This is a genomic window from Pseudomonas sp. B21-010 (genome assembly GCF_024749325.1).
GTDB classification, from domain to species: domain Bacteria; phylum Pseudomonadota; class Gammaproteobacteria; order Pseudomonadales; family Pseudomonadaceae; genus Aquipseudomonas; species Aquipseudomonas kilonensis.
Map to the genome: position 1 here is coordinate 6,312,414 of NZ_CP087198.1, position 57,671 is coordinate 6,370,084.

A 57,671-nucleotide genomic window follows, 5' to 3' on the forward strand; every position below is an offset into this window, starting at 1 on the left:
GGCCGCCTCGGCGAGGGCGCTCATGCGCCGCTGCGGGTCGGTGGCATCGAAGCGATGCAGGCTGGCAAAGCGGCTGCTCGGCGTGCGCGGCAGGTACATCGGGCTGCCCAGGGTCTCCAGCTGTTCGTTGAACGCCTCGAAACTGGCCTCCACACTCAGTGTGCTCAGCAACAGGTTCTCGACTCGCTCAAACCACTCGTCCGCACCGCCCACCACCGACGCCGGGTCCGCGTCGGGCTCCAGCAACATCGCGACAGTCAGCGGGAAATAACGGCCGACCCGATCAATGCTCGGCATCACCACCCCGACCGCGGCGTCCGGGCCACAAACGCCCGGCGCGACCATGAAGCGCCATAGCGGGCTGACCAGATAGGCATCCAGCCAGCGCTCGCCGAGGCTGGTCTGGCTGGCGAGCAAACCCGCCGCCAACCACGAATCCCACGGGCCGATAAAACTCTGGGGCAAGCCACGGCTGACGAAATCGCCGCGGCTGGCCAACTTTCCATAGAAGCCCGGTGTACTCATAGCCGCTCCGGCAGGCTGAAGCCGCTGAGCACCCGGCTCTTGAATGGGTTGAAGGCGCTGTTGGCCCGCAGCTCATAAGAGGCGCTGGCGCCATCGACCCGCAGCCGCAGGTTGAAGCGATCCGGCGAGTTGCCGGCGGTCAGGTCCGATTGTTCCAGCAGCCGGAACCAGGCCCACGGCCCGTCCAGGGTGATGCCGGAGCGACCGCTGGACGACGGCGGCATGATCGAGATCCGCACCACGCCGATGCTGCCCGGGTTCGGCCACTGCATGGCGGTCGGGCGGCTTGGGCCGTGGTCGTAGCTCAACTGTTGGCCGTCGAGGTCGAGCAGGAACTGGGTGATGGTCGAGTCCATCGCCACCGGTTTGAGCTCGAAACGCACCATCGGCTGCGTGCCACCGGAACGGAAGAACGCATCGCGGATGGTCGCCGCGCGCTGGAAGGTCTGCAGCACGCCAGGGGCGATGCCGAGCTTCTGCGCCGCGCCCGGCTGCCAGCGCCAGGTCGGGGTCGAGGTGTCGACGTAGGGTTGCAGGTACTTGCGGAAGTAGTTGTCCATCACTCCGCCGACGCCGAAGAACTGGCCGAAGTCATCCAGGGTCGCGTCCCGCGCACTGCCTGGCGACATCGGATAGCGTCCGGCCAGGGACTGGCGATAGATGTTCACCACTTCGCTGGTCCAGGCGGCGTTCAGTTGGTTGCGCACCCCGCCCATCATGCTGTTGGTGGTGGAGTTGACCACCGACTTGACCAGGCCCTGCACCAGCGGCGGCTGGCGTTCGGCGTTGAGGCTGACGCGCGTAGCGGCGGCCGTGGCCTGGTTCTTGGCTTCGCCGAGCAAGGCGTCGCCGCTGGCACCGACCATGGCGCTGACCTGCACGTACAAAGCGTTCATGTCCGCCAGCAAGCCATCGATGGCCGCCGGCTCGCCTTCGCTTTTGCTGACGATGCTGTTGAGCTCGGCGAAGTGCGCGGTGATCGGGTCATCGCTTTGCGCCGGTGCGTTTTGCGTCGCCTGCTCCTGGCCGAGCAAGCTGCCCAGGCGTTCCTTGAGCTTGTCCACACCGCCTTCTACCGGCGCACCTTGGGCGGCCAGCAGGCGTTCATCCTGTTGCAGGTCGGTTTCCTTCGCCACCGCCACCAGCAGTTTTTTCAACGGCGAGGTCGGCCCGGAAATCACCCGCAGTACATCGGCGGCCTGGGCCACGCTGGTGATCGGCACAAAGTCGATGTCGGCCAGCAAGGCGTCCCATTGGCGCAGGTAGTCCTGGAAGTACAGGCGACGCACATCGGCGGCCAGGCTGGCGACGTTCTGCTGATCGGCCTGCTCAGAGCCCAGCACCCATTGCTCTTCGGCCAGGGTGCCGGTCTGGCTCAGGCTGGTGAGCAGGAAGCCCTGGCGATAGCCCTTGACGGTGAAGAACCCGCTCAGCGGCTCGCCCAATGGCTTGCCGCTCTTGCGGCTGAACACCAGCGCCGCGTCACGCCCGGCGGCTTCGTTGATACGGAAGTCCGGGATGCCTTCGGGCAGCTTCTGGCGCTTGATCCGGTCATAGACCCGCTGGGCCACCGGCAATTGCTGCAACTGGCGGCGCAGGTCTTCGACCAGGCGTGGGTCGAGGCGCGCGAGGGGCGGACGCCGTTCGAACAGCGCCTGCAAATGCGCGGTCAGGGCCTGGCGCTGCTCGGCCGGCAAATCCCGCGGCAAGCTGCGGTCCCAATCCAGGGCGATCCAGGCCTTGATGAAGTCGGCATCGTAATGCTCGGTGTCGGCGAGCATCAGGTAGGCCTTCAGGCCTTCGTAGAGGAAATCCGAATTGCCGCCGCTGTGCAGTTGCTCTTCGATGCGCGTCAGCAAGCGTGGCGCGAACACCGCGATCAGCAGCTTGCGATAGACGCTGCCAGACTCGGCTTCGAGCATGTCGCCCTGGTACAGGCCCAGGCCTTCGGCCCAGCTCGGTGCGTCACCAGCCAGGTGTTTCACGGCGTTGAGCAACGGCAACACGGCGAGGACGTCGCGTTGCGCCGGGCTGAGGTTCTGCACGGTTTGCCCCAACGGCGCGACCTTCTGGTCGACCTGGGCGATGTAGGCCTGGTTGGCGCGGTAGCTGACCCACCACAATGTGCTGACCACCAACACCAGCACCACGGTGGAGGCCAATACGCCGCGGGCGATCCACTTGCGCCGCCGCTCGACTTTCGGATCGACGCCCACCAGCCCGCGCTCGGCGAAGGCCACGGCGGTGAAGAGTTTTTCGATGAAGTAGCTGCGCCCGGTGCCGGTCTGGCGCGCCAGGTGCTGACGGTCCAGGTTCATGCTCTGGGCCATGGAGCCGATCAGGCGATCGATCGGGCTGCCTTCCTGGGTGCCGCTGGTGAAATACACGCCGCGCAGCAACACGCGCTCTTCGAAGGCGTTGGGTTTGAACACGCCTTCGAGGAAGCTTTGCAGGCAATCTTTCAAGGCGCCGAACTGCTGCGGAAAGCCGTAGATCAGATCGCGCCGCGCCGGGTCGCGCTCTTGTTGCAGGCGTTCCACCAAGCGGTCGTTGAGGCGCTGCTCAAGGCCGGTGAATTCGCTTTGCAGGTGCGCCAGCGGGCTGTCGCTGCTCTTGCCATCGTCCAGGGCAAAGGTCATGCCCCAGACCTGGGCGCGTTCTTCCTTGCTCAGGGTATCGAAATACTCCATGAACCCCGGCACGAGGTCGAGCTTGGTCAGCATCAGGTAGATCGGGAAGCGCACACCCAGTTGGGTGTAGAGCTCCTGGATCCGCAACCGGATGGCGGCGGCGTGGGCGGCGCGCTCGGCGTCGCTGCCCAGCAGCAGGTCGGACAAGCTGATGGCGATGAACGCCCCGTCAATCGGGCGCCGGGCCCGTTGTTTTTTCAACAGGCCCAGGAAGCCCAGCCAGGCGGCCTTGTCGATGGTCGCGTCGCTGTCCTGGGTGGTGTAGCGGCCGGCGGTGTCGAGCAGGACAGCCTGGTCGGTGAACCACCAATCGCAATTGCGTGTACCGCCGACACCGCGTACCGCACCGGCGCCCAGTTGCGCGGCCAGCGGGAAATGCAGCCCGGAGTTGACCAGCGCGGTGGTCTTGCCCGAACCCGGTGGGCCGATGATCACGTACCACGGCAGCTCGTAGAGGTTGCGGCGCTCGTCACCGCCCAGCTTGGCTTTCTTGAGCAGGGCCAAGGCTTCGTCCATGCGCTGGCGCAAGGTTTCGAGCTCTTCGGCGGTGGCGATGCTGGTCGGGTCCGGTGGGGTTTGCGCGGCCAGGCTGCGCATCACTTCGGCGGCCTGACGGCGCGCCTGGATGATGCGGAACACCCGGTAGGCGATCCATACCGCGAACACCAGGATGATCAAGGCCCAGCGGCGGCCTTCGGGCACCAGCCAATCGAGCAGCGGGCCAACGAACCAGATGATCAGACTCAGGGCGATCAGCCCCAGCAATGGAATGACCCAGCGGGTCATGAAACTGAAAAACGCCTTCACTCGACCCCCTCCGCCAATACTGTGATTTCAACCCGACGATTGCGCGCACGCCCCTCTGTGGTGGCGTTGGATGCCAACGGCTCGGTATCGCTGCGGCCTTCGGCGCTGAAGCGCTCGGGCTGGCCAGTCTTGGCCGAGAGAATTTGCAGCACCGATTGCGCCCGCGCTTCAGACAACGCCCAGTTGGACGGGAACCGGAGGGTAGCGATCGGGCGATTGTCGCTGTGCCCGGTGACCAGGACCTGTCCCTTGACCTTGCGCACCGCCTCGGCGATGCGCAGCATCAGCGGCTGGAAATCGTCCTTGATGCTGGCGCTGCCCGAGGCGAACAGTTCGTCGCCACGGATGGTCACCACCGAACGGTCGACGGCGTCTTCCACAGCAATCCGGTTGGCACGGATTTCATCGGCGAGGAAGCCGGCCAGGCGTGGGCGCTCGATCACTTTCGGCTGCACCACAGGGCGGTCGATGGTTTGCACCGGGATTTCACCGAGGAAATGAATGTTCTTGAACACCGGCTCGGCATCGGACGCCAGTTTCATGCGCAGGCCGAACAGCAGCGCCAGCAACAGGGCTGCACCGATGGCCACGGCGATCCATGGCGGCATGAATTGCGCCAGCCGATCACGGGCCACAGTGACACCACGCCAGTGCGGCGACAGCTCGCGCTCGTAGTCGCCACGGGCGCTGCGGATGACGGCGGCGGTGCGCTCACGCAACGCTTCCAGCTGGCTGCGACCGTCGTTCATCACCCGGTAGCGCCCTTCGAAACCCAGGCACATGCACAGGTACAAAAGCTCCAGCAGGTACAGGCGCTCGCGCGGGCTTTGCAGGCAATGCTCCAGCAACTGGAACACCTTCTCGCCGCCCCAGGCTTCGTTATGCACGGTGATCAACAGGCTTTGCTTGCCCCAATCGCTGGTACCGCCCCACGGTGTGCTCAACACCGCTTCGTCCAGCGCGGTGCACAAGGCGTAGCGGGCCAGCAACACATCGTTGCGCACCACGCCGGCGGCCTCGGCACGCTCTTCGAACTGGCGCAGATAGGCCAGCAGTTGTGCGCGCAGACTGGCCGGCGCCGGATGGGCAATGGTGTTGCGCAGGCGCGTCAGCAGCGCCAGCAGCGGGCCGGCGGCGCTTTCCAGCGGGTTGAGGCCCTCGGCCTTGCCGGTCAGCACCGGCGCGGCCGGCATCGCCAACGGTGCAGGCGCAGGCGTCGGCTGTGGCCGACCAGCGTCCGGGCGGAAGGGATCTCCACCACGGCCACCGGGCGTCGGCATGAACTGGGTACGATCGTCGTTACTCATCGCGGTTTATCCTCGGATCGCCCAGAAGGCCAGGTTCAGCCCTGGGAACTGGCCGGCGATGTGGAACGCAAAGCCGCCGGAGTTGCTCAACTGCTGCCAGTGATCGCTGCCCCGGTCGAGCTCGTAGTAAGTGGAGCCGGCGTGGTACGGCAGCTGCCGTGGCGCCACCGGCAACGGCAGCAGGCCGATGCCCGGCAGTTGCAGGTTGACCAGGTCGCGGATGTGCTCCACCGAACCGACCTTGCTCTGCTGGCCGAAGCGGCCGCGCAGGGTCTCGGCCGGCACGTCGGCGCGCACCACCAGGATGAAGCTGGCGCTGTCGAGCAGGGTCTTGTCGGCCAGCATCGCCACGTGGATGCCGTAGGCTTTCTCGACAATCGGAATCGGTGTCGCCTTGCTGTCGATCAGCATCGACAGGGCTTCGCGCAGGGCCTGCATCACGGGCGCGTAGCTGAGCGCCAGGTCATCGTGCTGGTAAGGCGGGTATTGCTGCGGTCGTCGCCCGGACGCGGTGAACGTGGAGAACTCCCCGGCCAGGCTCACCAGCTCGCTGTAGAGACGCTCGGGATGCAGCGGGCTCAACTGGCTCAGGTGCTGGATCAGCGGCTGGGCGCGGTTGACCAGTTGCAACAGCATGAAATCGGCAATTTCCGAGGCGCCACCGGCGCCGGACGCCACCACCCGCCCGGCCAGGGCTTCGCCGCGTTGATGCAGCAGGCCCAGCAGTTCACTGCGGAACGCCGCCAGCGGCTTGGAGGCGATCACATCCAGCAGCGGCGGGATGTAGGCATCGTCGAGCACCAACGCACGGTCGGCGCGTTTTTCTTTGATGCGCACCACGCCGATGGCGGCGTAGTCGCCGATGCCATCCTGTTCGGTCAACAACCGCAGCGCCCGCGAGCCGAGGGCCACCGGTGCGCGGTTTTCGAACGGTGCGTTGTCGTCGCGCACTTCGCACACCTGGCTCACATAACGCGCAGCGCCGAGGTCTTCACCTTCGTCCACGGTGTCCCGGGCGCCGGCGCGCTTGAGCGGCAGGGCCAGGTACACCAGGCCATCGCGCAGGTTGTCGTCGACGTTCAATGGGATCGGCGCCAGGTCGTCCTGGGGAATGTTGAAGGGCGTACCGTCTGGCAACAGGCCGCGCGCCGAGATGATCGCCAGCTTGCCCTGGGCCAGCAGGCCCTGGTCGATCAGCAATTCGGAAAAACCCCAGGCGCCGGCCGACAACGGGCGGCTGCGTGCGTCGATGAGGTTTTCCAGGTAACGGTCATGCTGTTGGAAGTGCTGCGTTCCAATGAACATGCCTTCCGACCAGACCACGCGATTGTTCCAGGACATGGGGGCTCCGATTGCTTATTGGGCAGGGCTGGATGGGGGGACGACGACGGCGCTGCGCACGGCGCGCACATCGAGGCTGATCTGGTATTCGGTGTATTCGCGCGCCGGGACATTCATCACCGTGCGCCACAGCGACTGGTCCAGCTCGCGATAGCCCACCAGTATTCCGATGTGCCGCGTGGCCGGGTCGAGGTCGCGTTGCAGGCTCAGTTGCTGGCCGGGCTGGACCAGCACCTCGTCCTGGTCGATGAGGTCGGCGCCCAGCGTGGCCTGGGCCCGTTCGGCCAGGGCGAAATAATCGGCACGACCGAAGGTCGCGGCATTTTTCAGTTCGAAAATGCGCACCCGGACCGGGGCCGGCTGGCCGGTGGCGCCGGGGTTGAGGCCGGCAATGGCGTGAAAGTGCAGCTCGATGGCGGCGGTGTCGGCCTCAGCTTCTTCGGGCTGGGGGTTGGCCGCATCCTTGGCGCACGCCGTCAGCAGAAGCACGGTGGCGACTGCGAGTAAAAACCTGGGAATCATCCTGCGTCCTCAATGACGTTTGAGCTATCCGTTGTGTGCCGATCAATCTTGTTATGGGACGGCGCCGCTTAGCGGCGTCGCTGTCGCGTACTGTGTTCTTCGTAGGCGCGGCTGAACTCGCGACCGAACAGGTCCTGGAAATCTTCCTGGGCCTCCCGGGAAATGTTGCCGTAGAGCTCGGTGAACTGCTGCCAGTACTGGGCCTGTCGCGAGCCGCTGAAAATACCCGAGAGCCCACCGGGCTTGGCCATGCGCTCTTCCAGTTGCGCCGGCTCGAAGCGCGTCAGCAAATGCTTGATGGCCGCTTCCACACCGGCCATCACCGCCAGTTGGTGGGCCCGCAAGTCATCGAAACTGTCACGCACCGCCGCGTCCGGGGCCATGAACGCCTGATTGCCGTGGCGCAACAGCAACAGCAAGGCTTCATCCACGTTGGGGGCGAATTTCAGCGGGTTGTTTTCCACCGGCTGGATCATCGTCTGCTGGATACGGAACTCACCCTTGAGGCTGCTGCGGGCGCGCAAGACATCGATCAGGCCTTCGACCATCAACCGGTAACTGCGCCCGATGCTTTCCATCTGTGCTTCGGCGTTGGCCTTGTCCAGGCGCAACTGGTCCAGCCCGGCACCGCGCAGGAACGCTTGCAGCAAGTCGGGTTGGTTGGCCTCGACCGGGGCGACTGGAACAACCGGGGCAACCGGAGCAACTGGAGCAACTGGAGCAACTGGAGCTGCGACCGGGGGCTCGACGCGGGTGACCGACGCTTCAGGCACGGGCGCCGGCGGCGGTGCACTGATCTCAGCAAAGATGTCGACGAGCGGAGCCTGCGGGGCTGGCGTCGCGACCGGCTCAACCACCGGCGGTAGCGGCACAGGCGGCGGGGTCACGGGCAGCGGGGCCACCGCCACTGGCGCGGGCTTGTCGCTGAACGGGTCCCAGTCATCCGGAATCACCGAGGCAGACGGCGGTATTACGGGTTCGGCCACGGGCGGCGGGCTCGGCCGGGGAATCGGTGTCGGCGGGCGGAAATCGTGTTGCTCGGCGGGCACATGGTCGGGTTGGGTGGCCGGCGGGACACTGCTCGGGCTCAAGAAATCGAACAGGTCCGGCAGGGTGTCCATGGCCGACCCGCCCTGGAAATGCGCAGGCGCAGACACTTGAATCGGCGATGGCGTATGAAGCGGCGACGGTGTATGCGCCGCGGTGCCCTGGCGCCCCATCAAGGCCTCGAAACTGCTGGGCGATTCGGCGAACGGGTTGCTGTCGGTGACTGGCAGGCTGAAATCGACGCGCGCCTGGATCTCATAATCACCGATGCGGATCACTTCGCCGTCTTGCAGGGGTTCGCTGTTGCCCTTGCGCAGGCGAACACCGGCCTTGACCAATTCCACACCATTAGTACTGTTATCAGTTAAATAATAACGCCCGTCTTTGTATTGGATGACGCAATGTTTGCCGGAAACCAGGCGCTCAGGGTCCGGCAATACCCAGTCATTATCGGAATTACGGCCAATTGCCATCACTCCCTGATCCATGGACTTTTCAGAACACTGACCTGGGGTGATCTTGTGATAACTAGTGATAGTCAAACACAGCGGCATCTTGCCTCCTTGCTGAATATTTCGCGCGCGGGCGGAAGTGAGGAATCAAGCCCTGACTACCCGCCGGCAACCTTTGCCAACTACCGTGAAACGGCTTTTTGCCAGCATGATTGCTGATCATAACCGGCTTGCGTGACAAAAACCCCACGTCAGTTGCCGCTTCGACCGATGGGTCGGGCAGGCTGTTAAGCCCATCACAACTGTTACAGAGGGGATACATTGGTGAAATAGCTTACCTTGACAAGCGATAAGTACTACACCAAAAATGCACAACTTCTTGAATATACATGATGGCACTTTAAGATCAGTGCAAGTCTAAAGGGCCATTACCGTCAAGGAACATGTGAGATTCATCCGAAACTTGCGTGTGAACTGCCCGACTTTCTTCAGCGGGTGATAGGGAGATCGATCCAAGTGGATGTGCCTTTGTTGCTCGCCGCCGTTTCCGCGACTTCGCCGTGCGGTGAAGATCTGGAATATGACGCGGATTTCTTGCGCCTGGAACGCGACTCCCGGGGTCAGCCCGAACGCAGCATGGGCGATTCGATCCTGCCTGCCGAACCTCCTGAGTGGCGCAGCATCCAGCAGCAGAGCCTGGACTTGCTGCAACGCAGCAAAGACCTGCGCATCACTCATTTCCTGTTGCAAAGCTCCCTGGCCCTCGAAGGCCTGCCGGGCATGGCCCGTGTGCTGACGCTGATCAGCGAACTGCTCAAGCAATACTGGGCCGAGTTGCATCCGCGCCTGGACGCCGATGACGACAACGATCCCACTGTGCGCATCAATGCCCTCGCCGGCCTGACGTCCGACATCACCATTCGCTTGCTGCGCGAGAGCATCCTGGCCCGTTCGCGGACCTTCGGTGCCGTCAGCCTGCGCGCCGCCGCCAACGCCAGCGGCCTGCAAAGTTTCCCGGATGAAAACCTCGGCGCCGAACAGCTCGCCGGGGCCCTGCTCGACAGCGACCCCGAGCAGTTGGAAATCACCCGTGCCGCCCTGCTGGAAGCCCGCAGCGCCGCCGAAGCCATCGAACAACAGGTCAGTGACCAGGTCGGTTCCGCCCAAGGCGTGGACCTTGGCCCGCTGAAGCAACCGCTGAAGATGGCCCTGCAGATTCTCGGCCAGTTCGCCCCGCAGAGCGGCGACAGCGCCCTGTCCGATCCGGTCAGCGACGACAGCGCCGCGCCAACTGAATATGCCAGCGCGCCAAGCACACCGCGCAACACCAGCACGAGCACCGTCAGCGGCGAAATCAACAACCGCGACGACGTGCTGCGCAGCCTGGACCGGATTCTCGCTTACTACACCCGTCATGAGCCCTCCAGCCCGCTGCCGGTGCTGTTGAACCGGGCCAAGAATCTGGTGCACGCCGACTTCGCGGCCATCGTGCGCAACCTGATTCCCGACGGCATGAGTCAATTTGAAAACCTGCGCGGCCCAGACAGCGAATAAAAGCGAACGGATCACGCAGTCACGTCACCGGTACCCCCGATGACGCCAACACCGTCGCTCAAGCGACCAGGAGCAGCAACGTGGCGAAGCAAAGTTCTCAGAAATTCATCGCGCGCAACCGCGCGCCTCGAGTGCAGATCGAGTACGACGTCGAGCTCTACGGCGCCGAGAAAAAGGTCCAGTTGCCCTTCGTCATGGGCGTGATGGCCGACCTCGCCGGCAAGCCCGCCGAGCCTCTGGCAGCGGTGGCTGATCGCAAGTTCCTCGAGATCGACGTCGACAACTTCGACTCGCGCCTCAAGGCCATGCAGCCGCGCGTGGCGTTCCATGTGCCTAACGAACTGACCGGCGAAGGCAACCTGAGCCTGGACCTGACGTTCGAAAGCATGGACGACTTCAGCCCGGCGGCCGTGGCCCGCAAGGTCGACTCGCTGAACAAACTGCTCGAAGCGCGCACCCAATTGGCCAACCTGCTGACCTACATGGACGGCAAGACCGGCGCCGAAGAAATCATCATGAAGGCGATCAAGGACCCAGCGCTGTTGCAGGCCCTGGCGAGCGCGCCGAAGCCAGCACAGGACCAATGATCATGACTGACAATACAGCTCGCGAAGGCGTGCAAAACCTGGGCGCAACCGAAGAAACCAGCGAGTTCGCGTCCCTGCTGCTGCAAGAATTCAAACCCAAGACCGAGCGCGCCCGCGAAGCCGTCGAAACGGCCGTACGCACCCTGGCCGAACAGGCCCTGGCGCAGACCGACCTGGTGTCCAACGACGCCATCAAGTCGATCGAATCGATCATCGCCGCCATCGACGCCAAGCTCACCGCCCAGGTCAACCAGGTCATCCACCACCCCGACTTCCAGCAACTGGAAAGCGCCTGGCGTGGCCTGCACTACCTGGTCAACAACACCGAGTCCGATGAGCAGCTCAAGATCCGTGTGCTCAACATCTCCAAGACCGACCTGCACAAGACCCTGAAGAAATTCAAGGGCACCGCGTGGGACCAGAGCCCGATCTTCAAGAAGATGTACGAAGAAGAATACGGCCAGTTCGGCGGCGAGCCTTACGGCTGCCTGGTAGGCGACTACTACTTCGACCAGTCGCCACCGGATGTCGAGCTGCTGGGCGAACTGTCGAAAGTCTGCGCGGCCATGCACTCCCCGTTCATCGCTGCGGCATCGCCGACCGTGATGGGCATGGGCTCGTGGCAGGAACTGTCGAACCCGCGCGACCTGACCAAGATCTTCACCACCCCGGAATACGCCGGCTGGCGTTCGCTGCGTGAGTCGGAAGACTCGCGCTACATCGGCCTGACCATGCCACGCTTCCTGGCGCGCCTGCCGTACGGCGCCAAGACCGACCCGGTGGAAGCCTTCGCCTTCGAAGAAAACACCGACGGTGCCGACAGCTCCAAGTACACCTGGGCCAACGCCGCTTACGCGATGGCGGTGAACATCAACCGTTCGTTCAAACACTTCGGCTGGTGCTCGCGCATCCGTGGCGTGGAGTCCGGCGGTGAAGTGGAAAACCTGCCAGCCCACACGTTCCCGACCGACGACGGTGGCGTGGACATGAAGTGCCCAACCGAAATCGCCATCTCGGACCGCCGTGAAGCGGAGCTGGCGAAGAACGGTTTCATGCCGCTGCTGCACAAGAAAAACACCGACTTCGCCGCGTTCATCGGCGCCCAGTCGTTGCAGAAACCGGCCGAATACGACGACCCGGACGCCACCGCCAACGCCAACCTGGCCGCGCGCCTGCCGTACCTGTTCGCCACTTGCCGTTTCGCCCATTACCTCAAGTGCATCGTGCGCGACAAGATCGGTTCCTTCAAAGAGAAGGACGAGATGCAGCGCTGGTTGCAGGACTGGATCCTCAACTACGTCGACGGTGACCCGGCGCACTCCACCGAGACCACCAAGGCCCAGCACCCGTTGGCTGCAGCCGAAGTGATCGTCGAAGAAGTCGAAGGCAACCCGGGGTACTACAACTCCAAGTTCTACCTGCGCCCGCACTATCAGCTCGAAGGGCTGACCGTGTCGCTGCGCCTGGTATCGAAACTGCCTTCGGCCAAGGGCGCGTAAAAAGATTTACTGAACGGTGCAAGGCCAATGTGGGAGCGAGCTCGCTCGCGATGGCGGTGGATCAGTTGTCATGCGTATGTCTGACACTCCGCTATCGCGAGCAAGCTCGCTCCCACAGGCGATCTCCGGTGGGTTGGAGATCATCGGATCCGTTCGGCACACGCAATTTCGCAAGGTCAGCGTCAACCAAACAACGTGGTAGAGACCACACAGGGAGAAAACATGGCTGTTGATATTTTCATCAAGATTGGCGACATCAAGGGCGAGTCCATGGACAAGGCCCACAAGGACGAGATCGATGTCCTGAACTGGAGCTGGGGCATGTCCCAGTCCGGCAACATGCACGTGGGCAGCGGCGGTGGTGCGGGCAAGGTCAACGTCCAGGACCTGTCCCTGACCAAGTACGTCGACAAGGCATCGCCGAACCTGATGATGCACTGCGCCAGCGGCAAGCACATCGACAAGGTCAAGCTGACCGTGCGCAAGGCCGGCGGTGAAAGCCAGGTCGAGTACATGATCATCAACCTGGAAGAAGTGCTGGTTACGTCCCTGAGCACCGGCGGCTCGGGCGGCGATGATCGCCTGACCGAAAACGTCACCCTGAACTTCGCCAAGGTGCTGGTGGACTACCAACCACAGAAAGCCGACGGCACCAAGGAAGGCGGTCCGGTCAAGTTCGGCTGGAACATTCGTCAGAACGTCAAGGTGTAATCGAACACGCCCCCGGTGCCACGCGCCGGGGGTGTTTGGTGCTTGCTCGCAACCAATCCTTTCCCTTCCGGTGTCTGAGCCATGGCCAAGCCTTCGTTTATCAATTTGTGGAAAGCCTATTCCGATTTGCTGGTGACCTATCCCGACGCGAAACCTTGCGACGGTCCTTGGGCAAACCAATGCGCGATTCGCATGAGCATCACGCTCAATACCGAGCTGACCGTCAAAGTCAACAAGTCCACCTACACCGAACCCAAGTGCGCCCATGGGCATGCACGAGGGGCCGAGTCATTGGCAAATTGGCTGTGGAAACATCATCTGGGTCGCCCGTTGATCCTCGGTGGAACTGCCGCGGACCGACGCAAGCTGCAAGACAAGACCGGCCTGATTTTCTTCAAGGATTGTTTCCAGCAAGTGGGAGAGGCCTCGGAAGGTCGCACCGGCGATCATATCGACCTCTGGAACCGTGGCCTAACCCTCGGGTATGACGATCCGGGCTATCGATCCCGAGCGATCTGGTTCTGGGAACTCGTATGATCAAGACTCACTGCGCGATATGGGTAGGCTGCCTGTTGACCAGCCTGACCGCCTGTGCCCAACAGCAATCCCCGTCGACAACGGCCTCCGTAGCGGTAGAGCAGGTCGTCTCGATGGGCGGGCAAACGTTGAGGCTGGAAAACGACCAGGCGCGCTGCGTGTTGCGCAAGCCCGACCAGACCCTGATGCCACTCGACTTGGCTTGGCCCTGCCAGTTCACGGTCGATCGACAAGGCAAACCCCACGTCGAGACCTTCGGTAGGGTGCCTATTGTCATCGTTGTCCACGTATCTGCTGGCCCCCATAACAATCAGGAATGTCGCTCCGAGTACCGCGCCGTGCGCCAGATCAATGGGCAGCTCGAACCCTCGGTTATCGCGCGCAACGCCAGTTGCATGCGCGGCACAGGTGACCAGAAGAATTACACAGGCCTTTTCACTTGGTAACCGAAATCGCCACCCGTGATCGCCTCCAACCCTCCCTATTGGACCGGTTGACCGACGACGATCCGACCAACCCGAAGGAAAGCGCCGATAAGCGCGTGCTCTCCTTGACCCAATTAAAAGCCTCGGTGCTGCGTGACCTGGCGTGGCTGCTCAACACCACGTCATTGCTCAGCGCCGATGCCACGCTGCATACCCCGGCGGGCACCTCGGTGGTGAATTTCGGCCTGCCGGCACTGGCCGGCAACAGCGCGTCGAACGTCGATGTCTCGGCCCTGGAAACCTTGATCCACCAGGCCATTGCCACCTTCGAACCGCGCATCCTGCGGCACAGCTTGCGAGTGCGGGCCCGGGCGACGGCCGAGATGAACCACAACGCGTTGAGTTTCGAGATCGAAGGCGATCTCTGGGCCCAGCCGGTGCCGCTGCGCCTGATGCTGCAAACCGACCTGGACCTGGAAACCGGCCATGTGCGCGTGGTCAACGCCGACCAGCGGAGACGCCCATGAACCCACGCCTGCTGGAGCTGTACAACCAGGAACTGCACCACGTGCGCGAAAGCGCGGCGGAGTTCGCCAAGGAATACCCGAAGATCGCCAGTCGGCTGACGTTGTCCGGCATGGACTGCGCCGACCCGTATGTCGAGCGCCTGCTGGAGGGCTTCGCCTACCTGACGGCGCGGGTGCAGCTCAAGCTCGACGCCGAGTACCCGACCTTCACCCACAACCTGCTGGAAATCGCCTACCCGCATTACCTGGCGCCAACGCCGTCGATGACCGTGGTGCAATTGCAGGCCGACCCGGACGAAGGCTCGCTGAGCAGTGGTTTCCCGCTGCCGCGCGATACCGTCCTGCGTGCCGCCCTGGGGCGTGAAACCCAGACCTGCTGCGAGTACCGCACCGCCCACGCGGTGACGTTGTGGCCGTTGCAGGTCAGCCAGGCCGAATACTTCGGCAACCCGTCCGCCGTGCTCGGACGCCTGGCCGCCAGCGAGCCGAAAGCCAAGGCCGGCCTGCGCCTGACCCTGCGCACCGGTGCCGAACTGCCGTTCAACAGCCTGGCCCTGGACAACCTGCCGCTGTACTTGAGCGGTGCCGACGAACAGCCTTTCCGCCTCTACGAACAATTGCTGGGCAACGCCTGCGCAGTGTTCGCCCGCAAGCCCGGCGGCAACTGGGTGGAGCGGCTGCCGCAGGATGCGTTGCGCTCGCGCGGCTTCGACGATGCCGACGCCGCGCTGCCGGTGGTGCCGCGTGCCTTCCAGGGCTATCGCCTGTTGCAGGAATACTTCGCCCTGCCCCACCGCTTCCTGTTCGTCGACTTCACCCAGCTGAGCCGCGCGGTCAAGCGTTGCGACGGCCAGGAACTGGAGCTGATCGTGCTGTTCGACCGTCACGATCCGAGCCTGGAAGGCAGCGTCGGCGCTTCGCAGTTCCTGCCGTTCTGCACCCCGGCCATCAACCTGTTCCCCAAGCGCCTGGATCGCATTCACTTATCGGATCGGGTCAACGAACACCACGTGATCGCCGACCGTACCCGGCCGATGGATTTCGAAGTGCATTCGCTGAACGGCCTCACCGGCCACGGCACCGGGCCGGAGCAGCCGTTCCTGCCGTTCTACGCCGTGCGCGATCCGTCTCGTTATGGCCGCGACCAGGCCTATTACACGGTGCGGCGCGAACCGCGCGTGTTGTCCAGCGACCAGCGGCGCAACGGCCCGCGCTCGACCTACATCGGCAGCGAAACCTTCGTCAGCCTGGTGGACAGCCAGCAAGCGCCCTATCGCCACGACCTGCGCCAACTGGGCGTGACCGCGCTGTGCACCAACCGCGACCTGCCGCTGTTCATGGGCGTGGGCAATGGCAAGACCGACTTCACCCTCGCCGACAGTGCGCCGGTTGGCTCGGTGCGCTGCGTGGCAGGTCCGAGTCGCCCACGGGCCAGCCATGCCCACGACGCCAAGGCCTGGCGGCTGATCAGCCAGTTGTCGCTGAACTACTTGTCGTTGAGCGAACAAGGCCAAGGCGCGGCCGCCCTGCGCGAACTGCTGCGCCTGTACGGCGATAGCAATGATGCGGCGCTGCAATTGCAGATCGAAGGCCTGCGCGAAGTCAGCAGCAAAGCCTGCACCCGGCGCTTGCCGATGCCCGGCCCGATCGTGTTTGGTCGCGGCCTGGAAATCACCCTGGAATTCGATGAAAACGCGTTTCGCGGCACCGGGGTGTTCCTGCTCGGCGCGGTGTTCGAGCGCTTCCTGGCACGCTACGTGTCGATCAACAGTTTTACCGAGACGGTGATCCGTACCACCGAACGCGGCGAGATCATGCGATGGAAAGCCAAGCCCGGACGTCGTCCGACCCTGTGAGTACCCTGGAGGCGATGCACCAGGAACCCTGGGAATACGATTTCTTCCAGGCGTTGCGGCGTATCGAATGCGAATCCCCCGAGCTGCCGCGCCTGGGCCATTCCCTGCGCCTGGCCGATGACCCGCTGCGCCTCGGGCAACGGGCCGAATGCACCTTCGCTCCGGCCACCCTTGCCTCGGTGCAACCGGGCAGCGACGGTGCGCCGGCACGCCTGGAGCAATTTTTCTTCGGCCTCGGCGGCCCCAACGGCCCGATGCCGCTGCACATCACCGAATACGTGCGCGAACGCCAGCGCAACAACGCCGACAGCACCAGCAAGCGCTTCCTCGATGTGTTTCACCATCGCCTGCTCAGCCTGTTTTATCGGGCCTGGGCCGAAGCGCGGCCGACGGTCAGCCACGACCGCCCGGACGATGACTATTGGTCGGCGCGCCTGGCCGCCCTCAGCGGCCGGGGCATGCCGAGCCTGCTCAACCAGGGGTTGATCCCCGACACGGCGAAGCTGCACTACAGCGGCCACCTGGCGGCGCAAACCCGCTACCCGGATGGTTTGAAGGCAATTCTCGGCGAGTACTTCGGCCTGCCGGTGGAGATCGAAGAATACGTCGGCCAATGGCTGGAACTGCCTGAACGCAGCCGAATCGGTGTCAACGCCCAACTGGGCGTGGACTTCTGCCTGGGCCGCTTCGTGTGGGATCGCCAGCACAAATTCCGCATTCGCCTGGGGCCACTCAAGCTCGTTGACTACATGGGCATGCTGCCTGGCAGCCAACCGTTCAACGAGCTGGTGGCCTGGGTCGCCGAATACCTGGGCCATGAATTGGACTGGGACCTGAACCTGGTCCTGGAACAGCCCGAAGTCCCGGCACTGCAACTCAATGGGCGTTTCCGCCTGGGTTTCAACACCTGGCTGGGCCGCCCCGAAACAGATGCCAACGATTTAATACTGGCCCGGCATTACGCCGAACAGGCCAACACCTCACAGACCTCAAGGAGCCATGAGCATGGGTGAAATCAGTCGCGCCGCGTTGTTCGGCAAACTCAACAGCGTGGCCTACAAAGCCATCGAAGCCGCCACCGTGTTCTGCAAGTTGCGCGGTAACCCTTATGTGGAGCTGGCCCACTGGTTTCACCAGTTGCTGCAACTGCAGGATTCGGACCTGCACCGCATCATCCGCCAGTTCAACATCGAGCCAGCGCGCCTGGCCCGTGACCTCACCGAGGCATTGGACCGCCTGCCACGGGGTTCGACGTCGATCACCGACCTGTCGTCCCACGTGGAAGAAGCCGTGGAACGCGGCTGGGTCTACGGCAGCCTGATGTTCGGCGAAAGCCAGGTGCGCACCGGTTACCTGGTGCTGGGCATTCTCAAGACCCCGAGCCTGCGCCACGCGCTGCTGGGCCTGTCGTCGGAGTTCGACAAGGTCAAGGTCGAAGCCCTGAGCGAACGGTTTGACGAATACGTCGGCGACTCGCCGGAAAACGCCCTGACCGCCAGCGACGGCTTCAATGCCGGCGCCGTGCCGGGCGAAGCCAGCGGCGCCATGGCCCCAGCCGCCATGGGCAAGCAGGAAGCCCTCAAGCGCTTTACCGTCGACCTCACCGAGCAGGCCCGCAGCGGCAAGCTCGACCCGATCGTCGGCCGTGACGAAGAGATCCGCCAACTGGTGGACATCCTCATGCGCCGCCGGCAGAACAACCCAATCCTTACCGGTGAAGCCGGCGTGGGCAAGACCGCCGTGGTCGAAGGCTTCGCCCTGCGCATCGTCGCCGGCGACGTACCGCCGGCCCTCAAGGACGTGGAACTGCGCAGCCTCGACGTAGGCCTGTTGCAGGCCGGCGCGAGCATGAAAGGCGAGTTCGAACAGCGCCTGCGCCAGGTCATCGAAGACGTCCAGGCCTCGCCCAAGCCGATCATCCTGTTCATCGATGAAGCCCACACCCTGGTGGGTGCCGGTGGCGCCGCCGGCACGGGCGACGCGGCCAACCTGCTCAAGCCGGCGCTGGCCCGCGGCACCTTGCGCACCGTGGCCGCCACGACCTGGGCCGAGTACAAGAAGCACATCGAAAAAGACCCGGCCCTGACCCGCCGTTTCCAAGTGGTGCAAGTGGCCGAGCCGTCGGAAGACAAGGCCCTGCTGATGATGCGCGGCGTGGCCTCGACCATGGAAAAGCACCACCAGGTGCAGATCCTCGACGAAGCCCTGGAAGCCTCGGTCAAGCTGTCCCACCGCTACATTCCCGCACGCCAGCTGCCGGACAAATCCGTGAGTCTGCTGGACACCGCTTGCGCCCGCGTCGCCATCAGCCTGCACGCCGTACCGGCCGAAGTGGACGACAGCCGTCGGCGCATCGAAGCGCTGGAAACCGAGCTGCAAATCATCGCCCGTGAACACGCGATTGGCGTGGTCATCGGCACTCGCCAGACCCACAGCGAAAGCCTGCTGAGCGCCGAGCGTGAACGCCTGGCCGAACTGGAAGGCCGCTGGGCCGAAGAGAAAACCCTGGTGGACGAACTGCTCGCCACCCGCGCCACCCTGCGCGAACGCGTTGGCGTGGTGGACAGCGAAGACAACAGCGAAGCTTCTGACAACGAAAGCCACCAACTGCGCGAAAAACTGGTGGACCTGCAACAGCGCCTGACCGCCCTGCAAGGCGAAACCCCGCTGATCCTGCCGACCGTGGATTACCAGGCCGTGGCCTCGGTGGTCGCCGACTGGACCGGTATCCCGGTGGGCCGCATGGCCCGCAACGAACTGGAAACCGTGCTCAACCTCGACCAGCACCTGAAGAAACGCATCATCGGCCAGGACCATGCCCTGCAGATGATCGCCAAGCGCATCCAGACCTCCCGCGCCGGCCTCGACAACCCGAGCAAGCCGATTGGTGTGTTCATGCTTGCCGGCACCTCCGGCGTGGGCAAGACCGAAACCGCCCTGGCCCTGGCCGAAGCCATGTACGGCGGCGAGCAGAACGTCATCACCATCAACATGAGCGAGTTCCAGGAAGCCCACACCGTGTCGACCCTCAAGGGCGCGCCACCGGGCTACATCGGTTATGGCGAAGGCGGCGTGCTGACCGAAGCCGTGCGGCGCAAACCGTACAGCGTGGTGTTGCTGGACGAGGTGGAAAAAGCCCACCCGGACGTGCATGAGATCTTCTTCCAGGTGTTCGACAAAGGCGTGATGGAGGACGGCGAAGGCCGGGTGATCGACTTCAAGAACACCTTGATCCTGCTGACCACCAACGCCGGCACCGAGTTGATTGCCCAGGTCTGCAAAGACCCGCAGAACGTGCCCGAGCCGGAAGAAATCGCCAAGGCCCTGCGCCAACCGCTGCTGGAGATTTTCCCGCCGGCCTTGCTGGGTCGCCTGGTGACGATCCCGTACTACCCGCTCAGTGACGAGATGCTCAAGGCCATCACCCGCCTGCAACTCAACCGCATCAAGAAGCGCGTGGAGAGCACCCACAAGGTCGCCTTCGACTACGACGACGCGGTGATCGATTTGATCGTTTCGCGTTGCACCGAAACCGAAAGCGGCGGGCGCATGATCGACACCATCCTGACCAACAGCCTGCTGCCGGACATGAGCCGCGAGTTCCTGACCCGCATGCTCGAAGGCAAGGCTTTGGCCGGAGTGCGAATCAGCGCCGTGGACAACGAATTGCAGTACGATTTCAGCGACGCGGCCTGACCTGAAGGAACACCGCACAACCCTGTGGGAGCGAGCTTGCTCGCGAATGCAATCTGTCAGTGCCATTGATGTTGCCTGACACACCGCCTTCGCGAGCAAGCTCGCTCCCACAGTGGTATTCGGTTCCGCCAGTTACTACAACCTGCACGAGACCCTCGATGTTATTCAACCAAGCCACCCGCCTGGCCAAGATCACCAGCCCCCTGGGACCTGAGGTGCTGTTGCTCAAGGACATGGGCGGCGGTGAAGAATTGGGGCGGCTGTTCAACTACGAGTTGCAGTTGCACTCGCTGGACAACGCCATCGACCTCAACAAGCTGCTCGGCAAGCCCATGTGCGTGAGCCTGCAGCTCGATGGCGGGGGCGAGCGCTATTTCCATGGCATCGTCGCCCGTTGCAGCCAGAACGTCGACCAGGGCCAATTCGCCAGCTACCAGGCCACGCTTCGGCCGTGGTTGTGGCTGCTGACCCGCACCTCCGATTGCCGAATTTTCCAGAACCTGACCATTCCGCAGATCATCAAGCAGGTGTTCCGCGACCTGGGCTTTTCCGATTTCGAAGACGCCCTGAGCCGGCCTTATCGCGAGTGGGAATACTGCGTGCAGTATCGCGAGACCAGCTTCGATTTCGTCAGCCGCTTGATGGAACAGGAAGGGATCTACTACTTCTTCCGCCATGAGCAGGGCCGGCATGTGCTGGTGCTGGCCGATGCCTACGGCGCCCACACCCAAGCGCCCGGCTACGGCTCGGTGCCGTACTACCCCAAAAATGAGCAGCAGCGCGAGCGCGATCATATTCATGATTGGCACTTGGCCCAGGAAGTCCAGCCCGGCTCCCTGGAACTCAACGACTACGATTTCCAGCGCCCGAGTGCGCACATTGATGTGCGTGCGGCCATGCCGCGTCCGCATACCGCTGGCGACTATCCGCTGTACGACTACCCCGGCACTTATGTGCAAAGCGCCGACGGCGAACACTACGCCCGCACCCGCATCGAAGCCTTGCAGACCCTGCATGAACAGGTCGAGCTGGCGGGCAACGCCCGGGGCCTGGGGTCGGGGCATCTGTTCAGCCTCACCGGCTTCAGCCGCCAGGACCAGAACCGCGAATACCTGATCGTCGGCGCCCGCTACTACATTTCCCAGGAAAGCGGCGAAACCGGCGGCGGCGCGCCGACCGCGCAGTTCGAAAGCAGCCTCACCTGCCTTGACGCCCAGCAGAGTTATCGTCCGCTGGCGACTACCCACCGCCCCATCGTCAAGGGCCCGCAAACCGCGTTGGTGGTCGGCCCCAAAGGTGAGGAAATCTGGACCGATCAATTCGGCCGGGTGAAGGTGCATTTCTACTGGGACCGTCACGACCAATCCAACGAAAACAGCTCGTGCTGGATTCGTGTGTCGCAGGCTTGGGCCGGCAAGAACTGGGGCTCGGTGCAGATCCCGCGCATCGGCCAGGAAGTCATCGTCAGCTTCCTTGAAGGCGACCCGGACCGGCCAATCGTCACCGGTCGCGTGTACAACGCCGAACAGACCGTGCCCTATGCGTTGCCCGCCAATGCCACTCAGAGTGGCACCAAAAGCCGTTCGAGCAAGGGCGGCACGCCAGCGAATTTCAACGAAATCCGCATGGAAGACAAAAAAGGCGCCGAACAGCTGTACATCCACGCCGAGCGCAACCAGGACATCGTGGTTGAAGTGGACGAGAGCCATTCGGTGGGCCACGACCGCAACAAAAGCATCGGCCACAACGAAACCGCACGAATTGGCCAAGACCGACTGCGGGCGGTGCAGCGCAACGATGCCCTGGTCGTCGGCGGAACCAAGAGCGACAGCGTCGCGACCCAGTACCTCATGGAGGCGGGTTCGCAGATTCGACTGGTGTGCGGCAAAAGCGTGCTGGAGTTCAATGCCAGTGGCGAGATCAATATCTCGGGCACCGCGTTCAATATCTACGCCAGTGGCAATGGCAACATCGACACCGGCGGCCGTCTGGACCTCAACTCCGGCGGCGCCAGCGAAGTGGATGCCAAAGGCAAGGGCATCAAGGGTGTGATTGATGCGGCGGTAAAAGCGTTGTTCCCGACAAGGGGCAAACACTGAGGTTCACGGCAGGGCCATTGTAGGAGCTGCCGAAGGCTGCGATCTTTTGATCTTTCCCTTGAGACTCAAATATCTGGGGAAAGATCGCAGCCTCGTTGTACTCGACAGCTCCTACAACGCAGCCCGGCGGAAGCAATATCACGCGTTCGTAAGCATGTATTGGCCAGGCTGCGTCCACGCGACTCGCAAGTACTTGCCGCTCAGCAGTTGCTCGTCGCGAAGATATTCGAACACTTCGCAGGGACACCATTCCTTGCCCGCCGAAAAGGCCACGCCCAATGAACGCAGTTCATCGAATACCTTAGCCTTCTGCTTGTTATCCGCGACCTGCAAAACGTAGACATCTTTCTCTGCCGCATTCGAAAACCCGATAGCGCGCAGGGAAGAATCCAGCGCGTTATCCATGATTCGAACACCAATCGAGTCACCGTCGGCTCTTTCCACGTAGGCCTTCAACACACCATCAATCACTCAGAGATTGGCCGGCACGAAGTCAGGGCCGCCCAGCTTATCCCGGACGGTCAGGGCGGTGCGCATCAGCGGCCCCCACAGACCGTTCTGGCTGTTCCAGGTACCGCCCGCCCACCGCGTGTCCTGAACGAGCTCAGCCTTGTTGAGCTCAAGCTGGCGCTGGAGGGCCAGCGCCACAGCCCCCATATCAACCTCGAACAGGTCGGCATAAAGCCCCTCGGGTTGTGCCTGCTTTTTGCTCAGGCAAAACCGGTAGTACCAGACCCACACCGCGGCGACATAAATCGCCCGATTACGATCAGGGTAGGTCGCGAGAATCTTGAGCAAAGCCGCCACGAAGCGCCCAGGAAACTGAGGGTCGCGGGTCTGTTGCCAGTAACGCAGCACCAGTAAATCGAAAGCCGCGACAATGTTCTGCGGTTCTTCATTGTCATTCTTGGCTTCTTGAAAGTAGAACGGCTCGCCCACGAGGAATTTATCCAGCTCGTCATTGGCCAGGGCCAGCAGCAATACGTTATCCAGGTTGGCACTCATTGAATTCTCACTACATCCGGGTTCGCGAGCAGGAAATTGATGTCGTTATTGTGTGGGATGGCCACCTTATCCAATACCGCTTCACGCATACCGCCGGGATGGGTCAGGCCGCCAGGGCGCCATAACGGGTTCGCTCCGCGCTCGTTACCGGAGGGCATGACAACCTTGGGATTGTCCAGGTTCATCATGTAAATCTCCTTGCCGGTGAAGCTGCCCGGCTCATAACCCAAAGCGGTCTCCAGAATGGAAAGATCACCGGTTTTCTTAAACTCGGCGACCACACCGTGCAGGTCTGACTTGGCCATGACGTACTTAGTGTCGCTAAAGGTTCCATACATGGGGTTGGCAATGTCATCGGGGGTAAACAGAAATGCACCTCCTTCATCCTGAAAGACTTTGAGGTGCTTGTCGATATAGGAGGCCTCAAGGTAATCGGCAGGATTGGGCCGGCTTAACTTGGGTATCGCAGCGATATCCTCTGACGTGTAGCCCGGTTTGAAGCTCACCGAGCGCGGCTTGGGCGCCGTACCGATTTTTGCCATTTTCGGGCCCAAGCCCAAAAGCGCCATTCCCGCAACGCCCTGCAGCAGGTCCCGGTAACCCGGCCCCAAGCGATCCCCCAAGTCCCCCAGCAGCGCCATGCCAGCCATCATCGTGCCGCCGATCACCACAAAACCAACTAGAGCGGCAACGCCAGCCATGGCCGCGAGAATCGCCGCGCCCCCCATGGCCAGTAATCCCAATGCTTCCAACCCGGTGTGCATCCAGCCTTCGATGTCCAGGACAAACGCCACCGACACCGTCGGCCCACCGATGAACGTATTCGGGCTGCCGCTCTTGATGTGGGCACCGCAAACCATTTTGCTGTGCAAGCGCGCCGCCGGTTTGCCGTTGATGAAGACCGTGGCGCTGCCTTCGGCGATCAGCACCGGGAAAGGCCAGATCGGATGGTTCATCGGCAGCCCGGTGCAGGAAGATGACGTGTCTTCGCCCGCCCGCATGGCATTGCGGTCGTTGATGTAGACGTTGAAGCTGCCCATTATCAACGCCCCCGTGGTGGGCTCGGGCAAGTTGAAGATGGTGGAGAGGCCCTTGACGATCTGGAACATCGACAAGCCGCCGGCCGCAATCGAGCCGGCCATGATCGCCAGGGCCACGCCGCCCGTGGCGACAGTCGCGGCAACGACCGCGGCGCCGATCAAGGCACCGGCCACGGCTCCGGCGACCATCGCGGCAAACCCGAAGCCATGGGCTATTTCATCCCCCAGACGTGCTGCTGCCTGTGCATCCATTGCGAAAATCCAACTTACTGGTGGTGTGACTGCACAGGGGAGTTATCGATGACCAGAGATCGCGGGGTACGGCCAGAGCGAACGCAGCGCCGGTCTTGCCGCGTTGTCCTTCAACGAACAGACGGCGGCGACATGATTCATTGCTCTTGCAGGTAACGCAATGCCCGATGATATTTCGCGGCGCGTTCCAGGTCCTTGTCTCGCACGACGGGCAGCCGGGTGAGATCAAGATTGTCGTGGATGTCCGCTATTTTCACTTTGGTCGCCAGTGGATTGGGACGAATCCGGGCGATGAATTGCTCATAGGACTCGCCCTGGCGCTTGGTCAGGCAGTCGATCGCCGTCACCGCAACCTCGGGAATGCCAAGCCCACGCAGCTCATCCAGCGTGACATCGCCGTCTTCGACCACATCATGCAACAGGCTGACCAGTTGCTCTTCAAGCCCGTCGAACTTCATCATCAGGCGCAACGGGTGGAGGATGTAGGGCTTGCCGGCCTTATCCACCTGGCCCGCGTGGACCCTTGAAGCCAGGGCGATTGCAGCGTCCAGAATGCTCATTGGCGATCAGATGGCCGTGCCGCGGTTCGTTCCCGGCTGGACAATCAATAGCTCGTCCAGTTCACGCTTCCTGCAACGCGCCACAAACGGCAGCGCCGCATCCGGGTCACGCTTGAACAGCTCGAAGGTCGCCTGATTGATTTCATAATATTCCTCGTAGTCGGCCATGCCGTTGCTGACCGGTATGGAGACATAGAATCGACCCGAATCCTGTTCGATACCCACGGAGAACATGTGTTCGCGACTGACCAGAACATCTTGAAATTTCATGACTTGCCTACCTCTACCGTCATAATGGCGTCCAACTGAAGTCTTTGGGCAAAATGCCCCCGGCATCGATAACCGCCTCGCTGGCACCGGTCGGCAGCTTGCCGCCAGGAATCCAGAATTCGTTCGCGCCGGCCTCGTTACCTGAAGGAATCCGCAGGTTCATGTCTTTCGGCGCGGGGATATCGACCCGCACCAGGGTACTACTTTCCAGAGTATTTTCTGGCAGCCCCAGCGCCTTCTCCAACGCCCGCTTGTCACCCTTGGCACTGGCGAGCAATTGATCGGCTTCCTGCTTGGGCATAAGGAACGTCGTGCCATCGGTCTGCGCGATGCCGTACTTACCCAGCTTCTCCTTCGTGGTGAAGCGTGAGGCGCCATTTTCGAACTGGGCCAAGTGCTCCTTCACATACTGGGGTGACAAATACGTGTCGGCATCGGGGCGCGAGCCTTTCGGCATGGCCAGGATATCCGCCTCGGTCACGCCAGGCTTGTACTTGGGCGGCGGCAACTCGGCAGGTTTGGCCGCCTTCGCCATTTTCGGGCTCAGCCCCAGCATTGCCATGCCGGCGACACCTTGCAGCAAGTCCCGATAGCCTGGCCCCAGGCGATCACCTAAATCGCCTAGCAGCTCCATGCCCCCCAGGATCAATCCGCCCACCACCACGAATTCGACGAGCACGGCGATACCCGCCATGGCGGCCATGACCAATGCCGCACCTGCCGCCAACAACCCCAACACTTCCAACCCGGTATGCATCCAGCCTTCGAGGTCGAGCACAAACGCCACCGACACCGTCGGCCCACCGATGAACGTATTCGGGCTGCCGCTCTTGATGTGGGCACCGCAGACCATTTTGCTGTGCAAGCGCGCCGCCGGTTTGCCGTTGATGAAGACCGTGGCACTGCCTTCGGCGATCAGCACTGGGAAAGGCCAGATTGGGTGGTTGATCGGCAGTCCGGTGCAGGAAGATGACGTGTCTTCGCCCGCCCGCATGGCATTGCGGTCGTTGATGTAGACGTTGAAGCTGCCCATTATCAACGCCCCCGTGGTGGGCTCGGGCAGGTTGAAGATGGTGGAGAGGCCCTTGACGATCTGGAACATCGACAAGCCGCCAGCCGCAATCGAGCCGGCCATGATCGCCAGGGCCACGCCGCCCGTGGCGACAGTCGCGGCAACGACCGCGGCGCCGATCAAGGCGCCGGCCACGGCTCCGGCGACCATCGCGGCCAATCCGAACCCGTGGGCTATTTCGTCACCCAGACGTGCCGCGGCCTGTGCATCCATTACGCGCATCTACCTTACTGATTCGTATGACTGCTCAGTGGGACGTGTCGATGCTCAGATGATCGGAGGCTGTGGCTTGAACGAATGCATCGCCACCTTCCAGGCCGGCTCATGGTAGGCGAAGTCATTGGGTGTCGTGGTCAAGGTGGTGATCAGCACCGAGGGCTTACGCTCGATGAACACCTGGCGCAGCATCAAGTCGCGCCCTTCGCGTTGCCAGGTGTAATCCAGCAATGTGGCGGTATGCCCTTGCAGCACCGTGTCCCAGCGCTGCACCAGCTTGAAGCCCGGCAGTTGCTGCTCCGCGCTTTTGAGTTGGCGGTCCACGTACTCGGCAAAAGGAGCGTCGCCCTGGCTGGCATCGCGGCTGATGACGAAACTGGCTTCTTTAGCAGGACCGACTGCCGGCAGCTTGAAAATATTGATGCTCTGGTCCTGCCAGGTATCGGGGATTTCGAGATCGGCTTCTTGAATGCGGTAAGAGGTCACAGTAATCGCTTTCCATGGACGTGAGGTGACGCGCGAAGGAGCAGATATTCAAGTAATGCCTGGTAACAATCAAGAACCGGGTTCCTCTGCCTCACGTAAGGCACTACATTATGCGATCAGCGTCACTACTCTAGCGATCAAGCGCCCCGTAGGAGCTGCCGAAGGCTGCGATCTTTTGATCTTTCGCTTTAGACTCAAGGGTCTGGGCAAAGATCGCAGCCTCGCGTTGCTCGACAGCTCCTACGGGAATGCAAGGCATCAACAAGGGATAATTGATGTTATTCAACCAAGCCTCACGCCTGGCCAAGGTCACCAGCCCCCTGGGACCTGAGGTGCTGTTACTCAAAGACATGGGCGGTGGCGAAGAGCTGGGGCGGCTGTTCAACTACGAGTTGCAGTTGCACTCGCTGGACAACGCCATCGACCTCAACCAGTTGCTCGGCAAGCCCATGTGCGTGAGCCTGCAGCTCGATGGCGGCGGCGAGCGCTACTTCCATGGCATCGTCGCCCGTTGCAGCCAGAACGTCGACCAGGGCCAGTTCGCCAGCTACCAGGCCACTTTGCGCCCGTGGTTGTGGCTGCTGAGCCGCACCTCCGATTGCCGGATTTTCCAGAACCTCACCATTCCGCAGATCATCAAGCAGGTGTTCCGCGACCTGGGTTTTTCCGATTTCGAAGACGCCCTGAGCCGGCCTTATCGCGAGTGGGAATACTGCGTGCAGTATCGCGAGACCAGTTTCGATTTCGTCAGCCGCTTGATGGAACAGGAAGGAATTTACTATTTCTTCCGCCATGAGCAGGGTCGCCATGTGCTGGTGCTGGCCGATGCCTATGGCGCCCACACCACGGCCCCCGGCTACGGCTCGGTGCCCTACTACCCGAAGAACGAGCAGCAGCGCGAGCGCGACCACATCCACGACTGGCACCTGGCCCAGGAAGTCCAGCCGGGTTCGCTTGAGCTCAACGACTACGATTTCCAGCGCCCTAGCGCGCGCATCGATGTACGTTCGGCCATGCCGCGTCCACACACGGCCGGCGACTATCCGCTGTATGACTACCCCGGCACTTACGTGCAGAGCCAGGACGGCGAACACTACGCCCGCACCCGCATCGAGGCCTTGCAGAGCCTGCATGAACAGGTGGAATTGGCGGGCAACGCCCGGGGCCTGGGGTCGGGGCATCTGTTCAGCCTCACCGGCTTCAGCCGCCAGGACCAGAACCGCGAATACCTGATCGTCGGCGCCCGCTACTACATTTCCCAGGAAAGCGGCGAAACCGGCGGTGGCGCGCCGACCGCGCAGTTCGAAAGCAGCCTGACCTGCATCGACGCCCAGCAGAGTTATCGTCCGCTGGCGACTACCCACCGCCCCATCGTCAAAGGCCCGCAAACCGCGTTGGTGGTCGGCCCCAAAGGTGAGGAAATCTGGACCGATCAATTCGGCCGGGTGAAGGTGCATTTCTACTGGGACCGGCACGACCAATCCAACGAAAACAGCTCGTGCTGGATTCGGGTGTCGCAATCCTGGGCCGGGAAAAACTGGGGTTCGATGCAGATCCCGCGCATCGGTCAAGAAGTGATCGTCAGTTTCCTTGAAGGGGATCCCGACAGGCCGATCATCACTGGCCGCGTCTACAACGCCGAACAGACCGTGCCCTACGACCTGCCAGATAACGCGACCCAGAGCGGCATGAAAAGCCGTTCGAGCAAGGGCGGCACGCCGGCGAACTTCAACGAAATCCGCATGGAAGACAAAAAAGGCGCCGAGCAGCTGTACATCCACGCCGAGCGCAACCAGGACATCGTGGTTGAAGTGGACGAGAGCCATTCGGTGGGTCACGACCGCAACAAGAGCATCGGCCACAACGAGACGGTGACCATCGGCAACAACCGCCTGCGCATCGTCAAGCAGGAGGACATCCTCTCCGTCGGCCAGCGCAAGACCGACAGCATCAGCCAGAGCTACGTGATTGAAGTGGGCGAAAACCTGCGTCTGGTGTGCGGCGAAAGCATCCTGGAGCTCAACGCCAGCGGCCAGATCAACCTGACCGGCGTACAGATCAGCTTCTACGCCAGCGGCGATGCCGAGTTCAACACCGGCGGCGTGCTGCACCTGAACAACGGTGGCGGCCCCGGAGCCACGCCGGACGGCCAGGGCGTCAAGGGCAGCATCGATGCCAACATCAGCGCCGCGTTCCCCAAGGGCTAACTTCGAGATTTATGCGCCATGACTTACCGCCTCAATGAATTCCAGCTCCAACTGCCGCCAAGCGAGTTGCTGGACGCGACGATCAACATCCTCAAGTTCCCTGAGTTGGGCACCTCCTTGATCGTCAGCCGCAGCCTGCTGGCTGACGGCGAAACCCTGCAAAGCAACCTCGACGACCAGCTCAAGCGCCTGGAAAAACAGGTCCAGCAACTGCGCTGCCAACCGGGCGCCACCGTGCGCGTGGGCGCCAACCAGGAAGTCGAAGCCATCGAATTGCGCAGCCAGTTCAACAAGGGCAACGAAAAAGTCTTCCAGTATCAGCTCGCACTGGTACTGCCCGGCACCCGCAAGATGCTTGCCCTGAGCTATGTGAAAGCCGAGAAACTGGGCGATGCCGAAGCGGCGCATTGGGCGACGATCAAGGGTTCGCTGCTGTTCGACACCCAACCCTGACCCTTGTGGGAGCGAGCTTGCTCGCGATAGCGGTGGCCCAGCCACTGATGAGTGTTGACTGAAAAGGCCTCATCGCGAGCAAGCTCGCTCCCACAGGGGGTTGGTGGTGACCGGGAAGTGGAAGGCATCACCGATCAAAATGTGGGAGCGAGCTTGCTCGCGATAGCGGAGGATCAGCCACTGATGAGGTTGACTGAAAGGACCCCATCGCGAGCAAGCTCGCTCCCACAGGGACAAACCGAAGCGGATCAAGCGCCAGAAATGGCATCAATGAGCATGCCCTAACCCACAAGGACAACAGGCGCAATGGAAGGCATCAAATTGCTTGAACACACTCTCATCAGCCACCTGAGCGACCTGCATGTCTGACGCGCTCTGGGCCGCCCGCCTGGGCGATGCACTCAACCACACCTCGATGATGGCCGACATCCTGGGCGGCGTATTGGAGGTGGCGGCCAACATCGCGATCACCGCGCTGGCGACCGCCGCCGTGGTCGCGGCCACGGGCATCACCGTGGTCACCGGCGGCCTGGGTTGCTTCGTCCTGGGCCTGGTGGTGGGCACCATCGTCGGCCTGGCCATGAGCAAGACCGGGGCCGACAAAGGCCTGAGCAATATATGCGAGGGCATCGGCAACGCCCTCTTTCCGCCCACGGTGCAGGCCAACATCCTCACCGGCTCCACCGACACCCTCACCAACAATATCCCCGCGGCCCGCGCCGCCGGAGCGATTGAATCCCATGTCGCCCCGGCCGGCACCGAGCTTGAAGCGCCGGAGCCTGAAGAAGACCCCAGCTACCTGGACATGGCCGGGAATTTCTTCTCGCAAATGTGGCGCCCCACCGTCGCAACGCCCGCCCCCGGCGCCGTGCCCAAGCCGGAAGACCTGGTCATCTGCATGAAGCATCCGCCGATGCCACCGCAGTTCATGGCCGAAGGTTCGGACAAGGTCACCATCAACGGCCAGCCCGCCGTGCGCAGCGGCGATCGCAGCACCTGTGATGCAACGGTGGTGTCGGCCGGGTTGATTTCGCCCAACGTGACCATTGGCGGCGGTTCGGTGGTGGTGCGCGAGATCCGCAGCGGCAAGACCCCGGGCGTAGGCCTGGCGGTCACCGCGCTGCTGATGCTCAAGGGCAGCAAGGGCAAATTCTTCAGCAAACTGCCGTGCATGCTGGTGGGCGGCGCGGTGTCCATGGCCGCCAGCAGCGCGGCGAACGCGGCCGCCAACGCCGCCCTGGGTTCGTCGAACCCGGTGCATGCCGCCACAGGCGCCAAAGTATTGGGCGGTGACGAGGAACTGGATTTCGTCTTGCCCGGCATCCTGCCGATTGACTGGCAACGCGTCTACAACAGCCGCGACGAACGCCGCGACAGCCTGTTCGGTGCCGGCTGGAGCGTGGCCTACGAAGTCCAAGTGCAAATCCAGCCCCACCCCGACGGCGGCGAAACCCTGGTCTACACCGACGAACAAGGCCGGCCCATCGACATGGGCTCCATCCCGTTGGGCGGCGCGGTGTTCAGTGCCGGCGAAGGCTTGGCCGTGCGCCGCCATGTGAACGGGCAATTGCTGATCGAAAGCGACGACGGCCTGTACCGTTTGTTCGAACCTTCGCCCGCCAACTCATCACACCTGCGCCTGAGCCAACTGGGTGACCGCAACGACAACCGCATCCACCTCGACTACGACGACGCCGGACGCCTGGTGCGGCTGCGCGACACCTTCGACCTGGTGCAGGTCGAGCTGATCCGCGCAGGCGAACGCGTCACCCACATCGAACGCCTCTACCCCGACCAAACGCGGGAGGTGCTGGTCAGCTACGCCTACGACGCGGCCAACACCCTCGCCGAAGTGCGCGACGCCACCGGCCAGGTGCAACGGCGCTTCAGCTACGACGCCGGGCAACGAATGGTCGAGCACCAGTTGCCCAGCGGCCTGCACTGCTTCTACGAATGGGCCCTGATCGACGACCAGGAATGGCGCGTGGTCCGCCACTGGACCGACGAAGGCGACGCCTACCAGTTCGACTATGACCTCAAGGCTGGCATCACCCGCATCAGCGACAGTTTGCAGCGCGTCAGCACCCGGCACTGGAACAGCCAGCACCAGATCACCCAGTTCACTGACAACCTCGGCCAGACGTGGCTGTTCGAATGGAACGATGAACGCCAGTTGCTCAGCGCCACCGATCCACAGGGCGGCCAGTACACATTCAGCTACGACGAAGCCGGCAACCTGCTCAGCGAAACCGACCCGTTGGGCCGCAGCGAATCCACCCTTTGGCTCGAACACTGGGCCCTGCCGCTGGTGGACACCGACGCCGCCGGCCACAGCTGGAAATACCGCTACGATCAACGCGGCAACTGCGCGGCGGAAACCGACCCGCTGGGCCACATCACCCGCTACCGCTACGACACCCATGGCCAAGTCGTGGAGATCATCGACGCCACCGGCAAAAGCAAGAAGCTGCGCTGGAACCCGTTTGGGCAACTGGTGGAACACGTTGATTGCTCGGGTTACCCGACGCGCTTCAGCTATGACCAGCGGGGCTACCTGCAAACCATCACCGACGCCCTCGGCGAGCGCACCCAATTCAGCTACGACGCCCAAGGGCGCCTGCTCAGCAGCCAATTGCCGGACGGCCGCACCGAACACTACCAGCGCGACACCGCCGGCCACCTCACCGGCTACACCGACCCGGCCGGGCACACCACGCGCTACCAACACAACCGCCGCGGCCAGGTCCGCCAACGCACCGACGCCCAGGGCCGGCAGGTGCAATTTGCCTACGACAGCTTCGGCCGGCTGCAAGCGCTGACCAACGAGAATGGTGAGAGCTACCGGTTTGCTTGGGATATCGGGGATCGGTTGATCGAGCAGCGCAACCTTGATGGCAGCGCCAAAGGCTATACATACGACGCCCTCAACAACGTAAACCGAGTCGAAACTATCGCAGCGCCGCGAGATGATCATCAGCCCGGTGAAAAGACCATTGTTCATCATCTGGAACGTGATGCCATTGGCCGGCTGACCACCCGAATCACACCTGATGGACAGTCCCGGTACAGCTATAGCCCGTTGAATCAGTTAATCGAAGCCATCGTCATCGATAACGACGGCAACGAACAACGACTGGGCTTTGCTTATGACGCGCTGGGTTATCTGATTGAGGAGCAGAGTTCAGCAGGCGTTCTGAAGCATCACTACGACGAACTCGGCAACCTGATCCAGACCCAACTGCCCGATGGCCGTTGGGTCAACCGCCTGTACTACGGCAGTGGTCATCTGCACCAAATCAACCTCGACGGCCACGTCATCAGCGACTTCGAACACGACCGGTTGCATCGAGAGGTGCTGCGCACCCAAGGTCAAATCAGCACACGCAGTGAGTATGACCGTAGCGGGCGCTTACGCAGCCGCCAACGCCGGCACACCCACCAGCCGGCGTTGATCCCTGGCGCAGATCAAACCCATTTTGAGTTTGATCCTGGCGACCACCTGGTGGGGCGCCTTGAACGGCCGCCACAGGGTCAACAACGCCAACTACTGCACTACGATGTGACAGGCCGGATCCTGGCAAGCCAGGGAACTCGACAAAGCCAAAATGAAACATTTTCCTTTGATGCAGCCGCCAATCTCCTCGACCCTTCACCCGGTACAAGTGGGGGGGTTACGCACAACCAGCTGAAGAGCTATCAGGATAAGCACTATCGCTACGATGGTTTTGGCCGAATGATTGAAAAGCGCAGCAGGCGGCACGGCCTGCAGCGTTTCAGTTATGACTCGGATCACCGGCTGGTTGAAGTTCGGACCCAGAAATCCGACGGTGAAAACGTCGTCAGGATGCGCTACGACCCGTTGGGCCGAAGAATCGAGAAAACCCAACACGACAACAACGGTCGGCTCATCGCCTGCACGCGTTTCGACTGGGATGGCCTGCAATTACTCAAGGAACATAAAAACAGCCTGACCAGCCTGTACCTCTACATCGGCGACAGTCACGAGCCTTTGGCCCGGGTCGACGGCATCGGTGCGCATCAACGCATCCGCTATTACCACAACGACCCCAATGGCCTGCCACAAGCCTTGACGGAAAGTGACGGCCATCCGCTATGGCACGCTCACTACCAGGTGTGGGGCAACACCGCTGATGAAGTCCGTGAGCCGTACTACATCGAAGAACAGAACCTGCGGTTTCAGGGGCAATACCTGGACCGGGAAACGGGCCTGCACTACAACACCTTCCGCTTCTATGATCCCGACATAGGCCGCTTCACCACGCCCGACCCGTTGGGCCTGGCCGCAAGCCTGAATCTTTATCGCTACGCACCGAATCCATTTACCTGGATCGACCCGCTGGGGCTCAAAGAGAATGAGGTTATTCGGTACATGGGCGAAAGCGAAACCGTCTCGTCCAAGGCCGCCAACGGAGGCAAAGGCGGCTTGGTTCCGAATATCAGGGGAGAAAAAGCAGTCTGGGTCAACCAGGACAGTAACCCTGGATTCAACCCAGGCAATGAAAAGTATCGAGTAGTGGCCACCGTCAATAACGAAGGGGTCAGCATCCTCAATAACCATAAGGACATCTCTACCGTTGACTATAAAGAGACGGGCCTGAAAGATGGCGTGCTGTCCAAGACGAATGAGCCCAAGGCCAGAGGCATCGGTTTCCGATTATTGGATAAATTCAATAAAACCATTACGTCATTTCGTGTCGAGAAGAAAGGCCCGAACGGAAAATGGAAGACCTGCGGATAAAGCCAGATGGACATATTCGATCTGCTCTCATACAAGCTTGAAAATTTCCTGAACGTCCGGCCGTATCCGAAGGCGTTGGGTGCTGTTTTTTACGAAGAAGACGAGCCTGCACTGCTGTCCGTCGTCGCGAGAAAACACAATGGCTCCCCCTTCAGTGTTAGCCGCTGGCATGATTTGTTTTCCGCCAGCGCTTTCGAAAAAGCCATGTTGAAAAACGGCTTCACGGAACCCGACTGCTACGCCCTGCTCCTGGTCTTGTCGCGCTTTGGCTACCTGCTTGAAATCGACAACCGGCAACGAACCAACAAGGATTACTTTATTTTCTTCTACCTGATCCAGCTGATCAGCTTGAAGAACAGCGCCCTGGATGCGGATGCGCGCCTTCGGAACTACATGCTCAGGTTCCTCCTCTTCGAATTGAGCATTGATGACGAGGCGTATCGTCGGTTCAGCATCGAGGGCAATCAGCTGATGATGGCGACCGATGGGCTGGGGCCGGTGGCTTTTCTGGATGTGATTGATCTGGTCTACAAAGCGATCAAGGCCGACAGCAGGAAAGAGCATGAACTGCTCAGTACGCTGAAAACGTTTCAAACAAGCACAGTCAGATTACTCACCGAGCCCGACGATACCCATTACCGCTTCGTGATCAATGATCGGCACAGCGAGCTTGTGTACCCCGACATTTTTTTGACCACCTATGCTCAGGACAGGCAAAAAATATTTGATGCTTTGATCGATGCGGTCAATCCGCTTCAGTCTACGGAGAACCTGTTCGTCTCCAACATGGTTGTGATGAATTACGCCTTTCACGTCCTGAAAGACAAGCCTCGCGAAATTCTAAAGCTGAAAAAATACGTCCGTGATGAAGCGCTGTTCGGCCAATTGCTGGAGGTGATCATCATGCGTCGGATGGCGGTCAACAAAGCGCTGTTCGAAAAAATCCCCACGGGTCACGATCTGTCTTTGATCGAGGATGGGCAAGCCTCGTTCTACAACATCTTGTACAGCCAGTAGAAACTTAACGATGCATTCGGATGTGCTTAAGAAAGCCCTGACGACTCAATCAATATTTGGGAACAAGCAGTTCGATCTGGCGCTTGCGAACAAATGACTAGGCGCGGGTTAAGCGCAAACCCCCGTGGCGAGGGAGCTTTCTGGCAAAAATCGAAACTCAAATGGCCTGAACCAGGTTATTCAATTACCTTGAAACTCTGGCATGAGCCCCGGAGCAGCATTGATGACTCAGATTGTTCATCACCGTGACCTACGTAATGGAACGCATCGCCAAGCGCTCAGTCGGGCTAACGAACTGCGGCCCTGGAGCGTGTCTCTCACACTCACTAACACTGCGAGGCTGCCTGAGCCATGGCTAAAACTGTTCGCTTGCCAAAGCCCGAGCGTGACTTGTTGCTACTGCATATCGAGCTGAAGTGGACGACTCCAACGATTTGGCGTCGGTTCGCAGTGCCTGAAAACATTACCTTGGGCAGGTTGCATCACGTGATCCAGATCGTGATGGGTTGGAGCGATTACCATCTGCATGAATTTGAAATTGCCGGTGAGAATTATGGCGTGCCCGATCCTGATGGCTGGGGGCCGCCGGTGAATCCGGAAGCTCGTAAAACACTGATCAAGGCACTGAACGGAAAACGGACATTCAATTATCTCTATGACTTCGGTGATAGCTGGCATCACCGCATCAAGGTCGAAAAAACATTACCCGCTATTGCCTATCCTCAAGTGCCGTACTGCATCGGGGGCGCCAATGCTTGCCCACCGGAAGACGTGGGTGGAGGACCGGGTTACGAAGTGTTTTTAGAGGCCATGGCCGACCCCGGACATCCCGAACACCACGCTATGGTGGAATGGTACGGGGAGACCTTCGACCCGACGATCTTTGATTGCGAACGCGTGAATCAGTGGTTTAAACAGATCAAGCTCTGAGTTGAAACGGGGGTGGTTCGGACACTTACCCTTCAGATGGGTATGTAACGTGCTGCCGCCATCGCGAGCAAGCTCGCTCACTCCCACAGGGGATTGGCGGTGGGCACCCATTTGTGGCGAGGGGATTTAGCGAAAGGTCGCACCGCCCCGCTGGGCTGCGCAGCAGCCCAAAAATGCCAGCGTATTCCTACAGAAAAACCGCTGCGCCACCGAGCAAGAGCAAGCTTCCTCGCCCCGAATCCTGGGCATTACGAAGGCTTGTTTATTCTCCCTCCGCAACGCTTCCACCAAGCTACGCATCCTTGCGCCATTGCCTACAACTACGCCAGAATCCGCCCGCTTGTGCGCCTTGCCCATGGGTTCTATCGTTTCCCTGCCACTGCCCATCAGTGGTCGGGTTTAGTAGCCCGGTAATGACAACGGTGCATGAGTCTCATCAGTCAGGCATAGCCTGCACTTGATGGCGGCTGTGCGCATGGCGCCTTCGGGCGCGCCGGGTTTCCGTTGTCCTTTACCGGTCTACTAACTTGCGCACAGCTGCCACCCCTTCGTTTAGTAGCGAGATGGTCGCGGCCTACTAACAAAGGACGTAAGAATGTTCAAGATAACTCCGAACCCTCCAGAAACTGACTCAACGTCTACCCATTCCGGTCGCAAAAACAAAAAGCACGACGAAACCACCAAACGCGTCTTGGATCACTACCTGTTACCCAAACCGGAAAAACCCGAAGATGCATCCAAACCGGGCCAGCTCTTCACCGTGGCAAAAAACGCCGACAACGAATGCCTGCTCGCCAACCTCAGCGAAAACCTCGCCTCAGCCGACGCGATGATCAGCAACCTGGCCTTCGACCTGGAAGGCCCCCGCCGCCACATTGCCCTCGGCATCCAGCAACTGATCGAGCTGAGTTCAATGCTGGCCAGCCGTGTGCTGGATAACGTCGATCCACGCTAGCGACCAAAGCAAAAAGGCATATCAGTTCAATCGATATGCCTTTTTTATTCTTGTGTCCAGGCATTCGCAGAAGCCCCACTTGATATGTGCGAAATCTAGGAATACCTATGTAGTGAATGGGCTCCTCAGCGCTATCGGCCAAAAGCAGCCATCCACGGCTACCAAATCACGGACAAGTCGAGTCAGCAAAAAATCTTCTATATTGACTATCTCGGAGGTCGACAAGGCTCGGCAGCCGGAAAGGAAGTTTCTCTAGTCGCTTGTTGAATCCAAAGGAAATGTGATGAGAGTAGCGATCTTGGATATCCGTAATTTCCGAGGAATCCGCGAAGGAAGTGTTCATTTCAAAGACCATCCAGTGCTGATCGGGGCCAATAATACTGGAAAAACAACGGTCATAGAGGCGTTGACACTTCTTCTTGGAAGGGAGCGCATGATCAGAGAGCTTACCGAACATGACTTTTACGGATCAGACCCCCAGCCCGCCGACCGAATAAAGCTGGTTGCAACAATCACAGATTTTCCTTCCGAAGACCCTTATCAAAATACCGATTGGTTTAGAGACGGTAGGGGCGTGCCTAAATGGCTCGACGATACCAACGGTACTATTAGCGCTACTCGAACAGAACAAGCCTCGAGGCTTTGCTGCCAAATTGGTGCTCAAGCTTATTTTGACCGCGATTCTCTATCGGTCGAGATGGTTCGTTACTTCCACGACCACGATAGCCCGATGGATCCCTTCGCAGAAGACACGCCTGTGGGCGTTCCTCCACGATTGATAAAAGAAATCGGGTTTTATCTCGTACGAGCGAGCCGAACCTGGGACAAAGTTTTTTCATGGGGGAGTGAGCTGTTCCGGCGCACGCTACAAGCAGCCGCTGCCCAACCGTCCGAGGCCATTTTAGCTGAGCGTGATCGGCTTAGGCGTCCGGAGGCCCCAATCGAGAACGATGATCGAATTTCACCATTGATCCAGAACGTCAACGCTGAGTTAGCAAGATGCATACCGAATGCACCCCATGTTCAACTGCGGGTGACGAGTACTGATAGCCGATCACTCCTTGACTCTGTCGCAGCACATTTTGCTGTCGTCGGAGGATTGGGCGTACCCGCCGCAAGACAAGGCAGCGGTTTGGTGTCTCTACAAGGTTTGTTACTACTTCTGGAACTAGGTCGAGGTCGTGCAGCAGAAGGTGAAGGATTTCTGATGGCCTTGGAGGAGCCTGAGCTTCATCTGCCCCCAGCAGGTCAGCAGCAGCTGGTACAACGAGTGCAAGCACTTTCGACCCAAACCTTCATTACTACGCATTCCCCATTGATCGCTGCGGTATCAGATCCAACCTCTGTATTGATTCTGCGAAATGTCGACGGTCATCTTTCGGCCCTTCCTTTTTTATCAGAGCCGTTGCTACCAAATGCTCAGAATTGGAAGAGAAAGTTTTTTCAGCAAAGTCGCGTGGATGTCCTGTCGGCTTTAATGCACCCTTGTGTATTGGTACCTGAAGGTCGTGCTGATTTCCTGTTACTGAAAACGGTGCTACGGCCTTTGATGTTGACCGAGGGTTGGTCCACGAGCATGCCATCTATGTTTGGACTGGAGGTCGGCGTCGTACCCACTGAGGATGCCAAAGTGGTCGAGACGTTCCAGTTACTGTCAGCCACTCATAACAAGGTCTGCTGCCTGCTGGACGGCGATAGAGACGGTAAACGCTATATCACAAGCCTTCTGGCAGTGCCCACTGCTCCCTCATCAGTAATACGGTGGGCTGACGACGAAATGATCGAAGACGCCATAGGCTGGATTTTGGCTGCGGATGAAGACGACGTTGTTGGAAGGCTTACAGAGTTGACGGAGGTTGCCCCCTCGACTGTGTCCGACATCGTCACTCACTTAAAAAATAAAAAGGTGGACGTGATCTGCTACGAATCAGTGGCAGACGCGATAGTTAACTCACCTCTCTGCCGTGCCAGAGCAGCAGAGCTGTTCAGCTGTTTGGCTATGGCATGCGCCGGAACTGCTAGTGCGCATTTCATCGCCGACCCAGAGGGTGTCTGGGTGTTCCAACCATGACAATTCAATCTTTTTCAGGCGCGGCAGGCTGTGGAAAAACTCATCAGTTGATGGCAAACCTAGCCGTGAGATTAGAAAGACATCCTCTACAGGCGTTTCAGAAAGTTTTGGCGTTAACTTTTATGCATGGGTCGCGCCGTCGCTTAGACGATCGGCTGGGCGGTGTTGCCCTTCTGCGCAGACAGTACGAGTGCACAACAATCGATGGATTCGCTTGGCGAATCGTCAGTAGATGGCAAGCACTCATCACCAAATTGGAAATGGGACATCCAAGAGTTAATGATTATGAAGCGGTGTGCCAAGTCGCGGCGGATCTTCTGTCTCACGATATGGTTGTCCGCTGGATAGCCGCGACGTATCCCATCGTGGTCGTGGATGAAGCTCAAGATCTCACGCCAAACCGACTGCGAATAGTGCAGTCAATGGCTACCCATGTTGACCTATTGATTGCTGCAGATGAGTTTCAATGTCTGATTGAAGAGCTCCGTCCTAACCCAGCCTGCGAATGGTTAACTGCTGTTGGCCAAGACGCACTTTTGCAGCAGCCTAGGCGTACCTCAGATCAAAACCTCCTTGCCGCCGCCGGCGCTATCCGATCGGCACAGGCTCCAGAGTCAAACGGACTCTTCAAGATTTACCCGACTCCCAAGACAGCCCTCGCCGCATCTTTTGTTTCAAATGGCATTGCTTGGAATAGAGGGGGAAATCGAGTCGCGATTATTACTCCAACAATGGGGCAATTCGCTCTCGATATCCTCACTTGGGTCACTACCAAGACGACAGGGAAAGGAAACGGCCCCTACAACATCATCCTGGAAGAATCGGAGACTACGCTCGCTGACGCATTCATTGACGGCCTGGCTTTGCCGGACCAAGCCACACTGGCAGAAGCATTCACGTTGATGGAAGGAAAACCTCCCGCGATTGCTCAAGACTTTGTACGTTGGCTAGAGAAGCAGCGTCGGGCTAAGGGAAAGACTCATGTCCATCGCGAGGAAATGGAGGACATGATAAGGCACTCGTTTTCAAACCAACGACGCTTAAACTCGCGGGACGGGCCTGGTATTCGAGCGCTAACCGTTCATGGAGCAAAAAACAGAGAATTTGATTTGGTCATTGTGCTTTGGCCCGCAGCAATTCGTGGAAATGACGAGCAAAAGAGGCGGCTACTTTACAATGCCGTCACCAGAGCAAAATACCAATGCATCGTACTGGTACAAGTGCCGAGAGCAATTACATCTCCTCCATTCGCCGCTCGAAGGGAGTTAGCTTAAACGAGGGCGGGGCCTCACCACTACGTGCCCTTTGGTGAGGTGGAGACAAAGCTATTAGCTGCTGCAATACCGGCAGCACTGGGACGACTTTTATGAGGTGAAACTTGAGGCATCTCAAGTTCGTCTGCCTTAGGCCAGTGAATTCCCAGGCCGCGAACTAGGTAGCGGTTCGTTCGGGAAAAATCAGACCCTTCCGAAAAATCACCCTGCCTGAACGAGATCATTCGTAGATCGTAAAGTCGGGTGATTGCGTCGGCAATGTGATGTCTTTTAACCCCGGTAACCAGCGCTAACCTGTCGTAGGAAAGCATAGCGATACCACCACGATTTGAATCTCTATACGCAAGCAGGGCGATGTAAATCTTCAATGCCGACAACGACGCTCTGCTGAAGTTGAACTCAGTGAGCATGAGAATCTTGGCGCCAAACGACCCATCGTAAAGCCAGCGTTTCGGGATCTTTGCCCAGCTTTTACTTTCAACCCAGCCGCAAATCAGGATGCTCGATCCCTTCCTGAGAGCCTGTGCTTTTCGCTGAATGAGCTCCTCCGTCTCCAGTCGTTTCAACGCTTTCGCAACAGTTGGGCGAGACAACCCTGTGAGCCGAATCAGCTCCTCATAAGTCACGCTCGCATTCCCAGTGGTGAAATCTGCTCGACAACACAGCGCCAAGTAAAGCTTGAGCGAAGAAATGCATACGTTTCTTGCTGACTTGTCTTCCTTCATCCACAGGGTCTTTAGCGAGTAGGACTCATCTGCAAAGTTGGCAAGTCCGCCTTCACGTATCCAGTCAATAGGCAGCTTGGCCCAATCCGAGACGGGGCGACGTACTTCAATTTTGCTCATTTCGACCTCCAGGCGTGCACTAGCAAACCAGCGCTCAGAAGCAAGATACAGCACAACGCCAGCGTCAACGGATCAGCCGAAAGCGCCTTATCAATTACAAACAGGACAGGATTCATTGCCTGGAACCTCAGAAAAATGGCTACAGGAGAAACGTTATCGCCAAGCGCGACTGCTATCTAGATATAGGCGTCCAGCACAAATTCTCTAACCATCTGATATAAAAAGATTTATCTATTATTTTATTAGTTAATCTGAGATCGCCTTAGGATGCTTAACTCTGTATGTTTTTTGATCAAAAAACTTTAAAAACCATACATTTCCCCGAAAGCAGACCTTGGCGAATATTCGCCGTTTTCTGCTTAGCGACGGAATATTATGGAGCGCGTATGACTTGAGGAGCGCCATAGCATTACTAGAACAGAGATGCTGCGGCGCAGACCGGAAGGCTACACCCTCCAGCTCTACACCTACGGCGCCCCCCGCGCCGCCGATGCCACCTTCACAAAAAACGCCGAAGCCCTGGTGCACTACCGAATGGTCAACCACAACGACCCGATACCCAGCGTGCCCGGCAGTTGGATGAATACCAAGAGTGGTGTTTATGGCACAGGGTTGGCCCTTACGTTCGCCAACGTACCGGTCGGTCTTTCCGTGTTCGTGGCGGGTATCACTAACTTGACGGGCGAGCCCTACGAACACCACGGCATCTTGCGGCACTTCCTGCCGGTGGAGTTCGATCGCAAGGAGCGCTCGTCGATCCTGTGGATGCCCCTTTGCGACACCATCACCCAACACGCCGCCTGCGAGGTGGCCCTCGAGCATAGATATGGCCTGCCGGACCGCCCGGCATTGCTGGCCCAACTCATCCAGACCGGTGATCACTTCATGGTCCCCAGCTACATTCCCGCATGCTGGGCGACTTTGCGGCGCTGGCAGGAAGCGCAGATCGACGGAAGCACGCTGGCGACAAAACGCGAATATGAATGGATCGACAATGCGCTGACACGGATTACCCAACAGTTGCGCGATGAAGAGCGCTACCTGGCGGGACGGGGCGCGCCCAATGGGCGTAGCGAAAGCTCCATCAACATTGCGCTCATCCGTGAGGTCGACAAGATGCACAACACACGCGCGCGCCTGGCTACGCTGCGCACCGCGTCGGTCAGTGAAAAAGACGTTTACGGAAGCTTGGCGGAACAACCCGAGCAACTGGCACACAACCTGGCCCGTTGGCAGGCACACCCGGAGAACAGGGTGGCTGAGCAACTGGCGATGGCGCCGGCCTTGGATGACGATAGTGAGTTGATCCGTGGTGCTCATGGGTATGCCATTGGTAAGCCATACACGCTGGATCTTGATTCCATCATCTGACCGGCATAGCCGCCAGGCTGTGCCTTCAGATCAGGTATGCACCGTGGTGCCGCCATCGCGAGCAGGCTCGCTCCCACAGGGGGTGGTGGTGGGCGCTCATTCCTGAGTTGCGCCTGTAGGAGCTGTCGAGCGAAGCGAGGCTGCGATCTTTCCCCAAGCACTTGAGTCTCAAGCGAAAGATCGCAGGCTTCGCCAGCTCCTACAGAGCCGACCGGGGCAGGCTCTGGCCATGAATTCCAGGACAATTCTGAGCCTTGTTTATTCTCCCTCCGCAAAGCTTCCACCCAGCTACACATCCTTGCGCCATTGCCTACAACTACGCCAGAATCCGCCCGCTTGTGCGCCTTGCCCATGGGTTCTATCGTTTCCCTGCCACTGCCCTTCAGTGGTCGGGTTTAGTAGCCCGGGGTTGTGTCAGTAGGATGCATGAGCTCTCCGTCCAAGCAGGTTCCTACCTGTCCTTGATGGTGGCTGTGCGCAGGGCGCTTCGGCGCGCCGGCAATGCTGATCTCCCCGGTCTACTAACCTGCGTACAGCCGCCACCCTTCTTTTAGTAGGGAAGAGGTTGCGGCTTAACCATGGAGTATCAGCACATGTTCAAGCCAACACCGAATCCCCCCGAAGCAGATCGCACCTCTGCGTCCACCAAATCCAAAACGAAGAAACAAGACGAAGCAGAAAGGCGCGCCTTGGATTATTACCTGCAACCCAAACCAGAAAAGTCCGAAGAAGCATCCAAACCAGACCAGCTCTTCACCGTGAAAAAAAACGCCGACAACGAATGCCTGCTCGCCAACCTCAGCGAAAACCTGGCATCCGCCGACGCGATGATCAGCAACCTCGCCTTCGACCTCGAAGGCCCCCGCCGCCACATCGCCCTCGGCATCCAGCAATTGATAGAACTGAGTTCAATGCTGGCCAGCCGTGTGTTGGATAACGTCGATCCACGCTAACCGCAGCACCACCCACCCCGTGGCGAGGGAGCTTGCTCCCGCTGGGTGGCGAAGCCGCCCCAAAACAGGCTGACGCATTTCTTCGGAGATACCACGTCGGCCGGTTTACGACGGCTGCGCCGCCGAGCGGGAGCAAGCTCCCTCGCCACGGGGACCGAGTGTATTTTGAGATCTGGTGTGTAACGTGCTGCCGCCATCGCGAGCAAGCTCGCTCCCACAAGGGCTTCCATGCCCCACCTCCGCGCACACCCGCGCCAACAAGGGGCGATTTACGGTCAAAGTTATTGGCCATTTCGATCCCCTTTTGGCCTCTCCTGCCGTTCTCTGAAACGCCGCGCGCCGCAAGACTGTGTTCACACCGATCAGCCTTGCGGAGAACAAAAATGCTGACGATCTATTCGGACGATCACCACCTGCACCACGGGCGCTGCGAGTTGATGGACGGGCAGTTGATGCCCTGTTTCGAGATGCCGTCCCGGGCTGATCATGTGTTGGAGCGGGTCAAGGCGCAGGGGCTGGGGCCGGTGGAGGCGCCGCAGGATTTTGGCTTGGGGCCGATCCAGCGTATCCACAGCGCGGCGTACCTGGAATTTTTCAAAGGCGCCTGGGACCGTTGGGCCAAGTACAACCGCGACGGCGATTTGCTGCCCTTCACCTGGCCGGCGCGGACCTTTCGCACGGTCATCCCCACCAGCCTGCACGGCCAACTGGGTTATTACAGTTTCGACGCGGGTGCGCCGATTACCGCCGGCACTTGGCAGGCGGCCTACAGCGCCGCGCAAGTGGCCCTCACCGCCCAGGCGGATATCCAGCGCGGTGCGCGCAGTGCCTTTGCGTTGTGCCGCCCACCGGGGCACCACGCCGCTGGCGATTTGATGGGCGGTTATTGCTACCTCAACAACGCTGCCATCGCCGCCCAGGCCTTTCTCGACCAAGGCCATAAGAAGGTCGCGATCCTCGATGTGGATTACCACCACGGCAACGGCACCCAATCGATTTTCTATGAGCGCAGCGACGTGTTGTTCGCGTCGATCCACGGCCATCCGGAGGCGGAGTTTCCGTTCTTCCTGGGTTATGCCGACGAGCGTGGCGAGGGCGACGGCGAGGGCTTCAACTTCAACTACCCTTTGCCGGCCGGCTCAGGCTGGGACACCTGGAGCGCGGCGCTGGAGCAGGCCTGCGGGCAAATCCGCGGTTACGACGCCGATGTCATTGTCGTGTCCCTGGGCGTGGACACGTTCAAGGACGACCCGATCTCGCAATTCAAGCTCGACAGCCCGGATTACCTGGCGATGGGCAAGCGCATCGCGGCGCTCGGCAAGCCAACCCTGTTCGTGATGGAAGGCGGCTACGCGGTGGCAGAAATCGGCATCAATGCCGTGAACGTTCTTGAAGGTTTCCAAAGCGCCCCATGAGGAATAACAGCATGAACAGACTCAAGCGTTTAATGGCTCCAGCCGTGTGCGCCGCGCTGCTTTGCGGCGCTGTCCAGGCCGAGGAGCGCACCTTGCGCGTCTACAACTGGTTCGACTACATCACGCCCAAGGCCCTGGAGGATTTCAAGGCGCAGAACAGCCAGGTCAAGCTGGTCTACGACATCTTCGACACCAACGAGGCCCTGGAGGCCAAGCTGCTGACGGGCAACTCCGGCTATGACGTGGTGGTGCCGTCCAACGTGTTCCTGGCCAAGCAGATCGAAGCCGGGGTGTTCCAGCCCCTGGACCGCAGCAAGCTGCCGAACTGGAACCACCTCGACCCCAAGCTGATGAAGCTGATCGAAGCCAACGACCCGGGCAACAAGTTCGCCGTGCCGTACATGTACGGCACCATCCTGATCGGCTTCAACCCGGACAAGGTCAAGGCCGCCCTGGGCGACAACGCACCCGTGGACAGCTGGGACCTGATCTTCAAGGAAGAGAACATCAGCAAGCTCAAGCAGTGCGGCGTGGCGCTGCTCGATTCGCCGTCGGAGATCCTGCCCCTGGCCTTGCAGCACCTGGGCCTGGACCCCAACAGCAAGAAGCCGGAGGACTATGCCAAGGCTGAAGCGCTGATGATGAAGGTGCGCCCGTACATCACCTATTTCCACTCGTCCAAGTACATGGCCGACATCGCCAACGGTGAGATCTGCGTGGCGGTGGGTTACTCCGGCAGCTTCTCCCAGGCCGCCAACCGGGCCAAGGAAGCCAAGAACGGCGTGACCGTGGACATGCGCCTGCCCAAGGAAGGCGCGCCGATCTGGTTCGACATGCTCGCCATCCCCAAAGGCGCGAAAAACCCGGACGACGCCTACACCTTCATCAACTACTTGCTGCAACCGCAGGTGATCGCGCCGGTCAGCGATTTTGTCGGCTACCCGAACCCGAACAAGGACGCCACCGAGATGGTCGACCCGGCGATCCGCGGCAATCCCAACCTGTACCCGACCGCTGCGGCCATGACCACGCTCTACACTTTGCAACCGTTGCCCAGGGATGCCGAGCGCGCGCGGACGCGGGCCTGGACGCGGATCAAATCTGGGCAGTGAGGTTGACTGCTTTGTGAGCGCTTCGCGCTCAAGCGCGAGCAAGCTCCCTCGCCACGGGTTTTGCATGCACCAAGTGCGCTATACATAGTTACCACCTTCCCTGTCTTGTGCCGCCCTAGCATGGATTCCCCCAGCGTTTCGCTCCGGGACTCCACGTCGCACAAGTCAGGGAGACTCCGATGACACCAAGCTCTACAAGCACACGCCTCACCCCCGCAACCGACCCCAAGGATGCCGTGCTCAACCGGTTGCTCGCCGGCCCCACCTACCCCGAGGTGGCCGCCATCCTCCTGCGGGACGGCCTCAAGAAGCTCTACCCCACGCTCAACCTCGACCCCCACACCACCGTGGTCGGCGAGCCGCACTGGGGCATCGTCGACGACGAAATCGTCGAGCGCCCGACGCGTTATGAAACCCTCAGTGACATGCTCGCCGGGCTGTTGAACGACAGTAGCCCGATGCTGCTGATCGAAGGGTTGCACTTTTTGACCCAGCTCCCCCTCACCACGCCTGATGTGCACTTGCCGGTGCGCATCGACCAGATCGGGCGGCTGATCAACGAGCTGCAACCGGCCATGCTGACGGCCTGCCAGGAGCAGCAATTGGCCTATTGGAATGCCTCCATCGGCGACGCCGGCCCGCGCTGGCATGAACTCTCCAGTGCGCTGCGCTCGGCCTGGGACGTCACACGGGTCAAGGGTTGGAGCGAGGCTGAATGCGCCATGGCCAGGCATCTGTTCCGTTATCCCGACCGGCAAGGCCGCCAGGACAATAACCTCTATGACGCCCACGCCTATCTGATCGACATCGACGGCATCGAGGGCGATCAAGTGCAACGCATGAGTGACAACACCATCGTGGTGCTGATCGGCAAGATCGACAACCAGGAGGTCGTCCTCAAGTACTCGGTCTTCAACGGCTATGAACGGTTCGATTCCCAACTGGCACTCGGGCAATCGCTCCGCGCCCATTTGGGCCCGGACAGCTACCGGAAAATCCAATGGCGGCTGTATGAGCCCGACGGCAATATCTTCGATTACAAGGCCTGCGGGATGATTGCCGAGCAGGTCAAGATCATCGGCATCTCCAACGCCCCGGACATGTTGACGTTCCATGAAAACAGCCAGGCCTCAAGCCAGGATACGACTGACGACCTGATGGAGGGCTGGTTTCAAAAACAGATGCCCTACTGGTTGCAGGCGGCGTCGCCGTCCGATCAGGTGCTGTTTGCCCAGCACATGAAGAACCTGTCGATCTTGAGCCACACCCACGCTGGCAAAACCTATCTGGACGATATTCCCGCCATCAAGGCCTTTGCATTGAACGCGCTGAAAACCCAGATGACCGCCGACCATGCCGAGGCCGCGAAGCTCGATCTGGAAGCCATCGAGATCGAGGTGCGCAGCCCGGTCATCTGGGGGAGCTTCGTGGTGCCCGGCAGGGTCGACACGGCCCGGTTCAGCCTGGTGGAGCTGGCCTTGCAAAACCTGATCGCGCTGCCCCTGGGCAACAAAACCGTCAGGTCGCTGGACGACAGTGAGCTGCCCGAATGGATGACCATCGACTATCTCGAAAACCTCATCACCCAAATCGATATCGGTCGCGTTTATCCTGAACGGGTCAAGAGCAAGTTGCTCGACGATCCAACGGAGTCGGCCCGCCGCGAAAAACTCTACACCGACCAGTTACGTATTCAGTTGCCGATGCTGGCCCTGGAAAGCAAGATCCGTGGCCAGGGTGACCTGGACGAAAAGGGCTACCGGTACGTCGTCGCCCTGATGGAGCCTGAAGAAGCCGATCGCAAGGTGGACGGCAACCTCATCGTCCTGCGCCAACTGGCCTTCGTCCCTGAACTGCAACTGGGCAGCTCGGAGGACGTGGTCACCAATATGTTCGTCATCGGCCCGCAGGATTCGAACGCTGGGCCCTGCCTGTTGTATCGACCGATGCTCGAACCACCGTTGTGCCAATACCCGTCGTTCAGCAACCTGCTGTATGCGATCAGGCAAACGCCTGCCTTGCGCCAATCGGTGCTGGCCTGGTTGCCCGATGGGGTGCGTGACGATTACGGCCGATACGTGTTCCCGGACCTGCTGCCCTCTCCTTGGAGCATCGTGGCATTCGTCGCCGCGCCGTTGACGTCCCTGGCCAATAGCGGCCCCATCGGCTTGACCGACAAGACCCTGGGTGCGGATTTCCTGCCGCGATTGTTCAAAGCCAACGCCGATGCCTTGGTCGAATTGGCCGACCGCGAATCGATCTCCAACCACGAGAGTCGCTGGCAAACGTTTAAGCGTGCCGGCTGGCTGATCCTGAACCTGGCCTTGCCTTACCTGGGAACGGCTGTCGGCACCGCAACGTGGCTCTGGCAAATTCTCGACGATATGGAACAGCTGACACAGAACCGCGAAGGGGCCGACAGCCAGGCCAAGTGGGAGACCCTCACCGACCTGTTGTTGAACATCGCCTTGGCGATCATTACCCACACCATCGACCGCGCCAGGGCCGCCCGGCGTCCGCGCCGGCCAGAGGCACCGGAAGTGGTGCGCGAACTGGAAAATCTGCCCAAGCCAAAACCTGAGCTCGTGATAGAGCAACGGGCGCCGCTTGCCAGCACGGCGTTGCCGACCGAGCACTACGAGACCATTCGTTCCAGCGGCGCCTTGATGGGCCAGTCGAGGGAGAGCGCCAAGCTGCTCGACAGCTTCAGCCTCGACGCGCCGCAAGACCCAGGCCAACGCCAGACCGAGGGCGCGCTCAAAGGGCTCTATGAGCAGGCCGGCGACTGGTACGCCAACCTGGCCGGCAAATGGTTCAAGGTGCTGGTGGAAGGCGAACAGGTGTCGATCATCGATGAGAAAGACCCTGCGCGAACAGGCCCTCCCCTGATGGGCGATGCACAGGGCAAGTGGCACGTGGATACGCGTCTGCGCCTGCGCGGCAGCGGGTCGCAAGGGGTCAGGCAGAAAGTCATCGCCCAGGCGACACGCCGCCGAGTCGAACTGTTGCTCGAACTGAACCAGTTCGAAGCCAAGAAGCCGCAGCACCAGAAGCTGTTGACCATGCAGGCCCAGGAAATGAACGAGGCGACGGGCGCCGCCAAGGAGACCAAGCGCGACACCTACGTCAGTACCTTGAAAGCGCAGCGGGAAAACTACGAACAAGCCTTGAAGACCCTCTTGGAATGGCCGGTGTTCCAGTCACGGCCCGACTACCCTCGCACCCGGCTTGGCTACTTGAACGCGCAGGTCAATTTCACCTTCGTGGAGATGGAGGCGCTGAACGAACGTTTCACCCCGGTCATGAGCAAGGCCAAGGCCATGATCACCTCCGGGGTCAAGGTGCTGGAGCAAGCGCATATAGACACCGCCGAAAACATGGTTCGCGTCGGTGACGACGTGATCGAGCGCCTGGACTACATGCAGACCCGCTTCACCGAACTGAAGGAGGTGGGCCACGAAGGCTTCGAGTTTGTCCGGCAACACCGCCGGAAGATGCCGCTGTACACGAGTGACGACCTGCAACTGATCAAGATCGACATGTTTCGCCACCTCTGCCTGTCCCTTGAAAGCGTCGAGTCGATGCCCGAAGGCTGGGAGGCCATCAACCTGATCGTCGATAACGCCACGGTGGCGTACCAAAGCCTGCGCGACGCGATCGATGAGCGCAGTGTGATCCGCCTGGACGAGCAGATCGACGCCTTCGGCAGCCTGATCGAACAGTTCACGGCCATCGATGAACATCTCCAGTACCTGGCCAATGAATACAAGACCAGCATCCACCCGATACAACTCACTCGATTGCGGACCGGGATCGGCCTCGCCAAGAAACGCACGTTGAGTCATTTGGCGGCGGCCCTCGATGAACGAAGCAACCGGCGCGTCGAAAGCAGGTCTTACGAGCTGCGCCCCAGACCCCGGAAAAAATTCATCCGGGCGCGCTTCTGGGGGCTCGTCAGTGGTGAACCGCGCTTATCGAAAAACCTGGAGGAAACCGATTGGGTCGACGTGAAGAACCCGTTTTCGGGAGAGATCATCGTCACATTCCACCGCAAGGAAACCGGCGAATGGATTCCTCACGTCAAGCCCGACGCCCCGCCGGTCGCCGTCCCGGCATTGGCCACCAGCATCAATAAGGGCACCGACCTGATCAACGGCCTGGCGGCGTTCAAGGCACAGATCGAGGATACCGTAGAGCAGACGCACCAAACGCCCGCCGGCATCGGGATGATCCTCAACGCCCATGCCGGCAGGATGGAAAAAGTCAGCGCGGCCATAAAAAAAGCCCTCGACCAGGCACAAGGCGTCGAGTCAAACGAGACCGCGGAGCTTCCCGCCGTACAACGACGCTCGGCCGAGGCCTTGCGCCAGCAATTGGAGAAGGAGGCGAGCAGCCTGTATGTGCTGGGGTTTGAAACCGTATTGAACGTCATCAAGCGCCGCCCACCGACCATGAGTGGTGTCATCTGGCTGAAAAGCCGCAATCAGATCTCCATCACCAAACAAAAGGCCCGGCAACGCATCAAGACCCCACCCTATGGCTACCTCGACCGGTATGAGATCAAGGACCTGAAAACCAATAAGACGCTGTGGTTCGCCGATTTCCGTTACTCGACCAACTGGGTGCCCGCCTACGCATTTCTTTCCGGGCGCTTGAAAACCCTTGAGCAAATCGACCAGAAGACCTCCTCGCTCGTCCCCACCAAGGCGTTCAACCAGCGGCAATTGATCGACCACTACCGCAGCGAAATTGCCACGGACCAAGCCAGGGAGGTGTTCTTCCAAAAAAAATACGGGTGACCAGGACGCCGTACGGCTGCGTATACATAGTTACCACCTTCGCTGTCATGCCCCTGCCTAGCATGGAACCCCCGAAGCACTCGGTTTCGGGGACTCCACGTATCACCAGACAGGGAAAGCCAGATGACAGAAACCGTCACAGCCACCACGACGCCTACCTCCGAAGTCAGCCTCAGAGAGGCGCTGCTCAATCAAATGCTCGCAGGGCCCACCTCCCCGGAGGTTGCCAGCCTGCTCCTGCGCAAAGCGCTCAAGAAAATGTACTCGACGCTGGACCTCGATCCACACAACACGGTAGTCGGCGAACCGAATTGGGACGTCGTCGACGGCAACATCGTGGAGCTTCCCACCCGCTATACATCCCTCAGCGATCTGTTGGCCGAGCGCGTGGGCGAGAGCGAGTCGACCTTGCTGATCGAAGGGCTGCATTTCTTGACCAAACTGCCCCTCACTTTTCCACCGGTGCATCTGCCGGTGCGTATCAGCCTGATCGGACTGCTGATCAACGAACTGGCCCCCGCCATGGCGTCCGCTTTCCAGGAACAACAACTGGTGTACTGGAACACGCCACTCGGCACGGCCGGCCCTCGCTGGCATGAGCTCTCCAGCAACCTGCGCAAGATCTGGAACGTCAGCCAGGTCCCGGGCTGGACAGCGACTGAATGCGACATGGCCAGGCAGTTGTTCCTTTACCCGGACCTGCAGGACCGCAAGCGCCATGACCGCTATGACAGCCATGCCTATTTGATCGATATCGATGAAGTGGACGGCGATACGGTCAATCGTGTGAACGAAAACTCGATCGTGGCCTTGAGCGCAACGATCGACCGCAAGGAAGTCATCCTGACGTACTCGCTGCGCAACGGGTATGAGAAGTTCGCTTCACAAGACGCGTTGGGTCAATCGCTGCCGACTCATCTGAACAGCGCCAAGCGCACACGAATCCAGTGGCGGCTGTATGAGCCCGACGGCAATGTGTTCGATCACAAGGCCTGCGGGCTGATCGCCATGCAGGTCAAAGTCATCGGCGATCCCGGGTTCCTGGAAGGCCTGATCGCCGACGATCGCGAACAGGCGGATAACGAGGGAGCGGGCCGGGATAACGAACCTGCCGAGGACTGGTTTCAGAAGCAGATTCCCGGTTGGTTGCAGGACGCGCCGACATCCGACCAGTTCCTGTTCGCCCAACACCTGAAGAATCTTTCGGCGCTGGGCAGCGCCCATGCCGGCAAGACCTACATGGAGGGTATTCCTTCCATCAAGCAGTACACGTTGAACAGCCTCAAGCAGAAAATGTTGTCGGACCATGCCGACGCCTCGACCCTTCACCTAGAAAGCATCGAGGTCCAGATACGCAGCCCGGTGGTCTGGGGGACGTTCGTGGTCCCCGGAAAAATCCAGACCACGCGGTTCAGCCTCGTTGAACTGGCCTTGCAAAACCTGATTGCGCTGCCCTTGGGGGACAAAATAGTCAGGTCGGCCGACGGCCATGCATTGCCCAAATGGATGACCGCCGATTACGTCGAAAACCTGGTCACCCAAATCGACATCGGTCGCGTTTATCCCAACCTGATCAAGAACAAACTTCTCGACGATCCGGCCGAATCCAGCCGCCGCGAAAACCTCTACGCCGCTCAGTTACGCATCCAGTTACCGCTGCTCGCGTTGGAGAGCAAAATCCGTGGCCTGGGGAACATCGATGAACGGGGTTACCGCTATGTCGCCGCGCTGATGGAGCCCAAGGCGTCCGAGCGCCAGGTCGATGGGCAAACCATCGTCTTGCGCCCATTGGCGTTCGAATCCAAGCACGCGCTGAGCACCTCGGCAGACGTGGTCACCAACATGTTCGTGATCGGCCCGAAAGATCCCGATGCCGGCCCCTGCCTGCTGTATCAACCGTTGCTTGAGCCGCAGCTGTGTCAGTATCCGTCGCTCAGCAACTTGATCTACGCCATCCGGCAAACCGCCTCCTTGCGCCAATCGGTACTGGCGTGGCTGCCCGATGGGGTACGCGCCACTTACAGCCGGTTCGTTTTTCCGGGCCCGCTGCCGTCACCCTGGACCATGGTGGAGTTTGCGGTCGACCCTGTGTCGTCTTGGCTCAATAGCACGCCCATCGGCTTGAGCGAGAAAACCCTGGGGGCTGATTTCCTGCCGCAGCTGTTCAAAGCCAACGCCGATGCCCTGGTCGAGCTGGCCGATCGGCAATCGGTGTCCAACAGCGAAAATCGCTGGGCCACTTTCAAACAAGCCGGCTGGTTGATTTTCAACCTGGCGCTGCCTTACCTGGGCACCGCCGTGGGCACCGCGGCCTGGCTCTGGCAAATTCTGGACGACCTTGAAACGTTGACCCAGAGCGACGAAACCTCCAACCGCCAAGCCACCTGGGAAACCTTCGTCGACCTGCTGTTGAACATGTCCATGGCGATTACGACTCACGCCATCGACCGCGCCAGGGAAAGCGCGAACAGCCGTCGACCCGAGGCGCCAGCGGTCGTGCATGAATTGGAAAGCCCGACAAAACCTGAGCTCGTGATCGAGAGGCTCGCCCCGTTGACGCACAAAAAACCCTCACCCGAGCACTATGACGCTATCCGCGCCAGCGGTGCCTTGACAGGCCAACCCGCAAAGCGCGCCAAGCTGCTTGAATCCTTCAGCGTGAACGAACCTGAAAACGCCGAACAGCCCATGATCGAAGGCGCGCTCAAAGGGCTCTACCAGCAGGGCGGGAACTGGTACGCAAAAATCGCCAACCAGTGGTTCAACGTGACGGCGGAGGGCGAGCATGTGTCCATCGTCGATGAGAACGACCCCGCACGCACCGGCCCGCCCCTGATCAATGACGCAGCAGGCGAATGGCGTGTCGACCCTCGCCTGCGTTTGCGCGGCAGCGGGTCAAAAGGTGTCAGGCAGAAAATCATCGCGGATGCGAAACGCCTCAGCACCCAACTGCTCGCCGAACTGAACCGGTTCGAGGAAAGGAAAACACAAAACCAGAAGCTGCTGACCATGAACGCCAAGGAGATGAACCAGGCGTCAGGCTCGTCCAGGGAGGCCAGGCACAACGTCTATTTGAGCACCTTGAGAACGCAGCGGGAAAGCTACGAAGAAGCGTTGGAGATTTTGATCCAGTGGCCCGTCTTCCAATCGAGGCCCGACGCGCCTCAAGCCAGGCTCGGTTACCTGAATGCGCAAATCAACTTCACGTTCGAAGAGATAGACACCTTGCAGGAGCGATTCGCCCCGGCCCTGAGAACAGCCGTGGACATGACCACCTCGAACATCGAGAGCGTGGAGCAAGAGCACGTTGACGCAGCCGACCGCATGATCAGGATCGGAGACGACATGATCGAGCGCCTGGATTACATGGAGACGCGCTTCTCCAGGCTGAGAAAGGTTGGGCGCGAAGGCATTGAACTGCTGCGGCAACACCGGGGGAAGATGCCGGCCTACAAGAGCGATGCGATTCGACTTATCCAGTTGGACATGTATCGCCACCTCTGTCTGTCACTGGAAAGCGTCAACGACATCCCCGAAGGCTGGGCCGACATGAACCAGCTTGTCGATAACACCACGGTCGCGTTTCAAAGCCTGCACGACGCTATCGATGAGCGCAGCGTGATCCGCCTGGACGAGCAGATCGACGCATTCGGCAGCCTGACGGAGCAGTTCACGGCCATTGAAGAACACATCCAATACCTGGGCGACGAATACAAGGACAGCGTTCGCACGACAGAACTCAATCGACTGGGCAAGCAGGTCGGCAATCTTAAAAAACGGGCGTTGCATCATCTGGCGCGCGCCCTTGATGAACGAAGCAACCAGCGAAGCGAAGCCGGCCCTTATCGGGAACGCCCAAGGCCCAAGAAGAAATTCATCCGGGCGCGTTTTTGGGGCCTGGTCAGCGGGGAACCGCGTTTAACCAAGACCCTGGAAGAAACCGATTGGGTCGATGTCAAGCATCCGCTCACGGATCGAGTCATCGCCACCTTCCATCGCAAGGAAACCGGCGAGTGGCTGCCCCATGTGAATACCAACACGCCGCTGGCCGTCCCGGTGCTGGCAACCAGCCTCACCAAGGGCAAGGCGCTGCTCGACGGATTGGCGGCATTCAAGGCGCAGATCGAGCAATACACGAAGAAGCCAGAGCGGTCGCCCACCGGTATCGGCCTGCTTCTGAACGCACACGCCAACCGAATGGAGAAAGTCGCTATCGCGATCACCAAGGGCCTGGACAATGCGTCAAACGAAACGGTGGGCATTTCGGCCGAGCAACAACGTCTGGCGCAATCCACGCGCACGGCTCTCAAGAAGGCTTCGAAAACCCTTCATGACGAAAGCTTCGAAACCGTACTGAACGTCATCAAGCAACGCCCACCGACCATGAGCGACGTCCTCTGGCTTAAGAGCCGAAACCAGATTTCCATTACCAAGCAAAAAAATCGGCAACGCATCAAGGCGCCTCTCCATGGCTATCTGGACCGGTATGAGATCAAGGACCTGTCAACCAATAAGACTCTCTGGTTTGCCGATTTCCATTACTCGAGGAACTGGGTGCCGCCTCATGCATTCCTGTCTGCACGCCTGCGGACACCTGAGCAGGTCAGTCAAGGGGCAGCCGTCGAGTCCACCCAGACGCTTAATCAACGGCAACTGATCGAGCACTACCGCAGCGAAATTGCCGTGGATCAGGCCAAGGAAGTGTTTTTTCCAAAACAAGTGTCATGACGGCAAGCAACCAGGGCATCCACTGATGCCCTGGCACTGCACTTTTCAGATTTTCCAGGCGGTTGCCAGGTTCGCCAGTGCGATGGCTATCGCCGCTGGCGGGACCGCCGCGAACCCCAGCACCAAGCCGGCGCGCACCTGCGACGGCGTGGTGGGTAACCAATAACTGCTCAGGCCATTGATCTCCACACCCACATTCGTCGCTTGGGCGATCAGTTCGCGCTCGCGCTCGATGCTCTCCACAGGAACCGTGAGATGCAGCCCGGCCACGACAGTAGGCAGGGCACCGACACCCGCAACAGCCTTGGGCCAGCCCGCCAGCAACGCATCACGCCGAGCCAGGGCGGCCCTGCGCATACGCCGGATATGCCGTTGGAAATGCCCCGCAGCCATGAACTCGGCCATCACCGCCTGGGTGCTGACTTCGGAGTGGCGCACGTCCACGGCGCGCCGTCGGGCAAAGGCGTTGACCAGGCCTGGCGGCAGCACCAGGTAGCCCAGACGCAGGGCCGGGAACGCCACTTTGCCGAACGTGCCGACGTAAAGCACCCGCCCCTGGCGATCCAGAGCAGCCAAGGGCGCCAGCGGCGCGCCGCTGTAGCGGTACTCGCCATCGTAGTCATCCTCGACGATCCAGCCGTCGTTGCGCTCGGCCCAGGCCAGCAACTCCAGCCGCCGTGGCAGGCTCATGACCACCCCGGTCGGGTATTGATGGGACGGGGTGACGTAGGCCAGCCGACAGTGGCTCAACGCGCCCAGCGCGGCGCAATCCAAGCCGTCGCCATCCACCGGCACGCCCCTGACATCGGCCCCGGCAACGGCGAACGCATGCCCGGCCGCGCGATAGCCGGGATTTTCCACCGCCACGACGTCGCCCGGGTCGACCAACAGCTGTGCACAAAGGCTGATGCCCTGCTGTGCGCCACTGGTGATCACAATTTGTTCAGCCGTGCAGTGCAGCCCCCGGGAGCTGCGCAAGTACGCCGCGATCAACCCGCGCAAGCGCGCATCGCCCTGGGAATCGCCATAACACAGCTGCTGCAAGTCCGGCTTGCGCCAGAAAGCCGCATTCAGCTTGGCCCAGACGTCGAAAGGGAACAGATCGAAAGCCGGTACACCGACCCGAAACGCTCGCGGCGGGCCGCTGGGCGGTTGGGCCAAATGGTGTTTTTCGACGCGGTTTAGCGCATCGCTGTGGATAACTTTACTGGATGGACCCACAGGTAAATCGAGCCAATCTGTGGATAAGGCTGTGGGTAAGCCTGTTGAAAACCCTGTGGATACTTTTGTGGATATGTTTTTCAGCGGCAACGTCGTGGAGGACAGTTTTGCCACATAAGTGCCGTCACCGACCCGCCCTTCGATGAAACCCTCGGCGTAGAGCTGGTCATAGGCCCGCACCACGCTGTTGCGCGAAATCGACAAGGCCGCCGCCAGGTCACGGCTGGCCGGCAGGCGCGTGCCGCTGGCCAGGCGTCCATCGAGCACCCGGGTACGCAACGCCTGGTAGAGCTGGCGGCTGAGCCCCTGGCGGCGGTCCAGCTCGATGCCAGCGGGGTTGAACGACAATGGCGGCGCGGCGTTGTGCATGACAGCCCTCGCGAATGGACCTATCGAATTGGTCGAAAGTGGCTCTTACAACAGACCAATAGCCTGCCTAGGATGTTCGCATTCGCCAAGGAAAATCATCATGTACAAC

Annotated in this window: 41 protein-coding genes (2 of these 41 cut by a window edge); 26 read left to right on the forward strand and 15 right to left on the reverse strand. The window is 60.4% G+C overall.

Translation table 11 applies throughout. The annotated features are described in order from the left end of the window. The 6 genes from tagF to tagH all read right to left on the reverse strand — a co-directional run. A protein-coding gene (tagF, locus tag LOY50_RS28310) for a type VI secretion system-associated protein TagF (protein WP_003206910.1) crosses the window boundary here: on the reverse strand, positions 1–525 show its 5' portion. It extends 129 nt beyond the left edge of the window; only the first 525 of its 654 coding nucleotides appear in the window; it begins with the start codon at positions 523–525; its stop codon lies beyond the left edge, outside the window. Then, on the reverse strand, positions 522–4,022 hold the full coding sequence (gene tssM / locus LOY50_RS28315; protein WP_258689921.1) for a type VI secretion system membrane subunit TssM: 3,501 nt from the start codon (positions 4,020–4,022) through the stop codon (positions 522–524). Before tssM ends, tagF begins: the two co-directional genes overlap by 4 nt. After that, positions 4,019–5,329, reverse strand: a complete 1,311-nt coding sequence (locus tag LOY50_RS28320; protein ID WP_253470425.1) for a DotU family type VI secretion system protein — start codon at positions 5,327–5,329, stop codon at positions 4,019–4,021. Before LOY50_RS28320 ends, tssM begins: the two co-directional genes overlap by 4 nt. A 6-nt stretch (positions 5,330–5,335) precedes the next feature. After that, positions 5,336–6,670 carry a type VI secretion system baseplate subunit TssK gene (gene tssK / locus LOY50_RS28325; protein WP_253470427.1) on the reverse strand — a complete coding sequence of 445 codons (1,335 nt, stop codon included), beginning with the start codon at positions 6,668–6,670 and terminating at the stop codon, positions 5,336–5,338. Between the two features lie 15 nt (positions 6,671–6,685). After that, positions 6,686–7,192: a type VI secretion system lipoprotein TssJ gene (gene tssJ / locus LOY50_RS28330; RefSeq protein WP_214510130.1), complete on the reverse strand. Its 507-nt coding sequence runs from the start codon at positions 7,190–7,192 to the stop codon at positions 6,686–6,688. 68 nt (positions 7,193–7,260) lie between these two features. Further along, positions 7,261–8,793: a type VI secretion system-associated FHA domain protein TagH gene (gene tagH / locus LOY50_RS28335; protein ID WP_258689933.1), complete on the reverse strand. Its 1,533-nt coding sequence runs from the start codon at positions 8,791–8,793 to the stop codon at positions 7,261–7,263. A gap of 414 nt (positions 8,794–9,207) precedes the next feature. On the opposite strand from tagH, the gene tssA reads away from it, so the two are divergent. The 11 genes from tssA (at position 9,208) to LOY50_RS28390 (ending at position 22,182) form a co-directional block, all read left to right on the forward strand. Next, positions 9,208–10,245, forward strand: a complete 1,038-nt coding sequence (gene tssA / locus LOY50_RS28340) for a type VI secretion system protein TssA (RefSeq protein ID WP_014340885.1) — start codon at positions 9,208–9,210, stop codon at positions 10,243–10,245. Between the two features lie 80 nt (positions 10,246–10,325). Continuing rightward, positions 10,326–10,832, forward strand: coding sequence for a type VI secretion system contractile sheath small subunit (gene tssB, locus LOY50_RS28345; RefSeq protein ID WP_003206923.1), 507 nt, complete (start codon positions 10,326–10,328; stop codon positions 10,830–10,832). A gap of 2 nt (positions 10,833–10,834) precedes the next feature. Next, positions 10,835–12,331 (forward strand): type VI secretion system contractile sheath large subunit, encoded by a 1,497-nt coding sequence (gene tssC / locus LOY50_RS28350; RefSeq protein ID WP_003206925.1) that lies wholly within the window; start codon positions 10,835–10,837, stop codon positions 12,329–12,331. Between the two features lie 222 nt (positions 12,332–12,553). After that, positions 12,554–13,042 (forward strand): type VI secretion system tube protein Hcp, encoded by a 489-nt coding sequence (locus LOY50_RS28355; RefSeq protein WP_003206927.1) that lies wholly within the window; start codon positions 12,554–12,556, stop codon positions 13,040–13,042. A gap of 81 nt (positions 13,043–13,123) precedes the next feature. Next, the gene (locus LOY50_RS28360; RefSeq protein WP_253470431.1) at positions 13,124–13,579 is read left to right on the forward strand and encodes a type VI secretion system amidase effector protein Tae4; all 456 of its coding nucleotides are present in this window, start codon (positions 13,124–13,126) and stop codon (positions 13,577–13,579) included. Further along, complete coding sequence (locus LOY50_RS28365) at positions 13,576–14,025, forward strand: hypothetical protein (RefSeq protein WP_018611750.1); 450 nt, start codon at positions 13,576–13,578, stop codon at positions 14,023–14,025. Before LOY50_RS28360 ends, LOY50_RS28365 begins: the two co-directional genes overlap by 4 nt. Continuing rightward, positions 14,019–14,531 (forward strand): type VI secretion system baseplate subunit TssE, encoded by a 513-nt coding sequence (gene tssE / locus LOY50_RS28370; protein ID WP_024619036.1) that lies wholly within the window; start codon positions 14,019–14,021, stop codon positions 14,529–14,531. Before LOY50_RS28365 ends, tssE begins: the two co-directional genes overlap by 7 nt. Continuing rightward, entirely contained in the window at positions 14,528–16,387 is a 1,860-nt protein-coding gene (tssF, locus tag LOY50_RS28375) for a type VI secretion system baseplate subunit TssF (protein ID WP_258689958.1), read from the forward strand. The genes tssE and tssF overlap by 4 nt, the downstream gene beginning before the upstream one ends. Next, positions 16,351–17,400 carry a type VI secretion system baseplate subunit TssG gene (gene tssG / locus LOY50_RS28380; protein WP_041476205.1) on the forward strand — a complete coding sequence of 350 codons (1,050 nt, stop codon included), beginning with the start codon at positions 16,351–16,353 and terminating at the stop codon, positions 17,398–17,400. The genes tssF and tssG overlap by 37 nt, the downstream gene beginning before the upstream one ends. Continuing rightward, positions 17,393–20,083, forward strand: a complete 2,691-nt coding sequence (gene tssH, locus LOY50_RS28385) for a type VI secretion system ATPase TssH (protein ID WP_018611742.1) — start codon at positions 17,393–17,395, stop codon at positions 20,081–20,083. The genes tssG and tssH overlap by 8 nt, the downstream gene beginning before the upstream one ends. A gap of 158 nt (positions 20,084–20,241) precedes the next feature. Continuing rightward, the gene (locus LOY50_RS28390; protein WP_258689987.1) at positions 20,242–22,182 is read left to right on the forward strand and encodes a type VI secretion system tip protein VgrG; all 1,941 of its coding nucleotides are present in this window, start codon (positions 20,242–20,244) and stop codon (positions 22,180–22,182) included. Positions 22,183–22,320: 138 nt separating this feature from the next. Here LOY50_RS28390 and LOY50_RS28395 read toward each other — a convergent pair whose 3' ends face one another. From LOY50_RS28395 to LOY50_RS28425, 7 genes are all read right to left on the reverse strand, one after another. Then, positions 22,321–22,587: a hypothetical protein gene (locus LOY50_RS28395; RefSeq protein WP_258689989.1), complete on the reverse strand. Its 267-nt coding sequence runs from the start codon at positions 22,585–22,587 to the stop codon at positions 22,321–22,323. A 66-nt stretch (positions 22,588–22,653) separates the two neighbouring features. Next, positions 22,654–23,187 (reverse strand): hypothetical protein, encoded by a 534-nt coding sequence (locus LOY50_RS28400; RefSeq protein ID WP_258689991.1) that lies wholly within the window; start codon positions 23,185–23,187, stop codon positions 22,654–22,656. Next, positions 23,184–24,479, reverse strand: coding sequence for a PAAR domain-containing protein (locus LOY50_RS28405; RefSeq protein ID WP_258689993.1), 1,296 nt, complete (start codon positions 24,477–24,479; stop codon positions 23,184–23,186). Before LOY50_RS28405 ends, LOY50_RS28400 begins: the two co-directional genes overlap by 4 nt. 137 nt (positions 24,480–24,616) lie before the next feature. Further along, entirely contained in the window at positions 24,617–25,039 is a 423-nt protein-coding gene (locus LOY50_RS28410; RefSeq protein ID WP_210642057.1) for a GTP pyrophosphokinase, read from the reverse strand. A gap of 6 nt (positions 25,040–25,045) precedes the next feature. Continuing rightward, on the reverse strand, positions 25,046–25,309 hold the full coding sequence (locus LOY50_RS28415; RefSeq protein ID WP_214513028.1) for a hypothetical protein: 264 nt from the start codon (positions 25,307–25,309) through the stop codon (positions 25,046–25,048). A 19-nt stretch (positions 25,310–25,328) separates the two neighbouring features. Continuing rightward, complete coding sequence (locus LOY50_RS28420; RefSeq protein ID WP_258689996.1) at positions 25,329–26,594, reverse strand: PAAR domain-containing protein; 1,266 nt, start codon at positions 26,592–26,594, stop codon at positions 25,329–25,331. A gap of 54 nt (positions 26,595–26,648) precedes the next feature. After that, a complete protein-coding gene (locus LOY50_RS28425) occupies positions 26,649–27,083 on the reverse strand; it encodes a DUF1795 domain-containing protein (protein ID WP_214513027.1) in 435 nt (144 codons plus the stop codon). Between the two features lie 275 nt (positions 27,084–27,358). Between LOY50_RS28425 and tssI the strand changes: the two genes are divergently transcribed. The 8 genes from tssI (at position 27,359) to LOY50_RS28465 (ending at position 40,749) form a co-directional block, all read left to right on the forward strand. After that, positions 27,359–29,290: a type VI secretion system tip protein TssI/VgrG gene (gene tssI / locus LOY50_RS28430; protein WP_258690006.1), complete on the forward strand. Its 1,932-nt coding sequence runs from the start codon at positions 27,359–27,361 to the stop codon at positions 29,288–29,290. A gap of 18 nt (positions 29,291–29,308) precedes the next feature. Continuing rightward, positions 29,309–29,743 carry a DUF1795 domain-containing protein gene (locus tag LOY50_RS28435; RefSeq protein ID WP_258690008.1) on the forward strand — a complete coding sequence of 145 codons (435 nt, stop codon included), beginning with the start codon at positions 29,309–29,311 and terminating at the stop codon, positions 29,741–29,743. A gap of 361 nt (positions 29,744–30,104) precedes the next feature. Continuing rightward, a complete protein-coding gene (locus LOY50_RS28440) occupies positions 30,105–34,502 on the forward strand; it encodes an RHS repeat-associated core domain-containing protein (protein ID WP_258690011.1) in 4,398 nt (1,465 codons plus the stop codon). Between the two features lie 6 nt (positions 34,503–34,508). Further along, entirely contained in the window at positions 34,509–35,519 is a 1,011-nt protein-coding gene (locus LOY50_RS28445; RefSeq protein ID WP_258690013.1) for a hypothetical protein, read from the forward strand. Between the two features lie 351 nt (positions 35,520–35,870). After that, entirely contained in the window at positions 35,871–36,449 is a 579-nt protein-coding gene (locus LOY50_RS28450; RefSeq protein ID WP_258690015.1) for a plasmid pRiA4b ORF-3 family protein, read from the forward strand. A 595-nt stretch (positions 36,450–37,044) separates the two neighbouring features. After that, positions 37,045–37,404: a DUF6124 family protein gene (locus LOY50_RS28455; RefSeq protein ID WP_258690017.1), complete on the forward strand. Its 360-nt coding sequence runs from the start codon at positions 37,045–37,047 to the stop codon at positions 37,402–37,404. Between the two features lie 283 nt (positions 37,405–37,687). Continuing rightward, positions 37,688–39,475, forward strand: coding sequence for an ATP-dependent endonuclease (locus tag LOY50_RS28460; protein WP_258690019.1), 1,788 nt, complete (start codon positions 37,688–37,690; stop codon positions 39,473–39,475). Then, positions 39,472–40,749 carry an ATP-binding domain-containing protein gene (locus LOY50_RS28465; protein WP_258690028.1) on the forward strand — a complete coding sequence of 426 codons (1,278 nt, stop codon included), beginning with the start codon at positions 39,472–39,474 and terminating at the stop codon, positions 40,747–40,749. The genes LOY50_RS28460 and LOY50_RS28465 overlap by 4 nt, the downstream gene beginning before the upstream one ends. A gap of 20 nt (positions 40,750–40,769) precedes the next feature. Here LOY50_RS28465 and LOY50_RS28470 read toward each other — a convergent pair whose 3' ends face one another. Then, positions 40,770–41,594, reverse strand: coding sequence for a winged helix-turn-helix transcriptional regulator (locus LOY50_RS28470; protein ID WP_258690037.1), 825 nt, complete (start codon positions 41,592–41,594; stop codon positions 40,770–40,772). 423 nt (positions 41,595–42,017) lie between these two features. Between LOY50_RS28470 and LOY50_RS28475 the strand changes: the two genes are divergently transcribed. From LOY50_RS28475 to LOY50_RS28500, 6 genes are all read left to right on the forward strand, one after another. Continuing rightward, the gene (locus LOY50_RS28475) at positions 42,018–42,965 is read left to right on the forward strand and encodes a lipase family protein (protein WP_258690038.1); all 948 of its coding nucleotides are present in this window, start codon (positions 42,018–42,020) and stop codon (positions 42,963–42,965) included. Positions 42,966–43,558: 593 nt separating this feature from the next. Further along, positions 43,559–43,918: a DUF6124 family protein gene (locus LOY50_RS28480; RefSeq protein ID WP_258690040.1), complete on the forward strand. Its 360-nt coding sequence runs from the start codon at positions 43,559–43,561 to the stop codon at positions 43,916–43,918. Between the two features lie 383 nt (positions 43,919–44,301). Then, entirely contained in the window at positions 44,302–45,333 is a 1,032-nt protein-coding gene (locus tag LOY50_RS28485) for a histone deacetylase family protein (RefSeq protein ID WP_258690042.1), read from the forward strand. An 11-nt stretch (positions 45,334–45,344) separates the two neighbouring features. After that, on the forward strand, positions 45,345–46,445 hold the full coding sequence (locus LOY50_RS28490) for a polyamine ABC transporter substrate-binding protein (protein WP_258690044.1): 1,101 nt from the start codon (positions 45,345–45,347) through the stop codon (positions 46,443–46,445). Between the two features lie 179 nt (positions 46,446–46,624). After that, positions 46,625–51,244, forward strand: a complete 4,620-nt coding sequence (locus LOY50_RS28495) for a dermonecrotic toxin domain-containing protein (protein ID WP_258690050.1) — start codon at positions 46,625–46,627, stop codon at positions 51,242–51,244. A 123-nt stretch (positions 51,245–51,367) separates the two neighbouring features. Continuing rightward, on the forward strand, positions 51,368–55,972 hold the full coding sequence (locus tag LOY50_RS28500) for a dermonecrotic toxin domain-containing protein (RefSeq protein ID WP_258690052.1): 4,605 nt from the start codon (positions 51,368–51,370) through the stop codon (positions 55,970–55,972). A gap of 45 nt (positions 55,973–56,017) precedes the next feature. Here the strand turns inward: LOY50_RS28500 and LOY50_RS28505 are convergent, their stop codons facing one another. Continuing rightward, positions 56,018–57,562 (reverse strand): PLP-dependent aminotransferase family protein, encoded by a 1,545-nt coding sequence (locus tag LOY50_RS28505; protein ID WP_258690055.1) that lies wholly within the window; start codon positions 57,560–57,562, stop codon positions 56,018–56,020. 100 nt (positions 57,563–57,662) lie between these two features. Here LOY50_RS28505 and LOY50_RS28510 point away from each other — a divergent pair, with 100 nt between their 5' ends. Beyond that, positions 57,663–57,671: the start of an FMN-binding negative transcriptional regulator gene (locus LOY50_RS28510; protein ID WP_253470467.1), read on the forward strand. 633 nt of this gene lie beyond the right edge of the window; only the first 9 of its 642 coding nucleotides appear in the window; the start codon lies at positions 57,663–57,665; its stop codon lies beyond the right edge, outside the window.

Coding starts and splice junctions, on each gene's coding strand:
- LOY50_RS28320 (WP_253470425.1), bottom strand. CDS start 5,329: ATGAGTAACGACGATCGTACCCAGTTCATGCCGACGCCCGGTGGCCGT.
- tssK (WP_253470427.1), bottom strand. CDS start 6,670: ATGTCCTGGAACAATCGCGTGGTCTGGTCGGAAGGCATGTTCATTGGA.
- tssJ (WP_214510130.1), bottom strand. CDS start 7,192: ATGATTCCCAGGTTTTTACTCGCAGTCGCCACCGTGCTTCTGCTGACG.
- tagH (WP_258689933.1), bottom strand. CDS start 8,793: ATGCCGCTGTGTTTGACTATCACTAGTTATCACAAGATCACCCCAGGT.
- tssC (WP_003206925.1), top strand. CDS start 10,835: ATGACTGACAATACAGCTCGCGAAGGCGTGCAAAACCTGGGCGCAACC.
- LOY50_RS28355 (WP_003206927.1), top strand. CDS start 12,554: ATGGCTGTTGATATTTTCATCAAGATTGGCGACATCAAGGGCGAGTCC.
- LOY50_RS28360 (WP_253470431.1), top strand. CDS start 13,124: ATGGCCAAGCCTTCGTTTATCAATTTGTGGAAAGCCTATTCCGATTTG.
- LOY50_RS28365 (WP_018611750.1), top strand. CDS start 13,576: ATGATCAAGACTCACTGCGCGATATGGGTAGGCTGCCTGTTGACCAGC.
- tssF (WP_258689958.1), top strand. CDS start 14,528: ATGAACCCACGCCTGCTGGAGCTGTACAACCAGGAACTGCACCACGTG.
- tssG (WP_041476205.1), top strand. CDS start 16,351: ATGGAAAGCCAAGCCCGGACGTCGTCCGACCCTGTGAGTACCCTGGAG.
- tssH (WP_018611742.1), top strand. CDS start 17,393: ATGGGTGAAATCAGTCGCGCCGCGTTGTTCGGCAAACTCAACAGCGTG.
- LOY50_RS28390 (WP_258689987.1), top strand. CDS start 20,242: ATGTTATTCAACCAAGCCACCCGCCTGGCCAAGATCACCAGCCCCCTG.
- LOY50_RS28395 (WP_258689989.1), bottom strand. CDS start 22,587: ATGGATAACGCGCTGGATTCTTCCCTGCGCGCTATCGGGTTTTCGAAT.
- LOY50_RS28400 (WP_258689991.1), bottom strand. CDS start 23,187: ATGAGTGCCAACCTGGATAACGTATTGCTGCTGGCCCTGGCCAATGAC.
- LOY50_RS28405 (WP_258689993.1), bottom strand. CDS start 24,479: ATGGATGCACAGGCAGCAGCACGTCTGGGGGATGAAATAGCCCATGGC.
- LOY50_RS28410 (WP_210642057.1), bottom strand. CDS start 25,039: ATGAGCATTCTGGACGCTGCAATCGCCCTGGCTTCAAGGGTCCACGCG.
- LOY50_RS28415 (WP_214513028.1), bottom strand. CDS start 25,309: ATGAAATTTCAAGATGTTCTGGTCAGTCGCGAACACATGTTCTCCGTG.
- LOY50_RS28420 (WP_258689996.1), bottom strand. CDS start 26,594: ATGGATGCACAGGCCGCGGCACGTCTGGGTGACGAAATAGCCCACGGG.
- tssI (WP_258690006.1), top strand. CDS start 27,359: ATGTTATTCAACCAAGCCTCACGCCTGGCCAAGGTCACCAGCCCCCTG.
- LOY50_RS28435 (WP_258690008.1), top strand. CDS start 29,309: ATGACTTACCGCCTCAATGAATTCCAGCTCCAACTGCCGCCAAGCGAG.
- LOY50_RS28440 (WP_258690011.1), top strand. CDS start 30,105: ATGTCTGACGCGCTCTGGGCCGCCCGCCTGGGCGATGCACTCAACCAC.
- LOY50_RS28445 (WP_258690013.1), top strand. CDS start 34,509: ATGGACATATTCGATCTGCTCTCATACAAGCTTGAAAATTTCCTGAAC.
- LOY50_RS28450 (WP_258690015.1), top strand. CDS start 35,871: ATGGCTAAAACTGTTCGCTTGCCAAAGCCCGAGCGTGACTTGTTGCTA.
- LOY50_RS28455 (WP_258690017.1), top strand. CDS start 37,045: ATGTTCAAGATAACTCCGAACCCTCCAGAAACTGACTCAACGTCTACC.
- LOY50_RS28460 (WP_258690019.1), top strand. CDS start 37,688: ATGAGAGTAGCGATCTTGGATATCCGTAATTTCCGAGGAATCCGCGAA.
- LOY50_RS28465 (WP_258690028.1), top strand. CDS start 39,472: ATGACAATTCAATCTTTTTCAGGCGCGGCAGGCTGTGGAAAAACTCAT.
- LOY50_RS28470 (WP_258690037.1), bottom strand. CDS start 41,594: ATGAGCAAAATTGAAGTACGTCGCCCCGTCTCGGATTGGGCCAAGCTG.
- LOY50_RS28475 (WP_258690038.1), top strand. CDS start 42,018: ATGCTGCGGCGCAGACCGGAAGGCTACACCCTCCAGCTCTACACCTAC.
- LOY50_RS28480 (WP_258690040.1), top strand. CDS start 43,559: ATGTTCAAGCCAACACCGAATCCCCCCGAAGCAGATCGCACCTCTGCG.
- LOY50_RS28485 (WP_258690042.1), top strand. CDS start 44,302: ATGCTGACGATCTATTCGGACGATCACCACCTGCACCACGGGCGCTGC.
- LOY50_RS28490 (WP_258690044.1), top strand. CDS start 45,345: ATGAACAGACTCAAGCGTTTAATGGCTCCAGCCGTGTGCGCCGCGCTG.
- LOY50_RS28495 (WP_258690050.1), top strand. CDS start 46,625: ATGACACCAAGCTCTACAAGCACACGCCTCACCCCCGCAACCGACCCC.
- LOY50_RS28500 (WP_258690052.1), top strand. CDS start 51,368: ATGACAGAAACCGTCACAGCCACCACGACGCCTACCTCCGAAGTCAGC.
- LOY50_RS28505 (WP_258690055.1), bottom strand. CDS start 57,562: ATGCACAACGCCGCGCCGCCATTGTCGTTCAACCCCGCTGGCATCGAG.